Annotated in this window: 52 protein-coding genes (2 of these 52 cut by a window edge); 42 read left to right on the top strand and 10 right to left on the bottom strand. The window is 28.5% G+C overall.

Translation table 11 applies throughout. The features are described from left to right. From ACMX2D_RS05800 to ACMX2D_RS05770, 7 genes are all read left to right on the top strand, one after another. Positions 1-276, top strand: partial view of a ParB/RepB/Spo0J family partition protein gene (locus tag ACMX2D_RS05800; protein ID WP_009447593.1) — the final stretch only. 555 nt of this gene lie to the left of the window's left edge; 276 of the gene's 831 nt are visible here — the last part of the coding sequence; its start codon lies off the left edge, out of view; it ends in the stop codon at positions 274-276. Between the two features lie 4 nt (positions 277-280). Next, entirely contained in the window at positions 281-1,426 is a 1,146-nt protein-coding gene (locus ACMX2D_RS05795; protein ID WP_414973106.1) for an aminotransferase class V-fold PLP-dependent enzyme, read from the top strand. A 2-nt stretch (positions 1,427-1,428) separates the two neighbouring features. Beyond that, complete coding sequence (locus ACMX2D_RS05790; RefSeq protein ID WP_009447575.1) at positions 1,429-1,926, top strand: DUF4446 family protein; 498 nt, start codon at positions 1,429-1,431, stop codon at positions 1,924-1,926. Then, positions 1,926-2,804: a diacylglycerol/lipid kinase family protein gene (locus ACMX2D_RS05785; RefSeq protein WP_414973105.1), complete on the top strand. Its 879-nt coding sequence runs from the start codon at positions 1,926-1,928 to the stop codon at positions 2,802-2,804. The genes ACMX2D_RS05790 and ACMX2D_RS05785 overlap by 1 nt, the downstream gene beginning before the upstream one ends. A gap of 8 nt (positions 2,805-2,812) precedes the next feature. Further along, positions 2,813-3,784 (top strand): phosphate acetyltransferase, encoded by a 972-nt coding sequence (gene pta / locus ACMX2D_RS05780; RefSeq protein ID WP_414973104.1) that lies wholly within the window; start codon positions 2,813-2,815, stop codon positions 3,782-3,784. 560 nt (positions 3,785-4,344) lie between these two features. Beyond that, complete coding sequence (locus ACMX2D_RS05775; RefSeq protein WP_414973103.1) at positions 4,345-4,791, top strand: GNAT family N-acetyltransferase; 447 nt, start codon at positions 4,345-4,347, stop codon at positions 4,789-4,791. A 25-nt stretch (positions 4,792-4,816) separates the two neighbouring features. Next, entirely contained in the window at positions 4,817-6,106 is a 1,290-nt protein-coding gene (locus tag ACMX2D_RS05770) for a hypothetical protein (protein WP_414973102.1), read from the top strand. 18 nt (positions 6,107-6,124) lie between these two features. On the opposite strand, the gene ACMX2D_RS05765 is transcribed toward ACMX2D_RS05770, so the two are convergent. Then, positions 6,125-6,598, bottom strand: coding sequence for a hypothetical protein (locus tag ACMX2D_RS05765; RefSeq protein ID WP_414973101.1), 474 nt, complete (start codon positions 6,596-6,598; stop codon positions 6,125-6,127). A gap of 197 nt (positions 6,599-6,795) precedes the next feature. Here ACMX2D_RS05765 and ACMX2D_RS05760 point away from each other — a divergent pair, with 197 nt between their 5' ends. The 12 genes from ACMX2D_RS05760 (at position 6,796) to fni (ending at position 17,437) form a co-directional block, all read left to right on the top strand. Then, positions 6,796-7,296 (top strand): hypothetical protein, encoded by a 501-nt coding sequence (locus ACMX2D_RS05760; protein ID WP_414973100.1) that lies wholly within the window; start codon positions 6,796-6,798, stop codon positions 7,294-7,296. Between the two features lie 38 nt (positions 7,297-7,334). Next, entirely contained in the window at positions 7,335-8,015 is a 681-nt protein-coding gene (locus ACMX2D_RS05755; RefSeq protein ID WP_414973099.1) for a response regulator transcription factor, read from the top strand. A gap of 2 nt (positions 8,016-8,017) precedes the next feature. Then, entirely contained in the window at positions 8,018-8,920 is a 903-nt protein-coding gene (locus ACMX2D_RS05750; protein WP_414973098.1) for a sensor histidine kinase, read from the top strand. Between the two features lie 9 nt (positions 8,921-8,929). Then, positions 8,930-9,208 carry a GIY-YIG nuclease family protein gene (locus ACMX2D_RS05745; protein ID WP_281703271.1) on the top strand — a complete coding sequence of 93 codons (279 nt, stop codon included), beginning with the start codon at positions 8,930-8,932 and terminating at the stop codon, positions 9,206-9,208. 439 nt (positions 9,209-9,647) lie between these two features. Continuing rightward, positions 9,648-10,454 (top strand): Fic family protein, encoded by an 807-nt coding sequence (locus ACMX2D_RS05740; RefSeq protein WP_414973097.1) that lies wholly within the window; start codon positions 9,648-9,650, stop codon positions 10,452-10,454. A 9-nt stretch (positions 10,455-10,463) separates the two neighbouring features. Then, complete coding sequence (locus ACMX2D_RS05735; protein WP_414973096.1) at positions 10,464-11,069, top strand: hypothetical protein; 606 nt, start codon at positions 10,464-10,466, stop codon at positions 11,067-11,069. Between the two features lie 9 nt (positions 11,070-11,078). After that, on the top strand, positions 11,079-11,732 hold the full coding sequence (locus ACMX2D_RS05730) for an MmcQ/YjbR family DNA-binding protein (protein ID WP_414973095.1): 654 nt from the start codon (positions 11,079-11,081) through the stop codon (positions 11,730-11,732). A gap of 148 nt (positions 11,733-11,880) precedes the next feature. After that, positions 11,881-12,645, top strand: coding sequence for an ABC transporter ATP-binding protein (locus ACMX2D_RS05725; RefSeq protein ID WP_414973094.1), 765 nt, complete (start codon positions 11,881-11,883; stop codon positions 12,643-12,645). Next, positions 12,635-14,626, top strand: coding sequence for an ABC transporter permease (locus tag ACMX2D_RS05720; protein ID WP_414973093.1), 1,992 nt, complete (start codon positions 12,635-12,637; stop codon positions 14,624-14,626). The genes ACMX2D_RS05725 and ACMX2D_RS05720 overlap by 11 nt, the downstream gene beginning before the upstream one ends. A gap of 216 nt (positions 14,627-14,842) precedes the next feature. Further along, the gene (locus ACMX2D_RS05715; protein WP_414973092.1) at positions 14,843-15,385 is read left to right on the top strand and encodes an isochorismatase family protein; all 543 of its coding nucleotides are present in this window, start codon (positions 14,843-14,845) and stop codon (positions 15,383-15,385) included. A gap of 10 nt (positions 15,386-15,395) precedes the next feature. Next, the gene (locus tag ACMX2D_RS05710) at positions 15,396-16,415 is read left to right on the top strand and encodes an LCP family protein (RefSeq protein WP_414973091.1); all 1,020 of its coding nucleotides are present in this window, start codon (positions 15,396-15,398) and stop codon (positions 16,413-16,415) included. An 11-nt stretch (positions 16,416-16,426) separates the two neighbouring features. Continuing rightward, positions 16,427-17,437: a type 2 isopentenyl-diphosphate Delta-isomerase gene (gene fni / locus ACMX2D_RS05705; RefSeq protein WP_414973090.1), complete on the top strand. Its 1,011-nt coding sequence runs from the start codon at positions 16,427-16,429 to the stop codon at positions 17,435-17,437. Positions 17,438-17,573: 136 nt separating this feature from the next. Here fni and ACMX2D_RS05700 read toward each other — a convergent pair whose 3' ends face one another. Further along, the gene (locus ACMX2D_RS05700; protein ID WP_414973089.1) at positions 17,574-18,818 is read right to left on the bottom strand and encodes an MFS transporter; all 1,245 of its coding nucleotides are present in this window, start codon (positions 18,816-18,818) and stop codon (positions 17,574-17,576) included. Between the two features lie 446 nt (positions 18,819-19,264). Between ACMX2D_RS05700 and ACMX2D_RS05695 the strand changes: the two genes are divergently transcribed. Next, entirely contained in the window at positions 19,265-19,543 is a 279-nt protein-coding gene (locus tag ACMX2D_RS05695; RefSeq protein ID WP_414973088.1) for a GIY-YIG nuclease family protein, read from the top strand. A gap of 562 nt (positions 19,544-20,105) precedes the next feature. On the opposite strand, the gene mnmE is transcribed toward ACMX2D_RS05695, so the two are convergent. The 6 genes from mnmE to rpmH all read right to left on the bottom strand — a co-directional run bounded on the left by mnmE (position 20,106) and on the right by rpmH (position 23,740). Then, positions 20,106-21,476: a tRNA uridine-5-carboxymethylaminomethyl(34) synthesis GTPase MnmE gene (gene mnmE, locus ACMX2D_RS05690; RefSeq protein ID WP_414973087.1), complete on the bottom strand. Its 1,371-nt coding sequence runs from the start codon at positions 21,474-21,476 to the stop codon at positions 20,106-20,108. A 62-nt stretch (positions 21,477-21,538) separates the two neighbouring features. Further along, the gene (gene jag / locus ACMX2D_RS05685) at positions 21,539-22,249 is read right to left on the bottom strand and encodes an RNA-binding cell elongation regulator Jag/EloR (protein WP_009447514.1); all 711 of its coding nucleotides are present in this window, start codon (positions 22,247-22,249) and stop codon (positions 21,539-21,541) included. A 14-nt stretch (positions 22,250-22,263) separates the two neighbouring features. Beyond that, the gene (locus tag ACMX2D_RS05680; RefSeq protein ID WP_414971654.1) at positions 22,264-22,965 is read right to left on the bottom strand and encodes a YidC/Oxa1 family membrane protein insertase; all 702 of its coding nucleotides are present in this window, start codon (positions 22,963-22,965) and stop codon (positions 22,264-22,266) included. 9 nt (positions 22,966-22,974) lie between these two features. Then, positions 22,975-23,187, bottom strand: coding sequence for a membrane protein insertion efficiency factor YidD (gene yidD / locus ACMX2D_RS05675; protein WP_414973086.1), 213 nt, complete (start codon positions 23,185-23,187; stop codon positions 22,975-22,977). Beyond that, complete coding sequence (rnpA, locus tag ACMX2D_RS05670; protein WP_414973085.1) at positions 23,184-23,525, bottom strand: ribonuclease P protein component; 342 nt, start codon at positions 23,523-23,525, stop codon at positions 23,184-23,186. Before rnpA ends, yidD begins: the two co-directional genes overlap by 4 nt. An 80-nt stretch (positions 23,526-23,605) precedes the next feature. Continuing rightward, the gene (gene rpmH, locus ACMX2D_RS05665) at positions 23,606-23,740 is read right to left on the bottom strand and encodes a 50S ribosomal protein L34 (RefSeq protein WP_004832453.1); all 135 of its coding nucleotides are present in this window, start codon (positions 23,738-23,740) and stop codon (positions 23,606-23,608) included. Between the two features lie 394 nt (positions 23,741-24,134). Here rpmH and ACMX2D_RS05660 point away from each other — a divergent pair, with 394 nt between their 5' ends. The 14 genes from ACMX2D_RS05660 to ACMX2D_RS05595 all read left to right on the top strand — a co-directional run bounded on the left by ACMX2D_RS05660 (position 24,135) and on the right by ACMX2D_RS05595 (position 41,403). Continuing rightward, a complete protein-coding gene (locus tag ACMX2D_RS05660) occupies positions 24,135-25,682 on the top strand; it encodes an ATP-binding cassette domain-containing protein (protein ID WP_414973084.1) in 1,548 nt (515 codons plus the stop codon). Between the two features lie 579 nt (positions 25,683-26,261). Further along, positions 26,262-27,677, top strand: a complete 1,416-nt coding sequence (gene dnaA / locus ACMX2D_RS05655) for a chromosomal replication initiator protein DnaA (RefSeq protein WP_414973083.1) — start codon at positions 26,262-26,264, stop codon at positions 27,675-27,677. 276 nt (positions 27,678-27,953) lie between these two features. Next, positions 27,954-29,060, top strand: coding sequence for a DNA polymerase III subunit beta (gene dnaN, locus ACMX2D_RS05650; RefSeq protein WP_414973082.1), 1,107 nt, complete (start codon positions 27,954-27,956; stop codon positions 29,058-29,060). Between the two features lie 9 nt (positions 29,061-29,069). Then, positions 29,070-29,294 carry an RNA-binding S4 domain-containing protein gene (locus ACMX2D_RS05645; protein WP_414973081.1) on the top strand — a complete coding sequence of 75 codons (225 nt, stop codon included), beginning with the start codon at positions 29,070-29,072 and terminating at the stop codon, positions 29,292-29,294. A 2-nt stretch (positions 29,295-29,296) separates the two neighbouring features. After that, entirely contained in the window at positions 29,297-30,397 is a 1,101-nt protein-coding gene (recF, locus tag ACMX2D_RS05640; RefSeq protein ID WP_414973080.1) for a DNA replication/repair protein RecF, read from the top strand. Further along, on the top strand, positions 30,390-32,306 hold the full coding sequence (gene gyrB / locus ACMX2D_RS05635; protein ID WP_414973079.1) for a DNA topoisomerase (ATP-hydrolyzing) subunit B: 1,917 nt from the start codon (positions 30,390-30,392) through the stop codon (positions 32,304-32,306). The genes recF and gyrB overlap by 8 nt, the downstream gene beginning before the upstream one ends. A 9-nt stretch (positions 32,307-32,315) precedes the next feature. After that, positions 32,316-34,745 carry a DNA gyrase subunit A gene (gene gyrA / locus ACMX2D_RS05630; protein ID WP_414973078.1) on the top strand — a complete coding sequence of 810 codons (2,430 nt, stop codon included), beginning with the start codon at positions 32,316-32,318 and terminating at the stop codon, positions 34,743-34,745. 9 nt (positions 34,746-34,754) lie between these two features. Then, positions 34,755-35,060: an STAS domain-containing protein gene (locus ACMX2D_RS05625; RefSeq protein WP_414973077.1), complete on the top strand. Its 306-nt coding sequence runs from the start codon at positions 34,755-34,757 to the stop codon at positions 35,058-35,060. A 2-nt stretch (positions 35,061-35,062) separates the two neighbouring features. Next, complete coding sequence (locus ACMX2D_RS05620; RefSeq protein WP_414973076.1) at positions 35,063-35,410, top strand: ATP-binding protein; 348 nt, start codon at positions 35,063-35,065, stop codon at positions 35,408-35,410. A gap of 4 nt (positions 35,411-35,414) precedes the next feature. Then, positions 35,415-36,179: a SigB/SigF/SigG family RNA polymerase sigma factor gene (locus ACMX2D_RS05615; RefSeq protein ID WP_414973075.1), complete on the top strand. Its 765-nt coding sequence runs from the start codon at positions 35,415-35,417 to the stop codon at positions 36,177-36,179. Between the two features lie 891 nt (positions 36,180-37,070). Further along, complete coding sequence (locus ACMX2D_RS05610; protein WP_414973074.1) at positions 37,071-38,003, top strand: ABC transporter ATP-binding protein; 933 nt, start codon at positions 37,071-37,073, stop codon at positions 38,001-38,003. Next, a complete protein-coding gene (locus ACMX2D_RS05605) occupies positions 38,000-38,779 on the top strand; it encodes an ABC transporter permease (RefSeq protein WP_414973073.1) in 780 nt (259 codons plus the stop codon). The genes ACMX2D_RS05610 and ACMX2D_RS05605 overlap by 4 nt, the downstream gene beginning before the upstream one ends. Position 38,780: 1 nt before the next feature. Then, on the top strand, positions 38,781-39,260 hold the full coding sequence (locus tag ACMX2D_RS05600; protein ID WP_414973072.1) for an ABC-2 family transporter protein: 480 nt from the start codon (positions 38,781-38,783) through the stop codon (positions 39,258-39,260). Positions 39,261-40,017: 757 nt separating this feature from the next. Beyond that, on the top strand, positions 40,018-41,403 hold the full coding sequence (locus ACMX2D_RS05595; RefSeq protein ID WP_414973071.1) for a DUF4026 domain-containing protein: 1,386 nt from the start codon (positions 40,018-40,020) through the stop codon (positions 41,401-41,403). Between the two features lie 640 nt (positions 41,404-42,043). Here ACMX2D_RS05595 and ACMX2D_RS05590 read toward each other — a convergent pair. After that, a complete protein-coding gene (locus ACMX2D_RS05590) occupies positions 42,044-43,006 on the bottom strand; it encodes an AraC family transcriptional regulator (RefSeq protein WP_414973070.1) in 963 nt (320 codons plus the stop codon). Positions 43,007-43,260: 254 nt separating this feature from the next. Between ACMX2D_RS05590 and ACMX2D_RS05585 the strand changes: the two genes are divergently transcribed. From ACMX2D_RS05585 to ACMX2D_RS05570, 4 genes are all read left to right on the top strand, one after another. Further along, a complete protein-coding gene (locus tag ACMX2D_RS05585; RefSeq protein ID WP_414973069.1) occupies positions 43,261-45,018 on the top strand; it encodes an ABC transporter ATP-binding protein in 1,758 nt (585 codons plus the stop codon). A 3-nt stretch (positions 45,019-45,021) separates the two neighbouring features. Further along, complete coding sequence (locus ACMX2D_RS05580) at positions 45,022-46,746, top strand: ABC transporter ATP-binding protein (protein WP_414973068.1); 1,725 nt, start codon at positions 45,022-45,024, stop codon at positions 46,744-46,746. Positions 46,747-47,224: 478 nt separating this feature from the next. After that, positions 47,225-51,925, top strand: a complete 4,701-nt coding sequence (locus tag ACMX2D_RS05575; RefSeq protein WP_414973067.1) for a S8 family serine peptidase — start codon at positions 47,225-47,227, stop codon at positions 51,923-51,925. A gap of 208 nt (positions 51,926-52,133) precedes the next feature. Then, the gene (locus ACMX2D_RS05570; protein ID WP_414971680.1) at positions 52,134-52,571 is read left to right on the top strand and encodes a GNAT family N-acetyltransferase; all 438 of its coding nucleotides are present in this window, start codon (positions 52,134-52,136) and stop codon (positions 52,569-52,571) included. An 88-nt stretch (positions 52,572-52,659) separates the two neighbouring features. On the opposite strand, the gene ACMX2D_RS05565 is transcribed toward ACMX2D_RS05570, so the two are convergent. Further along, positions 52,660-53,037: a hypothetical protein gene (locus ACMX2D_RS05565; protein WP_414971681.1), complete on the bottom strand. Its 378-nt coding sequence runs from the start codon at positions 53,035-53,037 to the stop codon at positions 52,660-52,662. A gap of 610 nt (positions 53,038-53,647) precedes the next feature. On the opposite strand from ACMX2D_RS05565, the gene ACMX2D_RS05560 reads away from it, so the two are divergent. The 4 genes from ACMX2D_RS05560 to ACMX2D_RS05545 all read left to right on the top strand — a co-directional run. Then, the gene (locus ACMX2D_RS05560) at positions 53,648-54,784 is read left to right on the top strand and encodes a cysteine desulfurase family protein (protein ID WP_414973066.1); all 1,137 of its coding nucleotides are present in this window, start codon (positions 53,648-53,650) and stop codon (positions 54,782-54,784) included. Further along, positions 54,784-55,956, top strand: a complete 1,173-nt coding sequence (gene thiI, locus ACMX2D_RS05555; protein WP_414973065.1) for a tRNA uracil 4-sulfurtransferase ThiI — start codon at positions 54,784-54,786, stop codon at positions 55,954-55,956. The genes ACMX2D_RS05560 and thiI overlap by 1 nt, the downstream gene beginning before the upstream one ends. A gap of 105 nt (positions 55,957-56,061) precedes the next feature. Next, positions 56,062-56,859: a DUF6612 family protein gene (locus tag ACMX2D_RS05550; RefSeq protein WP_414973064.1), complete on the top strand. Its 798-nt coding sequence runs from the start codon at positions 56,062-56,064 to the stop codon at positions 56,857-56,859. A gap of 117 nt (positions 56,860-56,976) precedes the next feature. Next, positions 56,977-57,671 carry the 5' portion of a DUF6612 family protein gene (locus tag ACMX2D_RS05545; RefSeq protein ID WP_414973063.1) on the top strand. The gene runs 148 nt beyond the window's last position, so only the first 695 of its 843 coding nucleotides appear in the window; its start codon is at positions 56,977-56,979; its stop codon lies off the right edge, out of view.

Below are 57,671 nucleotides of genomic sequence, written 5' to 3'. Positions count from 1 at the left end.
TCTTTAGAGACTGAAGAAGAGAGAAAAAAATATCTTGAAAAATTATTAGTTAAGGAAGTAAATATCAGAGATGTCGAAAAAAAGGCTAAACAGAACAAAAATAAGACTGAAGATATTTTTATAAAGGATATTTGTGAAAGATTAACTGAAGTTTTAGATGCAAAGGTTAAGATTCACGAAAAGAAAAAAGGCGGACAAATAGAGATAAGCTATCTCAACGAGGCGGATTTACAAAGAATAATTGATTCTTTGATGAATATTTATAATTTGGAGTGATAGTATGATTTATGTGGATAATGGAGCAACAACTTTTCCAAAGCCTAAAATTGTAACCGATAAAATTATGGAATGTTCTTTAGGTTATGCAGGGAATCCCGGACGTAGCGGTCATAAACTCGCTATGAAGATGGATTTGGAAATTTACGAAACTAGAGAGAAAATTTGTAACTTAATAAATGGAACAGATCCTCTTAATGTAATTTTTACTTTTAATGCTACAGACAGTTTAAATTTAGCTATAAAAGGAGTTTTGAAGGAAGGGGATCATGTTATTACTACATCGATGGAGCATAATTCCGTTTTAAGACCTCTTAATCAGTTAAAAAAAGATGGAATAATTGATTTAAGTATTGTCTATGCGGATAAAAAAGGCTATATAGATCCTCAAAAAATATTCGAATCAGTGGCTCCTAATACGAAGATGATTGTAACTACTCATATGTCCAATGTTTTTGGAACTATTATAGATATAAAGAGTATCGGAGAATTCTGTAAGGAGAATAATATACTATATCTTGTGGATGCCGCTCAATCAATAGGAGTTTTGGATATTGACGTTCAAGATATGAATATTGATTTACTTGCTTTTCCGGGTCATAAAGCTCTTTTTGGACCAATGGGAACCGGTGCTCTATATATAAAGGAAGGAATTACTGTTAAGCCTTTAAAACAAGGTGGAACGGGAAGCTATTCTTATAGTATAGATCAACCTGATTTATATCCTGACAGTTTAGAGAGCGGAACTCCCAATGGAGTTGGAATTATAGCTCTAGGTAAGGGAATAGATTTTATCAACGAAGTAGGTATTGAAAATATTAGAAATCATGAAATAACTTTAAAAAATCATTTCATAGATTTATTAAAGGATAATGAAGAAATTATTTTATACGGAACTTTAGATGATAGACAGGGGGCTGTTGTGAGCTTAAATATAAAAGATATGGATAGTTCTGAAGTTTCCTATATCTTAAGTGATGAATTCGACATTTATACAAGACCCGGCTTCCATTGTGCACCACTTGCTCATAAGAGTTTAGGAACTGATGAACTTGGTGCAATTAGATTCAGTTTTGGGTATTATAATACCGTTGAAGAGGTTGAGGAATGTGCAAATGCCTTAATTAGTATAATAGAAAGGAATAAATAATAGTGAATACAGTATTAGAATTTTTAAATGCATATTCAGGAATATTTTTAATATTAGTGCTATTTGTCTTAATTTTTATCCTATATCAATTTAACCAAGTTAATAAAAAGCTAAGTCTTCAAAAGAAAAAGTATGATATGCTTTTAAGGGGCAGAGGAGACTTGAATATGGGAGAACTTATTCATGCTCACTCAAATGATATTTTTGAAATGGATAAAAAAGTAAATGAACTTGAAACACAAATTAGAACAGCAAAAAGTCAATTTGCTTTTACAATACAAAAAATTGGTTTTGTAAAATATGATGCTTTTCATGATTTGAAAAATAAATTATCTTATACAATAGCACTATTGGACGGATTTAATAATGGATTACTATTAACTACTATTTATGGTAGAGAAAGCTGTATAACTTATGCAAAAGAAGTAAAATCCGGAACAGTAAACCAAGAATTATCAAATGAAGAAATAGAAGCACTAAGGATGGCATTAGCAAAATAATGAGAAAATTAATGTTTGTTTTAAATCCTCATGCCTCAGGTTTCAAAAAATTTGACTTTAAAGAAGGTATTGAAGAATATCTTAGGAGAAAGAACTTAAATTTTGAATATGAAATCAAGTGCTCCACACAAGAGGGTGAATCAATTATAATAGCAGAAGATGCTGTTAAAAATGGTTTTAATGAATTAATTGCAGTAGGTGGAGACGGAACTATAAATGAAGTAGGAGATATTGCTGTTAAAAATAATATAAAGCTGGGTGTAATTCCTGCAGGTACAGGAAATGACTATATGAATAGTCTACAAGAATCCTGCAATTTTATAATCTGTATGGAAAGAATTATAAAGGGAAATACAATACTTGTCGATTATGGCTCATTTTTAGATAAATCATTTTTCAATATTGCATCTGTAGGTTTTGACGCAGAAGTTAATAAATATGCTTTAAAAGTAAAAAAATTTATTAAAAATGGACTAGCTTATAAAATAGCAATAGCTTTAGCTCTATTTCATCACAAGAGAAAAAGATACAAGATGATAATTGACGATGTTGAATATGAAGATGATTATTTTTTAATAGCTGTGGGCATTGGAAGTAAATATGGTGGAAAAATAAATATATTACCATATGCAGATATGAAAGACGGACTTCTTGACATTTGTGCTATTAGATATAAATCAAAATTTGATATTATTAAAAAAATAAAAACACTTGTAAATGCAACTCATGTCAATGAGGATATAACTTCTTGCTTCAAAGCAAAGAAAATCAAAATTATTTCAAAGAATATTGAAATTAATTTTGATGGAGAATATATGTCCGGAGTTGATGAAGTTGAATTTATAGTAAATGATAAAAAAGTGAAATTAATAATGTAGGGGGTATTATGAATATTTTTGAAGAATTAACAGGAAAAATTAAGGGAACAAATAAGAGAATTGTATTTCCTGAAGGAGAAGATAAGAGAGTTTTAGGTGCTTGTGTGAGATTAAAAAAAGACGGTTTAGTAACTCCAATAGTTTTAGGAAATGTTGAAGAAATCAAAAAAACTGCAAAGGAATTAAATGTTTGTATTGATGATATTGAAATAATTGATCCTTTAAAAGCGGAAGATTTTGATGAATTAGTTGAAAAATTTGTTGAACGTAGAAAAGGCAAAAACACAAAAGAAGAAGCTGAAGTGCTTTTAAAAGATGTAAATTACTATGGAACTATGATGGTACAAGTGGGAAAAGCTGACGGAATGGTTAGTGGTGCTGTTCACTCAACAGGAGATACCGTAAGACCTGCACTTCAAATCGTAAAGACTAAACCAAATGTTTCAAGAACAAGTGGAGCAATGGTTATGCTTGGAAAAAATGGAGAAAGATATGTATTTGCTGACATTGCTATCAATATTACTTTAGAAGCAAAAGAATTAGCTGAAATCGCTGTTGAAACTGCCAAAACTGCTAAAATTTTCGGAATAGATCCGAAAGTTGCAATGCTTAGTTTCTCTACAAAGGGTTCTGCAAAACACGAGCTTTCACAAAAAATTGCTGATGCTACACAAATGGCTAAAGAATTGGCACCTGATTTATCATTAGACGGAGAACTACAATTCGATGCTGCAATAGTTCCATCAGTTGGGGAACAAAAAGCAAAGGGCTCAAAAGTTGCAGGACACGCAAATGTATTTATCTTCCCTGACTTACAATCAGGAAATATCGGATACAAAATTGCACAAAGACTTGGAGGTTTTGAAGCAATAGGACCTATCCTACAAGGACTTAACAAACCTATATCAGACCTTTCAAGAGGTTGTAACGAAGAAGATGTATATAAATTAGCAGTAATTACCGCTGCACAAAGTCTATAATAAATTTTTGAAAAACAAAACCGACAGGGTTTTGTTTTTTTGTGGGGGAATTAGTATTGAAGATTTAATTATTTAATGTATCTACGATACATTCACTTATGCTTATATACAAGCATAAGTGTGAGATTTCCAGAGCAATTGTATCTAACGATACAATTACTCTGTCAGACCTACTTTTGTTTACAAGTAAACAAAGTTAGGGCTAGATTCACTGCACTCCGCTCTGCTACGTTTCGGTCGAAATGACGTATAAAGATAAATCTTCGATTAATAGCCAGACGTTAAAAGTAAATAAGCTTCAAAAAATATTTAAAAATTTCATAGAAAAAAATATTTCACGTCATAATATTTTATGAGAAACACTCCCAACACGTCATCTCGACCGAAATGTGTGAAACGAATGGAGCAGAGAGATCTCATACTTTTGCTTTAGCAAAAGTAAATGTATCGCAGATATATCAAAATCAAATTCCAATCAACATAAAGTAAATACTTATATTAACAAGTAGAGTTTTTCTTAAAAATTTGGTAAAATGTAATAAAACAATTTGGAGGTGCTTATGGAATTTTTAGATACTTCTTTTTTACAAAATGATGAAATAAAATTAGTTTTAGATAAATTTTATTCCGGAAATTTAGCAATTAATTGGGTTCCTGCCTATAGTTTTTATATATGCGACTTAAAAGGACAAAAATTAGGAAAATGTGATTTGAGAATTGGATATAGTAAAGGACTTTTCTATGGTGGTAATATTGGTTATACAATTGACGAAAAATACAGAGGTAATCACTATTCAGCAAAAGCCTGTAAACTCCTTTTTGAACTGGCAAAAAAGCATGATATGGAATATTTGTATATAACAGCTAATCCCGATAATCACGCTTCAAATAAGATATGTGAATACCTAAATGGAGAGTTTTTAGGCATCTTTGAATTGCCCAAAGATAATGATATGAGAATAAATGACAACGAAACTCATAAATGCATCTATAAATTTGTGTTGTAAGAAATAATACTAAATGGAGGAAACTATGCCTGTATGCTATTTTAATCAAGATTATGAAAATAAATATAGATGTGAATATTCAATTACTTATGAAGATATTACTGTTGAAGTTGAATATGATATACACGATGAAATTCCATATATAGATGGAGTTAAATATTTTACTACTAGTACAAAATATGATAATCGAGATATTCTAATTATAGATTATGACAACAAAAAAAATTATCTTCTAAAAAATGCATTTTATTCAGGAGGTACTACAATATTAGGTAACCCTGATAAAAATTCAACAACAATATTTCAATCAAATGTATATTTTAGTCACATCGATTATAATAAACTTACAGAATTAAAAATCAAGCCAAAAATTTCAAAAATTAAAATATATAGTAAAATAATAAATTATCTTATAGACTATCCAAATTTACAAATGATTGATACTGATGAACTTTATTCTATTAGCTTATCAAAAAACAAAAAAGAAATACTAAAATCTATTAATAAAAAAAATATAAAAAATTTAATATTAGGTGATTCTTGGAAAACCACTTTCAATAGAAAAGACCATAATATTTCAATAAACTTCGATGGATATCTCGAAATTCAATTTTCTAAAAGAGTTGATTATGATAAAATATCAAGCTATATTAATGAGTTAATAACATTTATGCAAATTTATATCCCAAACAAATTCTTAATAGATAAATTGGATGTAGAAATTGATAAAACATATTTTAAATTTTCTACCTACTCAAATCAGGTAATTTATAAAGAAAGAAACATCAATCCATCTATTTCTACTCCATTAATAGAATTTTTAGAAATTTGTTATAAAAATATACCATATAGAGATAGTGGATCTAAATTCAGAAATATTCCTTATATAGTAAATAGTACTACAAAAAGTCTCGAAGATAATTTTTTAATGTTCTATAAATTTATAGAATGTTATTATAAAAAAGGTAGCAATTCAATTATAAAAGGTCTAACAGACCACTATTCTTCAATAGAAACTTTAATAAAAGATGAATTTTTAGAACAAGAAACTTTAGAAGATTTTTTAGACAAATCAAAATTAAATGAGTTTTTAGAACAAACAGCATTAGAAATAGTTAAATTAAGAAATCATTATGTTCACTCTGGCTATTATATAAGAAATAATTGTCTAAAAATCAAAAAAGGAAAAACAATATCAAATATCAATATTCAATGGATATTTTTAAGAACCAGACTTCTTTATCTAGTTGCAATAGATATTATTTTTAAAGAGATGTTAGGCTTTGATAAATACAATTATAAAAAACTTTTTTAAAAATATTAATAAAAAATTTTACTTTATTTCATAATCAATATGACGTTTTTTTAATTCTTTTAAAAAATAGTCATATTTTTTTTGCTCTTTATCTGTTGAAATATGCCCAATTCCAAAAGTATATCTGAAAAATCTACCTTCTACTTTAATAGAAACCTTATAAACACGATTGCTTCTATATTTAGATGTATATTTAATCGTAACAGTTTCTATTTTATCTGTATCAATTGGAAATAAATGATTTAAAGTATATAATTTATCACCATTAAAATAACAAATAATTTCGTTGTGAAATTTTAATTTAAAAAGAATTCTAGTAAGAATAATATATGCTAAAATGAAATAACCTAAAATTGATAAAGAAAAAAATATATATGTACCAATGTATAAATCATTATAAGATAAGACAGTATAGGCTATATAAAAGCCTGAGCACAAAAACAATATAAAAATTATTCCTATCATTAAATATATTCCAAATTTATTTTTCATTTTTTACTCCTATTTCCAATTTAATTTTATTATAATAATTCTACCATATTTGCTTTTAGATGACTACATTTTACTTTAACTAAAATAATAATTATGCTATACTTATTTAAAAGAATTATTTTAGAATCAATTTATCTAGTTAATAATAAAAAGATAAACTATCTTTTAATTTTTTAAATTTTCAAGTGGAGAGTTTTATGGAATTTTTAAATGATTTACAAAATTTTTATTCAAATATAGAAAAAATTGCAGAAGTATTAGCTTCATCAATAAAAAATCAAAATTTACCTATAGACTCTGGTTGGTATAATGACCATTATCATATAGAAAATGGAAATTGGATTAGGGAAGCTTATCCGATAAAAGTCCTAACTTTGAATGGATTATGTGATATTGAAATTGGATTTTTTAATATAGCCATAACTTCAAAATTAAAAAAGGAACAAGCTTTGTCATATAATTTTAGTAGTCTTGAAGCTCTTGATTTAAAATATGATGTCTATGGTGTAGAAAATTTTTTATTGGATTTTAAAAATGAATTTTTTGATGAAAAGGAAACAATAAAAAACAAAATTAAAAACTCTTCAGAGGAAGATATTGCTTTTTCATTTTATTTTGAATCGAATTCTTCAAAAAGCAATATTCAAAAAATAGTTAATACAATTAACCTTTTAAGAGCTAATAAATTTTTCTATTAATATTAATAGTTTAAAAAATACTCAAAGGAGTGATATTTTTGAAAATTTTAATTGTCGAAGATGATGAAAATATATTTGAAATGTTGAAAAAGGAACTTTTGCTTTGGAATTATGAAGTAAAGGGGATTTCAAATTTCAATCAAATTGTCGAAGAATTTATCGAATATCAACCACATTTAGTTTTAATGGACATTATGTTGCCATATAATAATGGTTATTTTTGGTGTGAGGAAATCCGTAAACATTCAAATGTTCCAATTATTTTCATTTCTTCAAAAAGTGAAAATATCGATATTGTAATGGGTATTCAATTCGGAGCGGACGACTATATAACTAAGCCGATAGATTTGAATGTAACTTTGGCAAAAATAAAAGCAATCTTGAGGAGAAGCTATGATTTTACAAAGGACTTCGAATTTTTAAGTTTTGCAAATGTATTTTTATATATGGATAAGAATAAAGTAAAATATAATGATAACGAAATTTCCCTTACAAATACGGAAACAATGATTTTGGAAACTCTTTTTAAAGCCAAAGGAGGAGTTGCTTCAAGGGAGTCAATTATGGAAAAATGTTGGCATGGAGATGATTATATTGACGATAACACTTTGGCGGTCAATATAACAAGACTTAGAAAAAAATTTGCAGATATTAATTTAAATGATTTTATCCAAACTAAAAAGGGAAGCGGATATTATCTAAATTCTAAAATGGAGTAGAAATGGATAAATTTAAAAATTATATTTCAAAAATTTTACCTGTAACGGTAGCAACATTTTTTATATTATCAGTATTCTGGGTTGTTTTTTTCCTTATGAATTTAGGCTTTGAAAACTATGTTTTAGCCTTTGAAATAGTTATTTTTTTCTTCATAGTATATCTTATTTTTATGGCATTTTTAAATAAAAAAGAGAAAAAACTAAAAAATCAGATACAAGAACTTGAAGAAGCTAATTTGAATTTAAGAAATGACTTTTTGGCAAAGGAAAAAGAATTACAAGAGTATTTTTTAATTTGGATTCATCAGATTAAAACTCCTATAACTGCAGGAAAATTAATCTGCGACAGTGATATTGAAAATGAAAATGTAAAAAATATAAAAAAAGAGTTGATTTATATTGAAGATTATACAAATATGGCTCTAAGCTATCTTAAAATGTCAAAGCACAATACGGATATGGACATTTCTCTTGTGAATTTAGATGATATTATTAGGCCTTTAATCAAAAAATACGCAATTCTATTTATTTCAAACAATATAAAACTTGAATACAAAAAACTGAATGTAAAAGTAATTACAGACAGCAAATGGTGTATGGTAGTAATTGAACAGTTATTATCAAATGCAATAAAATATACAAAGAACGGGATTGTTTCAATATCTTTTAACGAAAAAGAAAACTCTCTCGAAATAAAAGACAATGGAATTGGAATTAAGGATTCGGATCTTCCGAAAATTTTTGACAAGGGATATTCAGGCTTTAATGGAAGACAAAACCAGAAATCAACGGGAATAGGTCTATTTTTAGTTAAACAAATTTTAGATAAACTCGGACAAAAAGTTAAATTGGAGTCAAAATTAGGCGAAGGAACAAGTGTAAAAGTCTATTTTAATATAGATTAGGAGAAAATTATGTTTTATGTATATATAATTTCTAATAATTTTAGAAATGTTTTGTATATTGGTGTTACAAGAAATCTTGAAAGAAGATTATATGAACATAAAAACAAATTAATTGATGGCTTTTCTAAAAAATATAATTTGAATGTATTACTTTTTTATGAAACTACAGAATATGCTTTAGATGCAATCGCTCGAGAAAAACAGTTGAAGAAGTGGAATAGAGATAAAAAATTTGCCTTAATTAAATCTATAAATCCTGAATTAAGAGATTTATCAGACGATTGGTGATTGTTTTGGTATTTCTTTCAGAAATACTATTGCTTGTAAACAAGCAATAGTTGAGATCTTTCGACTACGCTCAAGATGACGTGTCGGGAGCTCTACTTTTCAAAGGGCTATGACGTGAATTGTTTTGTTTTCTATGCAATTTTAAAAAATTTTTGAAGTTTATTTACCATTTACGTTAAGCTATCAAACGAAGATATTTCCCTTATACGTCATCTCGACCGAAACGGAACATAGTGAAGTGAAGTGAATCTAGCCCTAACTTTTGTTGTTTATTCATAAACAACAAAAAGTAGGTCTGACGGGGTAATTGTATCTTTGATACAATGACTCTGGAGATCTCATACTTATGCTTGTATACAAGCATAAGTGAATGTATCGTAGATACATTCGATATAAACATCTTATTGTTTTTAATTTATTTACTAATTAGGAGAAAATTATGGAAAAAGATATTTTTGAAGAATATATTAAACATACAGAACCTGAAAAGAAAGAAAAAGCATATGCTTGGAGTATCGGTATCGGACTTCAAGATGTTGACGGAATTAAGCCTTCAAAATATTTAATTGAAACTGCGAAGCAAAATATTGAGGGAGAAATATCATTAGATCAAGCTGAAAAAATGATTACTGCTTATTATGAAGAAAAACCTAGCAGAGATGAAGAGAGAAATAAGGAAGCTGACGAAGTAGCTTTACGAATTACAAGAATTATTACAGAACCTGCTTTTTCTTTTACACCAAATGAATATTTATCCATTCACTACAGACTATTTAAAGGGATTTACTCTCATGCAGGACAAATAAGAAAATATAATATCACGAAAAAAGAATGGATTTTAAATGAAAAAAGTGTAACTTATGGAAGTTTTAGCGAACTTTTTAAAACTCTGGAATATGATTTATCTCAAGAAAAAAGTTTTAATTACAAAAATTTGAATATGGATGAGATAATAAAACATTTAGCTATTTTCGTGTCAAGATTATGGCAAATTCATCCTTTTGCAGAGGGAAATACAAGAACAACTGCTGTTTTCTTTATAAAATATCTTAAAACTCTTGGCTTTGAAGTTGGAAATGAATTATTTTCAGAAAACTCTTGGTATTTTAGAAATGCATTGGTCAGAGCAAATTACAATGATTTAAAAAATGGAGTTTTTGAGACTACAGAATTTTTAGAAAAATTTTTAAGAAATTTATTACTTGGCGAAAAAAATATATTAAAAAATAGAGATTTGCATATATAGGAAAAACAAATGGAAATAAAAAGAGTTACAGAATACAATAATCCTTTATTTTCAGAGATTGCTTTAAAACAAAGAGGAGCATTTTTAATTGACGAAGAACCTTATGAAATTGAAATAATTTCTAGTGACAGTGCCTTAGTTAGAGGAAAAAATAGAGAAAATTTTAAAAAACTTATTGAGTATTTTAGATATTATTCTCCACATATATTAAATTTTTTTGATGAGAATGATAAAAAAATTATTTCTTTTGAAAAGAAGCCGGTTTTAACTTTAGAAGTTGATAAAATTCAACCTTCTCAATTTTACATTGATGAAGATAAATTAAATGCCCTTAAAAGTTTTATTAAAAATTCGAAGGATATTGTAATTCAAGTTGTAAAATCCGATGAGGAATATATCTGTGTTGATGGTCATACGAGGCTATTTATTGCTTTTTTAAAGAATTTTAAAACTGTTCATGCCATAGAAACTGAGTTTGACGATGATACCAACTACTTTGTTTCTCAAGCAAAGAAAAGAAATATCTTTACAATAAAAGACTTAAAACTTGTATCTCATAGTGATTATAAAAAATTGTGGTTAAACTTTTGTGATAGCTATTTTAATATATATTAGGAGAATTTTATGTTTTATAATGAAATATTTGACAAAAATATTTTTAATTCTAAACTTGCAATTGCATATGGTTTTTCAAAGGTTGGAGATTATTATATTTTACAATCAGATATTGATATGGAAAACTTTAATGTGATTGTTAAAATAGACAAGGTCTCTTTTGAGGTAAATGTTATTGAATTACCTTTTAATGAAGAATATATTTTATTTAACGTTCTTGACAGCAAGGGTAAATTTGTTTCAAAAATTAGAACAAAAGTTAATGAACTTATTGAGGATATTGTAAAAAATTGTTTTACTTCTTTAGATTACAGAAAATTATTACTAGACTATGTAAGAGAAAAATACGGGACAATTCCAGAAGAACCTTGGGAAGATAATAATCATGCGACGATAAAGACTTCAAATAGTAAAAAATGGTATGGAATTTTTATGTACCTTCCTTATAAGACTTTGGGACTTGATAAAAGTGAAAAGATTGATGTTTTGAATATAAAACTTAATCCTGAACTTATAGAAAGTCTAATTGATAAAAAGCATTTTTTCCCTGCATACCATATGAATAAAAAATACTGGATTACAATATTATTGGATTCAGATATGAATATGGATTTGGTCAAGAGCTTAATTGACGAGAGTTTTAAATTAGTTGAAAAAGTATAAGACTAATGGGAATTTAACCCCTAACATTTCAATAACCTTACAACTTTGTAAGGTTATTTTTGTTTTTGTAATATTAGATAAATGTTAGGCATAAAAATTTTTGCTAAAATATTATTGTAAACGAAAATAGTATTTTATGGAGGTAATTATGAATATATTAGATGTTAGAAATTTAAAAAAGATTTACGGAGGAATGGGACGTGTAAAAACTGAGGCTCTTAAGGATGTAAATTTTTCTGTTGAAAAAGGAGAATTTATTGCCGTTATGGGAGAGTCAGGAAGTGGAAAAACAACTCTTTTAAATATAATAGCAACATTGGATAGGGCAACTGAAGGATCAGTTTTTATTGGAGGAAAGAATGTAAATTCTTTAAGCAATTCAGAAGTTGCAAGTTTTAGACGTGAAAAGTTGGGCTTTGTTTTCCAAGATTTTAATTTATTGGACTCTTTTTCAAATAGAGATAATATTTATCTTCCACTTGTTTTATCAGATGTTAAACCGGCAGTGATAAATGAAAAAGTAGGAGAGATTGCTCCAATTTTGAAGATAAGTGATATTTTGGATAAATATCCTTACCAAGTTTCAGGCGGACAAAAACAAAGAGTTGCAATAGCAAGAGCAATAATCACAAAACCAGATTTGCTTCTTGCAGACGAACCAACAGGGGCTTTGGACTCAAAGTCTGCAGATATAGTTATGAAAACTTTCTGCGATATAAATAACAGTGGACAAACCGTTTTAATGGTTACTCATTCTGTAAAATGCGCTGCTTTTGCAAAAAGAGTAATTTTCATAAAAGATGGTAGAGTTTATCACGAAATCTATAAAGGAAGTGACGACAACTTAACTTTTGCTGAAAAAATAAATCAAGCTCAAATCATGTTAAACGGGGTGAATAACTATGAAAAGTAAAATGGCTTCAAAATTTGCTTTTAGAAATATGAAGGCGAATGCTTTGCTTTTAACTCCATTTTTAATAGCAAGTAGTATTATGGGAACTCTATTTTTTGTAATGGCTTCCCTTGGACAAAATCATTATATCGAAAAAAATCATGAATATGTAGCAATCCTTATAAAATTTGGAATTTTTATAGTTGGAATTTTCACATTTATATTTATCCTATATGCTAACAGCTTTTTAGCTAAGAGGAGAAATAAGGAATTTGCCCTATATGGTATTTTAGGTTTAGAGAAAAAACATATTGCTAAAATTATTTCAATAGAATATATACTAAACTTTTTTACAGTTAGTTTCTTTTCTATAACAGGTGGATTTGTTCTTGGAAAATTAGCATTTATTCTGCTTAATAAAATAACTAAAAATATGACTGCAAAAATAATGGACTATAATTTTTCAATTTCTTCTGCAATATTGACTTTAATATTCTTAGCTATAATATTTATATTAATATATTTAACAATGATATTTAGAATTGGAAAATCAACTCCTATAGAACTCCTTTCAAAACAAAAAAAGGCGGAGGGAGAACCGAAAAGTAAGTTTATCCTTGGAACTTTAGGCTTTATAATTCTATGTGCTGGATATTATCTCTCAGTTACTTCAAAAGGGAATCTCAGTAGCTTTTTTGCGTTTTTTCCTGCTGTTATTGCTGTAATAATCGGTACTTATCTGGTATTCATCGCTTTTAGTATTTTAGTTTTAAAATTATTAAAAAGAAATAGAAATTTATATTACAAAGCAAAAAATTTCCTTTCAATATCAGGAATGTTATACAGAATGAAATCAAATGCCGTCTCACTTGCAAGTATTACACTTCTTTCAACTTCAATTATAGTTACTTTAGCTACAACATTGACAATAAATTCAAGTATAAAAAACCTTACAGATTCTATCCATCCTAATGATTTTTATTTATCATCCTCAGTAACAGGAAATAATAAAGATATATTAGAAAATGGAGAAGAAAGGAAAAAAGAAATCTTAAATATTTTAAACAGAGTATTAAAAGAAGATGAAAAAATTAAAAATCTAACAGTTAAAAAGACTACAATGAATCCTGTAATAAATGAAAATGGAAAGATTACTCCTTTGGGTAAAAGACAAGAATTATCAGCATTTTTAATCGTTGAAACATTGGAAGATTTTAATAAAAATAACAATACTAATTATACTCTTAATGACGATGAGGTGGTATATTCCTCTAACTCTAAAAAGCTTAATAATTATGACAGTATGGATTTTGCCGGAAAGAATTATAAATTAGTAAAAGTAAAAAACTTATTTCCTATGAGCATATCTGCTGAAGGGATGATAATTATTGTAAAAGATAATGAAACTTTTATCAAAATGTTAGAAGAATATACTTTTAATTATAATGAAAAACAATTAAAATATAACCTAGATTTTAATTTTGATTTAGAGTCTGCTGACAAGGAAGCTTTTTATACGAGATTACACATAGATTATGATATATTTGTTCAACAAAAAGATATATTTAGTCATTCTTTGTCTTCAAAAACTGAAGTTGATGCTTTTGCTTATGAAGTAAATGGCGGGCTATTATTTTTCGGAATGATAGTTGCATTAATATTCATAACAGGAACAGTTTTAATCACATATTATAAACAAATTTCCGAGGGCTTTGAAGATAAACAAAATTATCAGATAATGAAAAATGTAGGGCTTCCGGACTCAATCATCAAAAAAAGTTTAAGAGTACAAATACTGTGGATTTTCTTCCTACCACTTGTTGTAGCAACAATTCACTCATTATTCGCCTTTCCAATCCTACACAATATACTTAAAGGACTTGGATTCCAAAGTATAAGAATTTTTACAATGAGTTTTGCCACAATTGTACTTAGCTTTTCAGTAATATATTTTATAATCTACTCAATAACTTCAAGAGTTTATTATAAAATTATAAGATAAAAAATATAATATGTCTCATAAATTAATATTTTTCAGTTTTTTAGTTGAAAAAAAAACATATATAATGTATAATAAATGCAGTTTTATTACTTATAATAAAACTGCATTTGTTGTATAACAATAAAGTTTTTAATCAATCAACTGATGTAAAACATCATTTATTGTGTCGTGGAAAATAATTTAATTTTTTAGTTAAGTTTAAATTTGGAGATTTTTATGAAAATTGAAAATACAATTTTACTGGTATTGGATATTCAAGAGAAACTGATGCCGGTTATACAAAATAATGAAAGTATTATAAAATACACGAATATTTTGATTAATGCCTGTAATGAACTTAATATTCCGATAATTTATACTGAGCAATATCCAAAAGGACTTGGCGAAACAATTTCGGAAATTAAGGAGTCTTTAAATAAAGCAGATGCAAAGTATTTTTCAAAAAACAGTTTTTCAGCTTATCCTATAATTAAAGATGAAGTTTTAAAACTGAAAGATGAAGGAAAAACATCAATAATTATTACAGGTGTGGAAACACATATTTGTGTTTATCAGACAATAAAAGATTTGAAAAATGATTTTGAAATTCTGGTTCCTTTTGAAACGGTCGGTTCAAGAAATCAGGAAAATTATAAAAACGGTTTAGATTTAATTAGAAACATGGAAGCAAGTATTACTAATGTTGAAACTATTTTATTCGATTTGATTAAGACATCAGAACATCCTAGTTTCAAAGTTATTAGTAAATTAATAAAGTAAGGAGTTTTATATGAAAAAGAAATTTATTATAACTTTTATTATATCTTTATGTCTATTTGGTGGAATTTTTTGGGTAGCAAATAGAGTTTTAGATATTATGGAAGTTACTTCAAAAGTAGAATTTGTAGGTAGTGATTTAGGTGAAGGAAATAATATTGAACAAGTTGTAGAAAATGAACTTTTATTTTTAGTTTTAGGTTTGGATAGCGATGACTTCAGCGGAGCTACAACTGAACAAAATAGAACAGACACTATGATTTTATGTAAAGTTAATTTTGAAACCGGAAAAATTGATATACTATCAATTCCTCGTGATTCAAGAGTTATGGTTAGAGGAAAATTAGATAAAATAAATCATGCTCACCACTTTGGCGGTCTTAAACTGGCTATGAAAACTACAAGAGATTTCTTAAATTTGGATATAGATTATTATGTAAGAGTAAATTTCTTCTCTGTCAAGGATATAGTAGATGCTCTTGGTGGTGTTGAAGTCGATGTACCTGTTCAAGTTGACGTTGCTGAAGATAATGTTCATTTGGAACCGGGTAAACAAATTTTAAATGGAAAGCAAGCACTGCAATTTGCAAGATTTAGAGCAGGATATGCTGAAGGTGATGTTGGTCGTGTTAAAGCTCAACAACTACTTATAAAAGCATTGGTTACTGAGTTGACTAAGGCTAAAAATATCGCAAAAATTCCACAAATTTTAGAAGTTGTAAAAAAGACTGTAAATACTAATATTCCTTTCTCTACAATTGCAAAATTAGCTTTAAAAACAAATAACTTAAGTGTAGATAAGATGAATACTCAAATAGTTCCGGGAGAATCTGCATATATAAATAATATAAGTTATTTCGTTCCAAATCGTTCAAAATTGAATGCTCTTGTTAAAGAGATGTTTGGAGATTATTTATTAAAACAAAATGGAAGCACTCAAGTAGATACAGACAAGAATAACAAGAATAATTCAAATACTAATAAAAATAATAACAAAAATAACAATACTAATAACAAAAATAACAACAGATAATTTAGGTGAATATGGAAAACGAGAGAAAAAAAGAACATTTAGAAAACTTTTTAAAGAGCAATTTCAAATCCAGTACTCTATTTGAAGATGTATATGTTGAACATTTTGCATTAACTGATTTGAATTTTGATGAAATTGATACTTCCGTAAACTTTTTAGGAAAAAAAATGTCCTTTCCACTTCTCATAAATGCAATGACTGGTGGGGCGGAAACTTCTTACGATGTAAATGAAGATTTAGCAAGACTTTGTAAAAATTTTAATATAGCATTTGAAAGTGGAAGTCAAAAAGTTGCCTTACAAGATGAAGAACTTGTAGAAACTTTTACGGTTGTAAAAGATATTTTAGATGAAAAAAATATAATCATTTCAAATCTTTCTGCATTATCAAGCCTTGAAGATGTTAAAAAAGCTGTTGAAATGTTAAATTCCGATGCAATTTCTCTCCATCTAAATCCCGCTCAAGAGATTGTTCAGTTTGAAGGAGATAGAAATTTCAAAGGAATTTTAGAAAATATTGAAAATATCGTTAAAAACTCGAGTGTTCCCGTTATTATAAAAGAAACAGGTTGCGGTATTTCTAAAAAAACTTGTGAAAAACTTCTGAATGTAGGTGTAAAATACATTGACATCAGCGGTTTTGGCGGAACAAATTTCATTGAAATCGAAAATTTAAGAAGAACGGATTTAGATTTTACAAATATATACGGTTGGGGAATTCCAACTGCAAAATGTATAATAGATTGTAGAAGCATTTCAAAAGACTTTACTCTAATCGGCTCCGGTGGAATAAAAACAGGAGAAGATATTGCAAAGGCGATAATACTTGGTAGCGATATGACTGCAATTGCAGGTGAAGTTTTAAGATATTTAATTCACGGCGGATATAAATTTGCTGAAGATTATTTAAAATCTCTAATCTATCAAACAAAGATGATTATGTTGCTTCTTGGAGTAAAAAATATTGAAGAGCTTAAACAAGTTGAATACAAAATATTTGGAAAATTAAAAGATATATCATAAGAACCCCGTCCTTCCACGATGCTTCGCATCGGGTGGGTACCCGGGAACCTTATTGCTTTGCAATAAAATAAAGTTAAAAAATGAGAGTTAGTAAAACTCTCATTTTTTTATACTCAATTTAAAAGGGGGAGACCTTTTAAAGCTTACTTGTCTTTAAATCTATTTTTAATATATATGGTAAAAATGTAAATACCATTAAAACTAACCCTGAAAAGATAAATATATATGAACTTTTAAATTTATCAAATAAGATAGAATAGAACAATATTCCAAGTGGCACTAGAAGTTGACAACCCGTTTCTATAATACTGAAAATTCTTCCCTGATATTCAACAGGAATGGCCTTTGTAAACCAAACAAATAACGGTGTATTTACAAAATTTCCAACAAAATTAACTCCAAATGCAAATATCATAAATATTATAAAATATGAAATATTGCTGTGTTTAAATAATAAAGCACTTCCCAAAAACAATAAAACTACTGCGGTTCCTCCAATCCACTTAAAAGAAAATTCCAAAGGAGCTTCAATATCCTTCATCATTGACAATATTATTGAAGAAACTATTATAGCTACAGGAAAAGCGGAATTTATAATACCGTAGAGATAATCTGAAATCTTAATCTCATTAATCAAAACATAGGGAAGTCCAACTGAAACTGATGCGAAAAGAAAATTTATGAACATTGCAAAGGAAATAATAAAAACTAAAACCTTTTTGTCTTTCATATATTTGATTCCTTCAACGAATAGTCTTAAAACTTTCTTTTCTTCATTATTTTCTATTCCTTCAGTCTTAATAAGATTAAAATTAATAAAAAGTACAATTAAAATAGTTATAAACTCAATAACAGCTTCCAAAAGTACAAAATGAATTAATTCTAATTTTGAAAGTAGAAAGACTGCTAAAATTGGAGAAATTATATAAACTCCTGAAGATGCAATCTGTTGAAAGGATTTTACCTTTTGAATATACTCTTCACATACAACCTTTTTTACAGAAGATGCAAAAGCATTATTTAAAAATTGATCTGCAACCTTTAAACAAATTAATAACATATATGTATTAATTAAATTTGTTTCAGCATTAGAATTTAAACTTAAAGCATATAAAATCAAACTTACAATACTGAAAACTTGAGCAATTACTATTATTTTTTTCTTACTGTATTTATCGACAACTCCTCCAACAAAAGGAACTAAAACAAGAGCAACTAAAGGTCCTATAATTTGAGAAATGCCGAAGTTTAAAGCAGATTCCGTCTTTTTTAAAATCAAAAGTCCAATTATAAAAGACAAAATAGAGCTACCGAAATTTCCCGTTATAGTTGTCATTATTAATTTTATCATCTGTTTTTTTGATTCTTTCAATAAATCCATAACTTTTACCTCTTAATACTTTATTTTGATTATATTATATATCATATAATATAATATTGTCAATAGTTTTTTGGAAATTTTTTTGATATATTATTTTATTTTTTATATTTTATATGTAAAGACAATTTGAAGTTATTAACTTTTAACGTCTGGCTACTAAACGAAGTTGTTTCACTTATACGTCATCTCGACTGTAACGAAGCGAAGCTGAGTGTAGTGAATCTAGCCCTAACTTTGCTTGTTTACAAGCAATAGTAGGTCTGACGCAAAGATTGTTCAAATCTTTGATTTGAATACAATCGACTGTGGAGATCTCATACTTTTGCTTTAGCAAAAGTAAATGTATCGTAGATACATCAAGTATTGTATAGAAATCTTATTTTTGATAGAATAATTTATATAAATCTTTGTATATGTTTTAATAGTTTACTCGTAAGGAGGATTATATGTTTTATGTATATATAATTTCTAATAATTTCAGAAATGTCCTATATATTGGTGTTACAAGAAATATTGAAAGAAGATTATATGAACATAAGAATAAATTATTAAAAGGTTTTTCTAAAAAATATAACTTAAATGTATTACTATTTTATGAAACAACAGAATATGCTTTAGATGCAATTGCTAGAGAAAAGCAATTAAAGAAGTGGAATAGAGAGAAAAAATTTAATTTGATTAAATCTGTAAATCCTGAATTAAGAGATTTATCAGAAGAATGGTGATTTTTTATACGAGTCCTTTACAGGACTTACAATTATTTGTTTACAAATAATTGTAATGAGATCTTCAGAGCAATTGTATCTAACGATACAATGACCCCGTCAGACCTACTTTTGTTTACAAGTAAACAAAGTTAGGGCTAGATTGACTATGCTCGAGATGACGTGTTAGGAGCATTTCTCTTCAAAGTGCTATGACGTGAATTATTACTATAAAATTAAATTATATATCATATTAAAGAATATAAAAAATTTTTTTTAATATTTTATAAGAAAATTAAAGATTATTTACTTTTAACGTTAAGCTATCAAACGAAGATATTTCCTTTATACGTCATCTTGAGCGAAACGTAGTATAGCGAAGTGTAGTCAATCTAGCCCTAACTTTACTTGTTTACAAGTAATAGTAGGTCTGACGCAAAGATTGTTCAAATCTTTGATTTGAGTACAATCGACTGCGAAGATCTCACACTTATGCTTGTGTTCAAGCATAAGTGAATGTATCGAAGATACATAAATTACAGTAAACTAATTCATTCCACAAAAAAGACGGTTCACACCGTCTTTATTTTCCTATACAGAAATTTGAAAAAATATTGTCCAAAATGTTTTCGGAAATATTTTCTCCGATTATTTCTCCAAGCACTTCATAGGCTCTTCTTAAATCCACTTCACAACAGTCAATAGGCACCATATTTTTTAAATCTCCATAGAAAGATTTTAAATATTCCAAAGAGCTCTTTAGACTATTTTCATGTCTTACATTTGTAATTAGAGCCTTGTCCTTAATCTCTATTTTTCCGTCGAAGAACATATCTATAATTGCCTGTTCAAGTTTTGAAATACCTTCATTTTTCAGAGCAGAAATTTCAATTAATTCAAAATTTATCTTTTCTTTTAATTTTTCTTCATTCAGTTTTTTATCCAAATCTACCTTATTTAAAATTCCGATAGATTTAGTTGTATTAGCAAGATTTATTATCTTTTCGTCTTCTTCGTCAAGCTCTCTTGAAATATCGAATAGTACCAAGTTTAAGTCGGAAGTTTCACTTGCTTCGATAGATTTTTGAACTCCGATTTTTTCAACGACATCAGCAGTTTCTCTAATTCCTGCAGTATCATTTATATTTAATTTGATTCCTGAAAGCTCGATGTCTTCTTTAATCAAATCCCTCGTAGTTCCAGCAATATCAGTTACAATCGCTCTTTCTTGTCTTAAAATTCTATTTAGTAGGGAAGACTTACCAACATTAGGCTTTCCGATGATTGAAACATTTATTCCGTCTTTTAAAATTTTTCCTTTATTAGACTCTCCAAGTAATTCTTCCATATCAGCCATTAATTTTTCAGTTTTTAAAATTACATTATCAAAAGGCAATTCTTCCTGCATATCTTCTGTAAAATTGATAGAATATTCGACAAAACTTAAAATATCCAAAAGTTGTTCTCTAAACTCTTTAATCTTTTTACTCAAATGTCCTTCAAGTTGATTAATAGCACTCTTATGAGAAAATTCCGTTTTCGCCTTTATTAAGTCAATAACTCCTTCGGCTTGGGATAAATCAAGACGGCCATTTAAAAAAGCTCTCTTCGTAAATTCTCCCTTTTCTGCAAGATCCGCTCCATTTTCAAGACATAAATTTAAAACCCTTTTAAGACAAACAATGCCCCCGTGAGTAAAGATTTCGACAACATGTTCTCTCGTATATGTATGAGGTGCAAACATAAAACATACCATAACTTCGTCAATGAGTTCATCTTTATCGTAAATATGGCCATATTTCATCATTCTATTGGATTTTTCATCTATTTCTTTTTTATCATAAGGCTTAAAAAATTTTTTTACAATATCTATCGACTTTTCACCACTAAGTCTTACAATTCCTATCCCTGATTCTCCAGTAGCAGTAGCAATAGCAACAATAGTATTTTCCATATTTTCTCCTTGTTGTTCCACAATAAAGCAAAAGAACGCCTAAACGTTCTTTTAATTACATATTAAAATTTAGGTTTGATAACAACCTTTCTATGTGGCTCTTCACCTTCACTCACTGTAAATACACCCTTCATATTATGCAAAGTTGAATGAACTATTCTTCTTTCATAAGCATTCATAGGTCTAAGTCTCATAACTTTTTTGTATCTAACAGATTTTTTAGCAAAAGTCATCGCCATTTCTCTTATTGATTCTTCTTTTCTCTTCTTATATCCATTTATATCCAAGAAAACTCTCTTTTCTAAAGAAGTATTTCTTCTTGCAAAAATGCTTAAAATATATTGAATACTTTCTAAAGTTTCTCCTGATTTTCCAATCAAAGCCTTAAAATCATCAGATTCATTGATATATATATTAAGAGCTTCTTCATCTTCATCAGAAGTTACTTCACATTCAACACCCATTTTTGAAATTAATTCCTTTAAAAATTCTTCAATCTTTTCTACATCTTCACTTTTAGCAGGAATTTCTTTTATACAACAAGTTTCTTCAATAACTTCTTCAACAACTTCTTCTATAAAACCATTAAAATCTTCTTCTTTTTCTTCTTTTAAAGAAACTTCAACCAAAGCATCTCTTGCTCCAAAGCCCAAGAAACCGCTCTTAGGTTTTTCTATTACTTTAACATCAACATCTGCAATATCAGCTGATAATTCTTCCAATGCAAGTTTAACAGCTTCATCAACAGTCTTTGCTGATTTTACAACACTCATTCTTTTGCTCCTTTCTACTCCTTACTCATTTTTCTATTTTCGTAAGCAGTTAAAGCCAATCTCAATAAAATTTCTACTATATTTGTCATAGCCCAATAAAGTGCAAGACCTGCAGAGAAACTCTTTGCAGAAATAAATATTACTAAAGGAAATATATATTTCATAGTTTCCATAGATTTTGCAGCAGGATTATCTTTTTGATCCCTATTACTCAAATCAAAATAAATATATTGAGTAATTGCATTTATCAAAGGAAGTCCATATATAAGTGGATCCGGAACTGATAAATCCTTAATCCAAAGGAAGTTTTTCATAACATTAGCATTTGCATCTCCAAAAATATATAATAATGGCTCTCTCATTACCGCAAACATCGCTATAACTAAAATAAAGTTAAAAATCATTGGTAAACAACCACCAAGTTGTTTAATTCCATGTTCTTTATTAAACTCCATAAGTTTAAGATTCATTGCTTGAGGATCATGCTTATATTTTTCTCTTATCTTTTGTTGCTCTTTAGCAAACTTCGCTTGAATCTTTTGATTTTTTATACTACTTAAAAATATTGGGAAAAGTACAACTTTAAAAATTATTGAAATTATAATAATACTAATCGCTAAATATGAAATACTTGAAGGTTCATTAGGTAAAATTGAAGCAACCCCTTCATAAATAAATTTCAATACAGATCCCATTAAATTTCTTAAAAATGCCATTTATTCCTCCTACTTTAGTGGATCATATCCACCTTTTCCAAAAGGATTACATCTTAAAATTCTCCAAATAACTAAATAACTTGCCTTAAAAAAATTGTATTTCTGATATGCCAAAATAGCATATTCAGAACAGGTCGGAGTAAATTTACATTTTCCATGTCCCCAAAGGTAGGAAATATATTTTCTATAAAATTTAATCAACAAAATCATCAATTTTCTCAATTTAAAACCTTCTTTAAAGCAAAATTTATAAGTCCTAATAAAGACCTCTCAAGTTCAATGTAATCAATTTCTAAAGTGTTTTTTTTCGGTAAAATTACCATTTCATAACCTAATCCTAAATCACAAACATTAAGTCTTATTATCTCTTTTATTCTTCTCTTAATCAAATTACGTTTATTCGCCTTTCCAAACTTTTTAGTAATAGAAACTCCGAACTTAACTTTTTTTCTATTTGTCGGTCGGATGAAAATGGTAAAATCTTTATTCCAAAAATTTTTTCCACGTCTATAAACAGTTTGAAACTCTCTATTTTTTCTTAATCTAATTTCCTTATTCATATATCATCTTTCTATTTATCATACTTTATACACAAAAAAATAAAAAGCTGAATTTTAGAAAAGGCCACACTAATGTTGGCCTATGCTGATAAAACTTTTCTATTTTTAAGTCTTCTTCTCTTTAATACAGCTCTACCTGCTTTTGTACTCATTCTCTTTCTAAAACCGTGAATTTTACTTCTTTTTCTTCTATTTGGTTGATAAGTTCTTTTCATAATATAGATGACACCTCCTTATTATAATCACCTTTAGGTTATTTAATAAAACACTACCATAGATTATAAGCTATTTTAAGTATAATTGTCAAGTAAAAATATAAAAAAATTACAAATTTTTATACAGATTCAGAGCAAAATTTTTAATTCAGAAAACAAGTATTTACATTCAACAAAAAAGATGATATCATTAATTTAAAGCAATATTGGAAATTATTTAAAATAAAAGATTATATTTACAAAGTTTTTGGAGGATAAAAAATGAAAAATAATTATACATTTAGAAAATTAATAAGAATACTCTTTTTACTTTTTATATTTTTGACTGTATTTTATAGTTTACATATAATGCAATAATATTCAAATAATTTTTATAAATAGGGAGGATTTTGTTTTGAGTTATTTATGTTTTTTAGTAATAATGATAATTTTGTCATTAGTTTCAGTTGTATTTAGCCTGATTGCACCGATTATGGTTCAAATTTGGAGTAAAAGTGTAGAGGGAATTACTATTTATAGAATTTTACTTTTATCTATAATTATGGCTGTTTTTATGCTAATAAATATTTTATTCATTGTAATAAAAGAACATTATTCAAGAAAGTTAAATAGAGAGAATTTTTTCGACTATTTAAAAAATATTCTAACTTTAAAATATGATTACATAATTTCCGAAGGAATAATGAAAATTTTGGATAAGACAATAATGAGTGTTAACAATATTTATCTGTTTATCACAGGGGATAATATCAAATTAATAACAAATTCACTCGTTATGGTAGTTGTTTCTGTTTGGATTTTATATATTAATAAATACATATTTCTCGCTTGTTTGGTAGTCATTCCTATAAATATTTTAGGCTTTGCCAAGATAAACAAAGTACTATTGGGAAAATCTAGAAATATGGAATTACAGGTTACTACAGGCTGGCAAAAAGTTTTATCCGTCATATCAAATACTGAATATATAAAACAAAAATCCAATCCTGATATTATTAAAAATTATTTAAGTGATACAGTAGATACTATTTACAATTCAATGTCTGATGTAAATATGTATGCGGTAAGTTCTTCTACCTTAATTTCAAGTATTAATTCAATTTTTCAAACTGTTATATTAACTTATGGGGTTTATAATTTTGCATTTGTTGGACATGATTATTTTTCATTGATGATACTTATGATTTTAATTCCAACATTTTTTAATACATTAAGTTCTCTTGTAGGCTCAAAATTAAATAAAAGGAATTTCACAATAGCTAAAGAATTTAAGGAAAATTTAGAAAAGATGAGTGAAGTTTATAGTGGAAATAATCTTGAAGAGATAAAAAATATTTCCTTTAATATTTCAGAATTAAAACTTCCTACACATAGTATTGATGTTAATATTGTCGGAGAATTTTCAAAAGGAGATATAATTAGAATAAAGGGAGACTCCGGTAGAGGAAAGAGTACATTCTTAAAATCAATTATTGGCTTTAGAGAAAATAACGGAATTTTTATAAGTGGAAAAGAAATAAACTCATACAATTTATTAGCTTTAAGAAACAGAATTGAATATATGGGGCAGGATGCCTATGTTTTTCAAGGCTCATTAGAGGACAATTTATTTTTCGGTATAGAAAATTATAAAGATAAAATTGACAGCTTAAAACAAGATCCGCTTTTAAAAACTATCTTCTCATCTAAAGATTTGGACTCTGATATTTTTAACTTGGGAGCAGATTTATCAGGTGGAGAAAAACAAAAAATTGCTTTGGCAAGAGCAATTAATTCCGATGTTGATATACTTCTATTGGATGAAATCACTTCAAGCATTGATAAAGAAAGTTCTATTGAAATTTATAACAGAATAAAAGAAATATCAAAAGATAAAATTATTTTTATAATTTCTCACGATGATATTGTCGATAATATTTGTAATAAAGAAATTATAATCTAATTTATAAAAACCCCACCCTTCCTCGATGCTTCCTATCGGGTGGGTGCCCGGGAACCTTGTTGCTTTGCAATTAAAAATTAAATCCATTTGCATTTTGCAAGTGGATTTTTTTATGGAAAAAAATTTTTTTAATGCAATTTTTTATTTTAGTCTTGTTTAATAATTAAAATATTTCCAATTTACGTATTAAATGTAATAAATTTGAGTTTTTTTTGGATTTTTGGTATAATTTAACTGTGAAAGAATGTTTAAAATCTTTTTAAATATTAAAAAATTATTAAAAATTTTCAAGAAAATTATCTACAAATTATTTTTTACAAAAATGTAATATGTGGATAAGTAGAATAAAAATGTGGATAAATTGTTTATTATCTTTTGATAATTTTTTTAAATTTTTCAAAAATTTGTAAAAATACAATTTATTTTATAAATAGGATAACTTTTTTAAAAATGTGGATAACTTTTTAAATTGTTTAAATATTTTTTAGAAAATAATATATAAATGTTTAAATTTCAATATTTCTAAAATTTTATTCACTGTGGATAAATATGTTGATAACTTTGTATGGGGAGTAGTTTATGTTTGAGAATGAAATAATGGTTGACAGTTTATGGCTTGAAGTTTGTCATGAGTTGAAAGCAAAACTTGGGGAGAGCCGTTTCGCAACATGGATTGAAGTTTTAAAGCCGATTTGTTATGAGGATCATAAGTTAATGGTTCTTTGCCAGTCAAATTATATTAAAACTTTTATAAATGGACATTTTAAAGATTATATTGAAGAAGCTATAAATAATCAGCTTTTTCCTCTAATTCAGGAGAAAACGGAGCTTTTACCGGTTGTCGCTACTGATGAGATTTATTTGGAAGCGATTAAAAATTCAGGAGGTCAAACTTCTTTCTTTTCAAAATCCGGTGAAAAGGCTACAAAAAAAGGAAAATTAAAGAAAATTTCATCTTCAAGTAATTCTTTGGATTTTACAGAAAGATTTACTTTTGATAATTTTATAAAGGGTAAGAATAATGAATTTGCTATGGCTGCTGCCGAAGCTGTTGCCAAAAACCCTGCAGGTACTTACAATCCTCTTTTCATTTATGGAAATTCAGGACTTGGAAAGACTCATCTTATGAAGGCTATCGGCTATGAAATTCATAAGAATTTTGATTGTAAGGTATTGTATTTGAGTAGTGAGAAATTTACTATTGATTTGATTGATTCAATTAGGGATAAAAATCAAAATTCAGAATCCGAATTTAGAAAAAAATATAGAAATGTGGATGTTCTGCTTATAGACGATATTCAATTTATTGCAGGAAAGACTGCAACTCAAGAGGAATTTTTCCATACTTTTAATGAATTATACAGCAGAAATAAGCAAATTATCATTTCATCAGACAGACCACCGAAAGAGATTAAAAATCTTGAGGACAGACTTAAAAGCAGATTTAATATGGGTTTGACTGTTGATATTCAACCACCTGATTTTGAAACGAGAATGGCTATTTTACAAGATAAGGTAAAGTTTGAGCCGATAACTCTTTCAAATGAAGTTTTGGAATTTATTGCAATGAATATAAAGACAAATATTAGGGAGCTCGAAGGAGCTTTAATTAATGTTTTGGCTCATTATAAATTGAAACAGGATGCTCCGATGACAGTTGATTATGTAAAGGGAATTTTAGCTCAAAAACTTAATGAACTGAATAGAAGAGAGTTGGATATAGATTTGATAAAGGAAACTGTAAGTAAGTATTTTAAAATAGAGGTTTCCGATTTAAGCTCAAAGAATAGAGCCAATTCAATTGCTTATCCTAGACAGGTTGCAATGTATCTTTGCAGAAATATGTTAGACTGTGCTTTGGGAAATATAGGTTCCGCTTTTGAAAAGGATCATACTACCATAATGCACGGAGTTAAAAAGATTGACGAAAAGATAAGGACAACTGAATCCGTAAAGCAGGATATAGAAAACATAAAAAAAATGTTGGAAGATTAGTATTACAAAAATGTAATATTATTTTTAAAGAAATTTTTAGTTATTCAACTTATACTGTTTATAAGCCTGTTGATAAGTTGTTGATAACTTTTTAGAATTTTTTTATTGTTAATATGTTTATAAGTCTATGATTATTTTGTGATTTATACAGTAGTTATACAGTTGAGTAAATGTTGAAGTTTGAACATTAAAAAGGGTTATTTGAGATATCCACAGCCCCTACTACTATTACTACTAAATTATATATTTTTTATATGTGAAAAAAAGGAGAAAATAATGGAAATAAAGATAATGCAAAATGAACTTTTGAGTTTGATAAATATATCTTTAAGAGCGATAAGTTTAAAAAATAATACTTCAATATTAGAAGGAATTTTATTTATCGCAAAGGATAATAGATTAACTTTGAAGTCAACCGATTTGGAACTTGCAATTGAAACTTCAACTGAATGTAAGGTTGAAAAAGATGGAGAAGTTTTACTTAATGCTTCAATGATTTCCAATATAGTAAGAAAATTACCTAATGATGAAGTTTTTATAAAAGTCGATAGAGAAAAAGTCTTTATTCAAAGTGAAAATGCAAAATTCAATATTATTGCAATGGATATTTATTCATATCCTGAATTTCCAACTTTTGAAAATAAAGTCGATTTTTATGTTCAAGAAAATTTGCTTAAAGTTGCGACTAAACAAACTATTTTTGCAACTGCAATAGATGATTATAGAATAGTTTTAAATGGTGTTGACGTTGAAATTGAAGATAAAAATGTAGATTTTGTCGCACTTGACGGCCATAGAATTGCAAAGAGAAGTTTTAAGATAGAAGAAGATATTGAGAAGAAAGTTATAATTCCACCAAGAGCTTTAAATGAAATTTCAAAAATCGTTCCTGAAGGCTCTGTTGTTGGAGTTTCACTGGTAAGAGGAAGTGCAATTTTTACTTTTGAAAATACTATCTTTTCAACTAGAGTAATTGATGGAGAGTATTTGAATTACAAGGCTCTATTTTCTTATGAACATAAGACAAAGATTGTAGTTTCAAGACGTGATTTGATAAATGCGATTGAAAGAGCGAATATTATCTATAAGGCGGAAAAAGGTGATTTAGTTACTTTTACAATAGATGATAACAGTATTTTAGTTGAGGGCTCATCTGAAATTGGAGATTTAAAAGATATTATCGACATCAAAAAAGATGGCGATAATCTTAAAATTGCCTTTAATTCAAAATATGTTTTAGAGGGATTAAAGACAATAGAACAGGATTTTGTTGAAATTACATTTAACGGTAGAGCAGGTGCTTGTATTATAAGACCGGAAGATGAAAATATAGATTATACTTATTTAGTTTTACCTGTTTTATTGCAAGATTCTCAATACTAGGAGTTAAAAATGGAAGAAATTATTATTGATACTGAATTTATAAAATTGGATTCATTGTTGAAATATGCATCAGTTGTTCAAACGGGAGCTGAAGCCAAATTATTTATCTCTGAAGGTTTAGTTTTAGTTGACGGAGAAGTTGAAATAAGACGCGGAAGAAAGATTTATGATGGAATGACTGTTAAATTATTAGCTGACAATGAAGAAGTAAGTTTAATTATTAAAAAGAGGTAGAGTTGATAGTTAAAAAAATACATTTGACCAACTTTAGAAATTTAAAAGATATTTCTTTTAAGTTTAAAGAGAATATAAATGTTTTTGTCGGGAAAAACGGAATCGGAAAGACTAATGTTTTGGAGGCAATTTACATTTCTCTTGTTGCGTCAAGTTTTAGACAGACAAAACAGGAAGATTTTATAAGTTTTGGAGAGAGTTTTACAAAGGTTGATACTTTTGTAAAGGAAAGAGGATTTGAAAATAAAATTTCCTTTTTATATACCGAAGATAAGAAAAAAGTTTTTAAAATTGATGATATAAAAATTAAAAGCGTAAATGAGCTTTACGACTTTTCAAATGTTATCGGATTTTTTCCTGATGAGCTTAAAATCATCACGGAAAGTCCGAATTTTAGAAGAAATTTTTTTGACAGCTTTATTATGAAGATGACTAAAGGTTATAAGCAAAAACTGAATCTTTATAGAAATGTCATTTTTAGAAGAAATTTACTTTTAAAGGGAATTAATTTATCCAGCTTTTATAAGCAGGAGATGAATGCATTGACAAAAAAACTTGCTCTTTTGTGTTATGAAATAAGTATGGAGAGAAAAAAGCTGATTGATTTGATAAATATGGAAGTAAATTCAATTCATCAAAAATTGTCAGGAGAAACTCTTTACATAGAGTATGAGTCAATTATATCGGATCATAATAAATCTGAAAATGAATGTTTAAAGGAAATTTTGGAAAATTTTTCAAAGTCCTATAAATTGGATTGTGAAAATAAGACTACGAATTTCGGTATTCATAAGGAAAATTATAAATTTATTTTAAACGGAAATGACGCGAAGAGCTTTTCTTCACAGGGTCAAAAGAGAAATATTATAATTACGATTAAGATGTGTCAAAAAAATATTTTTGAAGAATTTAAGGGAGTAAAACCGATTATTCTGCTTGATGATCTTTTTAGTGAATTGGACGAAGACAGAAGATATGAAATTTTGGAATATTTAACCGATAATCAAGTCTTTATAACGACTACAGATAAATCTTTTGTAAATAATTTTAAGAATATAAATGTAATAGAAATGGAAAAAGCGAGAAAGGGAAAAAATGAGTAAAGAAAAAATTAGAAATTACGGGGCGAAAGACATTAAGGTTTTAACAGGTCTTGAACCGGTTAGACTTAGACCTGGTATGTACATAGGTTCGACAGGAGTAAAGGGACTTCATCATTTAGTTTATGAAGTTGTTGACAATAGTATAGATGAAGCTTTGGCGGGAGTTTGTGATACAATTTCCGTTACAATTTGTAAAGATAATTCTGTAAGAGTTGAGGACAATGGTAGCGGTATTCCGGTTGAAGTGCATCCACAAACAGGAAAATCAACTCTTGAAACAGTTTTAACTATTCTACATGCAGGTGGAAAATTTAATAACAATGCATATCAAGTTTCAGGGGGACTTCATGGAGTTGGGGTTTCTGTTGTAAATGCTCTTTCAGAGTGGCTTGTTGCAAATGTAAAAAGAGATGGAAAACTTTATGAACAAAAGTTCTCAAGAGGTAATGCGACTTCTAAACTTGAAGTTGTTGGCACTTCAAAAGAAACCGGAACAATAATAACTTTTAAACCTGATCCTGAAATTTTTGATACAACTATTTTTGAAAAAGAAATTTTAAGAAATAGATTTAGAGAAATGGCATTTTTAAATAAGGGTGTTAAAATTGTTTTTACAGATGAAAGAGAAGATTATACTGAAACTTTCCACTATGAAGGTGGGATAAAATCTTTTGTTGAGTATATGAATAGAAATAAAAATAATCTTCATAATGAAGTAATCTATTTTCAAGGACAAAGAGGAGATTCACAAGTTGAAATTTCTATGCAATATACTGACGGATACTCTGAAAATGTCTTAACTTTTGCAAATAATATTCATACTCCTGAAGGGGGAAGCCATTTAGTAGGATTTAAGACTGCTCTTACTCGTACTTTAAATGACTATGGAAGAAAATATAATTTAATTAAGGATAAGGAAGCAAATCTTCAAGGAGATGATACAAGAGAGGGACTTACAGGAATTGTTTCTATAAAACTTCCAAATCCTCAATTTGAAGGACAAACTAAGGCTAAACTTGGAAATAGTGAAAGCCGTGGTATAGTTGAAACTTTCCTATATGATAATTTGATGACTTTCTTGGAAGAAAATCCAAAAGTTGGTAAAATTGTTATAGAAAAGGCACAAAGTAGTGCTAGAGCGAGAGAAGCTGCAAGAAAAGCAAGAGATTTAACTCGTAAAAAATCCATTCTGGATAATACTACTTTACCTGGAAAATTATCCGACTGTCAAGAAAGTGATATAGCAGTAAATGAAATATATCTTGTCGAAGGGGACTCTGCGGGTGGTTCTGCAAAACAAGGTAGAGATAGTAAATTCCAAGCAGTTTTACCACTTAAAGGTAAGATTATGAATGTTGAAAAGGCAAGAATTGATAAGATTTTAGGTTATGAAGAAATTAAATCAATGATTACCGCTTTCGGAACGGGAATTGGAAAAGATTTTAAATTGGACAATTTAAGATATGGAAAAATAGTTATAATGACTGATGCCGACGTTGACGGTGCACATATTAGAACTTTAATTTTAACATTTTTCTATCGTTATATGAGAGAATTAATTGAACAAGGTCATGTATATATTGCACAACCGCCACTTTACGGAATTATTAAAGGTGTTAAGGTTGTAAAATATTGTTGGACTGATGAAGAATTACAAACAAGTTTAGATGAGCTTGGTCGTGATTCACATAGAATTCAAAGATATAAAGGTCTTGGGGAAATGAATCCTGCACAACTTTGGGAAACAACAATGAATCCTGAAAACAGACTTTTCCTACAAGTGAATATTGATGATGAAGAACTTGTGTCAATAGATGAAACTTTCTCAACTCTTATGGGAGATAAGGTTGAACCGAGACGTGAATTTATAGAACAAAATGCGAAATATGTTGAAAATATTGACGCATAGGAGGAATAGATGGCTGATATAGAAAATAAAATAAATGTTGTCGATGTAGATATCGAAAAGGAAATGAAAAAGTCATACCTTGAATATGCCATGAGTGTTATTGTTGCAAGAGCTTTGCCTGATGTTAGAGACGGTTTAAAGCCTGTTCATAGAAGAATTATTTATGCAATGCAAGGTCTTGGACTTTTACCGGACAAGCCTTATAAAAAATCTTCAAGACTTGTCGGGGAAGTAATGGGTAAGTATCACCCTCATGGTGACTCTGCAATTTATGATGCAACAGTTAGACTTGCACAAGATTTCAACTTGCGTTATCCTCTTGTTGACGGTCAAGGAAACTTCGGTACTATTGACGGAGACGGTGCTGCCGCTCCTCGTTATACAGAAGTTAGAATGCAAAAACTTGCTCTTGAAATGTTAAGAGATATAAATAAAGATACTGTTGACTTCGCACCAAACTATGACGAAAATGAAAAAGAACCGGTTGTACTTCCAAGTAAATTTCCAAATCTTTTGGTAAATGGTGCTGCTGGTATTGCAGTTGGTATGGCTACAAATATGCCACCACATAATTTAAATGAAGTAATTGATGCAACTTGCGAATATATCGACAATTTCGATATTTCAGTTGATGAACTTATGAAATTCGTAAAAGGTCCTGATTTTCCAACAGGTGCAAATATTATGGGACTTGAAGGAATAAAACAGGCTTATCATACAGGACGTGGAAAAATTACTGTAAGGGCAGTTGTAAATATTGAAGAACATAATAATAAAAATAGAATTATAGTTACAGAAATTCCATATCAAGTTAATAAAACTAATTTGATTATGAAGATTGTTGAGCTTATCAAAGATAAGAGAATTGAAGGAATTTCAGACTTAAGAGATGAAAGTAATATGAAAGGGATTAGAATTGTAATCGAATTAAAGAGAGATGCTAATCCGAATATTATTTTAAATAATCTTTATAAACATACACAAATGCAAACTACTTTCGGTGTAATAAATCTTGCACTTGTAAATGGTGAGCCAAAAGTTTTAAACTTAAAAGAATTAATCGGACATTATGTTGAACATCAAAGAGAAGTAATTACAAGACGTTGTAGATTTGAACTTAAAAAAGCTGAAGACAGAGCACATATTGTCGAAGGACTTTTAAAAGCGATAGATCATATCGACGAAATAATCAAGATAATCAGAGCTTCTTACTCAGACGCACAAGAAAAACTTATGGAACGTTTCGGCTTTACTAAAATTCAAGCTGAAAGCATCCTTGAAATGCGTCTAAGAAGACTTCAAGGTCTTGAAAGAGAAAAATTACAAGATGAATACAATTCTTTGATTAAAGAAATAGCAAGACTTAAAGAAATCTTAGGAAATGAAAGATTAATCTTAAATATAATAAAAGAAGAATTAATAGAAATAAAAGACAAATTTGGAGATAAGAGAAGAACAGAAATAAAACCTAATTTTGATGAAATTGAAATTGAAGAGTTAATCAAAGAAGAAGATGTTGTAATAACTCTTACAAAACAAGGTTATATCAAGAGAATTCCTTCTGATACTTACAAAGTACAAAACAGAGGAGGAAAAGGTGTTGTCGCTCTAACTACAAAAGAGGACGACTATGTTGACAGTCTTTTTGTAACTTCAACTCATAGCTTGATTTTATTCTTTACTAATAAGGGAAGAGTTTATAAACTAAAGGCTTATGAAATTCCGGAAGGAAAGAGACAAGCCAAAGGACAAAATATTATAAATCTTTTGGAATTGATGCACGGAGAAAAGGTAAATGCAGTAATTCCGGTAAAAGATGCTGAAGCTGATGAATACTTAATTATGGCTACAAAGAAAGGTACAATTAAGAGAACATCTGTTGAACTTTTTAAAGCTATTAGAAAAGTTGGAATGAAGGCTATTAATTTAGTTGAGGATGACGAACTAATCCAAGTTAGAATTGCAACTGTTGAAGACTCAGCTATTCTAGTTACAAAAAAAGGTCTAGCAATTAAGTTTGCACTTTCTGACCTTAGAGAAATTGGAAGAACAGGTCAAGGTGTAAGAGGAATTAAACTTGATAAAGACGATGAAGTGGTTTCAATGAATCTTGACTCTGAAGGAAAACACCTACTTGTATTCTCTGAATATGGCTATGGAAAAAGAACTTTAGCTTCAAACTACAAAGTGCAAAACAGAGGTGGAAAAGGTGTTAAAACTTATAAAGTAACTGAAAAAACAGGTTTTGTAGTTTCATCTAAAATGGTAAATCCAAGTGATGAAGTAATTGTACTTTCACAAAGTGGAGGAATTATTAGACTTCTTGTTAAAGACATACCAGTAAAAGGTAGAGATACACAAGGTGTTATAATCAAAGATGTAAACAAAGATGATGATAAAATCGTTGCAGTTGCAAAATATGTAAATGATGTTGAATAAGGAGATGCTATGGAATTAAAAGTTGATTTAAGACAAGAGGGGGATAAACTTTTTGTCGATTTACAAGGTGATTTGGATATAAATTCAAATAAAGAATTTAAAGAAAAAGTTAATTCCGTTCAAGGAATAAAAAATATAACAGTAAATTGTGAAAATCTTTCATATATTGATTCAACAGGACTCGGTGCTTTTATAAGTATCTATAAAAATATAAAAGAAAAGGGAGAAAAACTTGTTATTACTGGCTTAAAACCACATATCAAGAAAATTTTTCTCATAACCGATTTGGATAAAGTTTTTGAAATAGAGGGGTAATTATGGATAAAATATTTGTAAAATTTCCTTCAGAAAAAAAATATATTTCAACTTTAAGACTTTCAATCTCTTCCATAGCAAATACAATCTCTATGGATATTGAAAATATCGAAGATTTAAAGGTTTCAATTTCTGAAGTTTTGAATTTATTTGTGGATGAAAGTGAATTTTTTGAAATCAGTATGGATGTTTTTGAAGATAAAATTGAAATTGAAGTCATCCCTGATATTTCTCTTTTGGGAATTCAAGAAAAAGAAGAAAATAGATTTGCTTTATTAATTTTGGAAAATTTAGTCGATAAAATAGAATTTAAGGAAAAAAGTGTACTTTTAATTAAAAACAAAGGATAAAAAAATGAAAAAGGCATATAGCAAACCGGACTCAGAACAGATAAAGGCTCTGTTTAGAGAATATTTTGAAAAACCCACACCGGAACTTCGCGATAAATTAATTGAAAAAAATCTATATATGGCTGAAATTTTAGCTAAAAAATATGTAAATCGTGGAATTGATTATGATGATTTATTCCAAGTTGCAAGTCTGGGCTTAATCTATGCCATAGATAGATATGATATCTCAAAAGGCTTTGAATTTTCAAGTTTCGCTATGCCAACTATAGTTGGAGAAATAAAAAGATATTTCAGAGATAAAGGTTGGGTAATTCGAGTTCCAAGAAGAATACAGGAGAACTCTAAAAAAGTTAATAATGCAAAATATCATTTAACACAAGAGCTTGGAAGAACTCCAACAATTAAAGATATTGCCGACTATGTAGAACTTTCAGAAGAAGAAGTGTTGGAAATTATGGAAGCTAGTAAAGTTTATACACCTCAATCCTTAGATCAAAGTTTTGAAAATTCCGATAGTGAAGACAAAGACACAAACTTAATTGATATTGTTGGAGAAGATGATAAAGAATTTGACTTTATCGACAATCAAGATTTTATTAAAAAGACTTTAGACAAATTAACCGAAGTTGAAAAACAAATAATACTTGGAAGATATTTTGAACAAAAAACACAAGTTGCCCTTGCAAAAGAGCTAAACATTTCACAGATGACAGTAAGTCGTCTCGAAAAAAAAGCCCTTGCAAAATTTAGAGAAGAATTGAATATGTAAATTTAGGAGAAAAATCAACGGACATCCGTTGATTTTTTGTTTAGGAAAGATTGTTGGTTTAAAATAAAAAATTCACGTCATAATACTATGTGAATAAAGGCTCCTCAACACGTCATCTTGAGCGGAACGTAGCATAGCGAAGTGCAGTCGAAAGATCTCAACTATTGCTTGTTCACAAGCAATAGTATTTCTGAAAGAAATCCTAATAAATTATTTTATGTATCTACGATACATTCACTTATTCTTGTAAACAAGAATAAGTATGAGATCTCTCCATTACACTCACCTTCGCTTCGTTACAGTCGAGATGACGTATAAGGAAAGTACCTTCGTTTAATAGCTAGACGTTAAAAGTAGATAATCACCAAATATTATTTTAAAAAATTAATTTAAAAATTGCATAAAAAATAAAATAATTCACGTCACTATATAATGCATAGAAATTCCCCTAACACGTCATTTCGACTGTAGCGTTAGCGAAATGGAGAAATCTCAACTATTGCTTGTTTACAAGCAATAGTATTTCTGATAGAAATATGATTTGAATCATTGATTCTATTAAAAAAATATAATGATAAATCTATTTTTTATTAAATATAAAATTATAGCTTAGAAATTAACATATTTTAAGGGATAATGAGTTATTTATATTGGTTTTTTTGATTTAATATTATTTTAAGAATTTGTTATTGTCAAGAAAATAATTATTTTCTTAGAATTTATTATGATTAGTCTATTGTTAGTGTTCTAATTATTTTTCTTTTTAACAAAGGATAATAGTATAATTACTTGAAATTAGATTATTAGTGTGTTATTATCAAATTCAATAGTAAGTTATCTTATTTTTTAAAAATTAATGAGTACTTTAAAAATATTTTGGTGGGGAATGTTATGATAGAAGTAAAAGATTTAACGAAGGATTATCACATCAGAAAAGGATTGTTTAAACCTTTTAATATTGTGAATGCAGTAAAAGGAGTTTCCTTTTCTATTAATCAGGGAGAAAAAATAGGACTTATTGGGTTAAATGGTGCAGGAAAGAGTACATTAATGAAAATGATGTCCGGAGTATTAAAGCCTACAAGTGGAAGAATAAGCGTTAATGGGTTTGTACCATATAAAAGAGAGAATAGTTTTTTGAAAAGTATAGGAGTTGTTATGGGGCAAAAATCAATTTTGCTTTATGATATACCTGTTAAAGATTCTTTAAAATATTATAAGGAAGTCTATGGAATTGATGATAAAACTTTTAAAGAAAGACTTAGTTATTATGATGAAATTTTAAATTTAAAGGAATTATACGATACTCCTGTTCGTAAATTGTCATTTGGACAAAGAATGAGATGTGAACTTTGTGCATCACTATTACATAATCCCAAAGTTATATTTTTGGATGAACCTACAATAGGTCTTGATATAGTTGTTAAGAATGAAATACTTTCATTTTTAGATTATCTAAATAAAAACTCAAATACTACAATTTGTTTAACAACACATAATATTGATGAAATAGAAAAATTATGCAGTAGGCTAATAATTGTGGATAATGGTCAAATAGTATTTGATGGAGATAAAAGATTATTTAATAATGTTAAATCTGATAAAATTATTAAATTTAAAAATGAGAATAATATTTCAATAGATTATTTGGAAAGTATTTCAAAAAAAGTGATTGATGGAGATGAGATTGAGCTTGTTGTTCTTGCAGATAGAGTAAATGAAATTGTATCATTTTTGGTTAAAAACTCAGTTTCAGATATAAATATTTCTGATGAGTCTTTAGAAGATTTGTTGATTAAATTTTACGGGGAGAATAAAAGATGAGAAAATTAATTTTAATTTCACTTAAAAACTCTCTAAAATTAGTTACTATATATCCAATTCATACCGTTATGACTTTTATATATGCATTACTTAGTATTGTTCTAAATTTACTTTTTTGGTTGGTTTTAACTAGCAACTTTGGAGAAATAGGACTTTATGGAATAAAAGAAATTATGGTTTTAAATATGTTTGCTTTGCTTGCAGATTCGCTGGGTGGATTTTTCTTTGGATATAGAGATTTACCATATTGTATAAATGATGGAAGCTATGATAAATATCTTATTCTTCCAAGGAGAGATATTTTCTTGTTTTTAATTGAAAATATACCGATAGTATATATGATACAACAATTTTTAATGTTTATTATTGGTTTTTTTGTTATAATTTTTGCTTATGAAATAAGTTTTAGTATATTTAATTTTTTAATGGCCATTATTTTTTTAGCTATTGGAGTTTTGATACTTAATTTATTTTATGGAAGTCTTACAATGTTATCTTTCTTAATTGATAGATTTGAGGGATTTCGTGAGTTGATTTTCAGTTTAAATATTACAAAAAATTATCCTTTGACAATTTTTCCAAAATTCATTCAAATAATTTTAACTTATGTTATACCGATGTCGTTGATTTCTTATTATCCTACTATGTGTTTCTTTGGAAGGATAAATAATTTTAAATTTTTGGTTTTAGAACTTGTTATTTTAATAGTTTTCGCTTTTTTGTACGAATTTATACATAAGAAAGCTATATTAAAATATACATCAAATGGAGGCTAAAATGAAAAAATATTTGGTTTTGATAAGTTTAGAATTAAAGAAGATGAAAGAATATTTTCTAAATGTAATTATGATGATTTCAACGCTTCCTGTTCAAATAATGATTTATATTTTTATGATTTATTGGCTAAATGAATATCAAAAATTGGGAGAATTTAAGTTTTCGTTTTTTATAATGTATTACATTTCAATTTTGATTTTAAAATCAATTATGATGCCTGCCGGAACAGTATGTTATTATGTGTATGAAGATATAAGAAGTGGTGATTTGGATAGATACTTATTACTTCCCATTTCATATATTAAGAAAAAATATTTTGAGAATTTTGCAAATTTTATTATTTCATTTCCACTTGGATTTTTAATAATAATGATAGCAAATTTATTCTTGCAAACAAGAATAAGTATGAGATCTCTCCATTGCACTCAGCTTCGCTTCGTTACAGTCGAGATGACGTATAAGGGAAGAACTTCTGTTTGATAGCTAGACGTTAAAAGTAAATAAACTTTCGAAAAATAATAAGTAATTTTATAACGTAAAATATTTCACGTCATATAAGTTAGAAAAGGAAAGCCCCCAACACGTCATTTCGACCGAAACGAAACGAAGCGTAGCAAAGTAGAGTGGAGCGGAGAAATCTCATAAAGCCCTGTGATTCTTAAAACAACTTTTATAGTCTATTTTGCTTGGATAAAAATTAGGGAAATTCAATATTATTATGTATCTACGATACATTTACTTATTCTTGTAAACAAGAATAAGTATGAGATCTCTCCACTTCATTCGTTTCACTCATTTTGGTCGAGATGACGTATAAGGGAAGTATCTTCGTTTAATAGCTAGACGTTAAAAGTAAATAAACATCAAATTATCTTTATAAATGTAGTAGAAAAAATATAATAAAAAATCATATAATTTTATTTAAAAAGATAGGCTATAAAATAAAATAGTTCACGTCATAGTATTTTGCATAGAAATTCCCCCAACACGTCATCTCGACCGGAGTTGAGCAAAGCGAAACGAAGTGGAGAGATCTCATATATTTACTTGTAAACAAAAGTAGGTCTGACGGGGTAATTGTATCGTTAGATACAATTACTCTGGAAATCTCATAAAGCCCTATAATTATGAATATAGTCTAGTTTAATTATAATAATTTTAGTGTAAAAAACATTGAATCTACTCAATTATTATGCTATACTGACATTGATTGTATTAATATAAAAGGAGAAAAATAATGAGTTTTTTTAAAAAAGTTGTTAACGGATTGTTTAATGGGTCAAATGAAAAGAAAGAAGAGTATTCTAATGATGAGTATTCTCCTGCTTTGATTAAAGAAGCACATCTTACTTATTGGGAAGAATTTTCATATATGTTGGCTTTAGCACCTAAAAATTACACAATTACTGAAGATACTTTTGCTAATATTAAAGCTATAGATGGTGTTGAAATTAAAGAAAAAATTATGCCAAGTGAAGATTTACCAGGAAAACTTGTTATATTATATGATGGAGTAGAATATGAAGTAGGATTTTATGTTGGAGATTTTTATACAGAAGAGATGTATCAATGGCAATTACAATATTTTACAGAAGAGGAAAAAGAACAAATTTTAAAAGTAAAGAATGCCTTAAATGTTTATATGAAGTTTGAAGGCAATCCTAAAAAATGTTATCATTTACAGCTAAAACTTGTCTATGCTATGATTCCTGAAATGGTGGCTCTTTGTGATGAAAGTGCTGAGAGATTATTAAATAAAAAATGGGTTGAGTTAGCAGTAAAATCAAATGTTCTTCCTTCTCCTACAAGTTTATATACTGTTCAAGCAGTTTATGATGAAAATGAAGTGTGGTTACATACACATGGATTGTGTAGATGTAATTTACATGAAATTGAGATTTTGGGTTCAAATAAGGATGACTCCAGAACACATTATGATTTAATTTCAAGTTATGCATGTAGATTGTTAGATGAAAACAATCCTGTTGAAGAGGATGATGGAAATGAAATTGGTGAAGAAACTATAAATATGGGAGTTTTTTATGATGACGAACCAATTGTTGCTACATCAAAAAAATGGATAAATGCCTTGAAATATTATCCTAAGGATATTCTTGGAGGTATTGAAGATAGAGAAGACTCTCATAACTCCAAAACAAATATACTTTTCCTTTATGGAAGCGAAGAAGAGTTTAATAAAAATTATTTAAGAAAGCCTTCAGAGTTCACAAAAAAACTGGAGAATAATCCTCTGTATTATATAAGTACTGAAGAAACTGCTAGAATGAGTTCTTTGGCGAGAGAAAGATTTTCTTATGTTGAAAGAATGCTTAAGGAAAAACAAGAAGGGAAAGATGATATTGCTATTATAATAAAGCTAGGTCTTGAAACAATAGACGAAGATGGTAATTTGGATAAGAAAAATCGTGAGCATATTTGGTTTGAAGCTCTTTCTATGGAAGAAGATGGTTTTAAGGCAAGATTGACTCAAGAGCCTTATAATATTCCTAATTTACACGAAGGCGATGAGGGGATATATTCTATAGATTATGTGAGTGATTGGATGATTCATACTGAAAATGGTGTAATAAGTCCAGAGACTGTATATTTATTGGATTTATAAGGAGAATAATATTTAAAATAGTGAAAAAATCAACGAAAATCCGTTGATTTTTTTGTGGATAAATACGTAATTTAAATTATGTATCTACGATACATTTACTTTTGCTAAAGCAAAAGTATGAGATTTCTCCATTTCGCTACCGCTACAGTCGAAATGACGTATAAGAGAGCTATCCTTGTTTTGTAGCTTAACGTGAATGGTAAATAAACTTCAATATTTGTTTATTAATTTTTATAAAACAAAATAATTCACGTCATAGTACTTTGCATAGAAATTCCCCCAACACGTCATTTCGCTCGAAATGTAGCATAGCGGAATGTAGTGGAGAAATCTCATAAAGCCCTATAATTCTTAAAACAACTTTTATAGTCTATTTTGCTTTGATAAAAAATAGGGAAATTCAGTATTATGATGTATCTTCAATACATTTACTTTTGCTAAAGCAAAAGTATGAGATTTTCGCAGTCGATTGTGCTTAAATTAAAGATTTGAACAATCTTTTCGTCAGACCTACTTTTGCTTGTAAACAAACAAAGTGAGTTTGACGGGGTATTCGTATCATTTGATATAATTATTGCAAAGCAATAAGGTTCCCAAGTATCCACCCAATGAAATTATAATTTTTTTGGTACATACATAATCAAAGGGAAGTTTTTTTAGAATTATATTTTTTTATATCCTTTGGATACATTCCTTTATATTTTTTGAAACAAGTACTGAATTTACTATGAGAAGAATACCCCACTGCTTCAGCAATATCCTGAATTTTAAGGGAGGAGTTTAATAGAAGAACTTCTGCCATGTTCATTCGGCGTCTTTGAGTGTATTCGGTAATTGTACATTGATATTTTTGTTTAAATAATTTTTTAAGTTTTGTACCGCTCATAGTGGATATTTTTTCTAAAGTTTTTTGTGAAATTGAGGTTGCATAATGATCATCTATATAATTAGCAACAATTTCCAAAGCTTCATCATCGGCGATAGATATTGGATTGTTGTACTTATTTAGAAATGCATCTATTGTTATACTAAGCCATTCTTTTGCCTTTGATTCAAAAAAAATTTCAGCAGCAGGAGATACCATCTTACAATTTAGTATATCTTTTGCAATTCTTTCCAAAGGTTTGTTTATAATTGTGTTAGTGTTGAAAAATAAATTTTCATAGTTACAAACTTTATTTTTGTATGAGGATAGACACTCTTCTATCATAGATTGGTTGAAATTTATACCTATTCCTAGATAGGGAGAGTTTTTATGTAGTATAAATCTATAGTTTTTAGAATTTTTTGTATTTATAACATAGAGTGAGTTTGAAGAAAGATTTTGATAAGGATTAAAACTTTCTCCATTTGCTGTAACTAAATAAGATGAGTAAAGGGAATAGAAATTATCCAAACCGGCAAAACTTGTGTGGATAATTTCTTTTTTTATGAAAACATCGTGAATATCAATTGTAAAATTTTTACCTTCATAAAACCAATATATGCCTTCTGCATCTTCTGTATTGAAACAAAATGTATGCCCTACAGAGGAGTATTTTGTATTATCAGTACATTCATTTGTAGAAAAAAAGTTTTTAACAAAGTTGTAAAAATCGCTCATATATACCTCCATTGTATATTTTTATCCCTAATAGACATTGCTCCAAATAGACATAGTTAGCTATGTCTAATTGATTGAATTTCTCATTTATTATATAATTTATTATATAATAGGTAAATTATATAATAAATAGAAGATAAAAACAAGATAAGAGTTATATGCTGTTAAAAATTTTAAAACACCAATTTTTATATTCAGTCTAAACAGGATATTTATAAAGCTTGTTTAATTTAAAGAAAAGGAGGAGTTATTCATTGAAGAATAAGAAAAAATCAATACTAAAAAGGCTAATGCCTTATGCCGGTAAGAAAAGTATTTTGCTTTATGTCGCTATGATTATGTCTGCTATTTCAGGTATTATGGTTTTGATGCCTATGGTTTTTATTCATAGGATTGTAAATAGTTTAATTTTAAATGAAATGGTAGATTTTGTCTATGTGAGGGAAAATTCGATTTATGCAGCCACATTTGCAGGGGTAGGCTTATTTATATACCTTATAGGTCTTGTTTTATCCCATATTTTTGCATTTGAGGTAGAAGATAATATTATTAAGAGTTCGGTAAAAAAACTAATGAATAAACCACTTGGATATTTTGATGATAAAGAAAGTGGGAGAATAAGAAATGTAATTGTATCCGGTGCTTCTGAAACACATTCTTTTTTAGCACATCAACTTCCTGATATGGCGATGACAGTTATATCGCCGATAGTTCTGCTTGTATTTTTCTTTATGTTTGATTGGAAATTGGGGATTGCAAGTATGGTGCCAATGATTATTGGAATGATATTAATGTCATCAATGATGACCTCTGAAACGAAGAAAATGAAAGATGAGTACTATGCAGAGCTTTCCAATTTATCTTCTCAGACTGTGGAATATGTCAGGGGAATTCCTGTGGTAAAAACATTCGCACAAAGTGTTGAAAGTTTTGATAAGTTATATTCATTAATTATCAAAATAAAAGATCTTGTGCTTAATCTTACTATGAGTTACACGAATAAAATGTCATGGTTTGAGACTATTTCTACATCGACAGCATTTTTCTTAGTGCCTGTAGCTTTATTATTAATAAAATTTAATGGAAATTTAGCTAATGTAGTTGCAGATTCTGTTATTTACTTTCTGATAGGACCGACATTTGCCATTTTTATTATGAGAACGGCGACAATTACACAATTTAGTTATTTTGCGGAGCTTGCTCTGGATAAAATTGAAAATATACTTGAATATGATAATTTTATTTATGGAGATAAAACAAGCTCTGATGCGGGAATTGAGTTTAAAAATGTAAGTTTTTCTTATGGTGAAGAAAATGTCTTGGATAATATTTCTTTTAAAGTAAAAAGAGGAGAACAAGTTGCTTTAGTTGGAATGTCGGGCAGTGGTAAAACAACTATAGCAAGGCTTGCTACCAGATTTTATGATATTAAATCAGGTGAAATTTTAATTGGCGGGATTAATATAAAAGATTTTGAAAAAGAAGCTTTGATGAAAAAAATAGCCTTTGTTTTTCAAAATTCCAAACTGTTTAAGATGAGTTTAAGGGATAATCTTCTAATTGCAAAACCCGACGCAACAGATGAAGAAATAGATAATGCTTTGATTAATTCAGGCTGTAAAGAGATAATTAAAGGTTTGAAAAATGGACTTGATACTGTTTACGGAACGAGGGGCACATATTTTTCAGGTGGTGAAGCTCAAAGACTTTCTATAGCAAGAGCTTTTCTCAAAGATGCGGATATTATTATTTTAGATGAAGCTACAGCTTTTGCAGATCCTGAAAATGAACATCTAATTCAGGAGTCTTTTAAAAAATTATCAAAAAACAAGACAATGCTAATGATTGCCCACAGATTATCTACTGTGGTAGATGTGGACAAGATACTTGTTATAGAAAAAGGTAGAATTGTAGAAGAAGGTAAGCACTCAGATTTGATAAATATGAATGGGCATTATAAAAAGCTTTGGGATGAATATCAAAAATCTGTAAATTGGAAGATAGGAGGTTAAGATATGGTTTCTTATTTTATGAAACGATATGCTATGTCTGAAAAAGGAGCGATTAATTTAAAAAAAGCAATCATCTCACATACCTTTGTTAATTTAACAAAATTATTTGCACCAATGATTGCCTTTATGTTTTTGTTTCAGTATATAGGCGTTTTGAAGGGTATTGAAAGTTATAATTTTAATCTATTTCATTATCTTATATTAATTATAGTAATGATGATATTAATGTTTTTAGTTGCAAGGTGGGATTATGTAAGACTCTATACCAATGTGTATAATGAGAGTGCAAATTCAAGGATTGATTTAGCAGAAAGATTAAAAAAACTGCCTCTTTCTTATTTTGGAAAAAGAGATTTGGCAGATCTTGCAGAAACAATGATGAATGATATGAACTTATATGAAACTATATTTTCACATGCCGTTCCTCATATATATTCAACTGCTATTTCTACAGGCATTATTGCTTTAATGCTTATTATCTATAATCCAAAATTAGCTTTTGCAGCATTGTGGGTGATTCCAATTTCACTTCTAATAATATTTTTATCAAGGAAAAGTCAGAAAAAAGTAGTGCAAAACTGGATAGATGATAATCGCAAGGTTTTTGATGATTTGCAGGAAAAGATTGAGCAGATAGAGCAAATAAAATCTTATAATTTAGAAGAACAAATGCTAAAAGATTTTTTTAAAAAATTAAATATGTCTACAAAACAAAAAACTAAGGGTGAAATTGTTGCAGGAACACTTACAGGAATAGCGACTGCAATATTAAAACTTGGTATTATAAGTGTTGCTGTTGTTGGTGTAAATATGCTTATTGCAGGGGAGATAAATATATTGGTTTATATTGTATTTTTAATGATGACAACAAGTATTTATCTACCAATAGAGGGAATAATTACTTTTATGTCCATGATAGTTATGCTTGATGCTGTGGTTGGAAGAATAAAGGAAATAAAAACTATGCCTATTCAAGAGGGCAAAAAGCAAATGGAAATTACAAATTATGATATTGAATTTAAAGATGTTCATTTTGGATATGATAATTATTCTGTAATAAATGGTATTAGTTTTATCGCAAAGCAAGGTGAAATTACAGCCTTAATCGGTTCAAGTGGAAGTGGAAAAACAACAGTTGCAAAGCTTACTGCAAGATTTTGGGATGTAGATAGAGGAAAAATTTTGATAGGTGGAAAGGATATAAGTGAGGTTGATCCGGAAACTTTACTTAAAAATTTTTCCATAGTATTTCAAGATGTTATCCTCTTTAATACAAGTATAAAAGATAATATTAAAATCGGGAAAAAAGATGCTACAGATGAGGAAATAACAAGGGCGGCTAAAATAGCAAGATGTGATGATTTTATAAATAAAATGCCGGAAGGAATAGATACTATAATAGGAGAAAATGGACAAAGACTCTCCGGTGGAGAAAGACAAAGAATATCAATAGCAAGGGCTATTTTGAAAGATGCACCGATTATACTGCTTGATGAAGCTACAGCATCTCTCGATGTCGAAAATGAAAGTCTTATTCAGGAAGCTCTTTCTGAACTTATAAAAGAAAAAACAGTTATAGTAATTGCTCATAGACTTAGAACAATAAGAAATGCAGATAAAATTGTTTTGTTAAATGCCGGTAAAATAGAAGCGGTAGGTACAGATAGCGAACTTTGTAAAAGCTCGGAATTTTATAAGGCAATGCTTGAAAAAGCAAATATTCAGTAAAAACTTATAGTAGGACATTATGGAAATGGAAAAATTAAAAATCAAGAATTTTTAAATTCAATAGCTGATTATATTGTATATTTGTAGATATTAATAAGAACCCCACCCTTCCACGATGCTTCGCATCGGGTGGGTACCCGGGAACCTTGTTGCTTCGCAATAAAAACCCCACCCTTCCACGATGCTTCACATCGGGCGGGTACCCGGGAACCTTGTTGTTTCACAATAAGGCTAATATTTTATTTTAGAAATTAGGTTCAGTAACTAAGAATGGGGAGTAAATTTTTAAAAATGCTCCCTAATTTTTTATTACTTTTTTTTAAATATTTTTAGTTTATATAAAAATCCATTAAATTTCAATGTTTTTTTGAAAATATTACTTTAAACAGTATGTACAAAAGTATATAAATATGTTATACTGTTAAAGTAATATTCTTTATATTATATTTATTTATTATATTTTTAAGGAGGTTTTTCGATGAAGAAAAGGTTTTTAACCCTACTATTAACGTTTTCATTATTATTAAGTAGCACGAGTGCTGTTTTTGCTAATGAAAAAGTTAATAAATTTCCAAAAATTACAAAAACTACAGATAAGTTTAAAGAAAATGAAAATGAAGAAAAAACTTATATTGTAGTTTTAAAAGAAGATTCCGAAGCAGATTTTGCCAGTTTAAAAACTGCAGAAGGAAAAAAAGCTAGGGAAGCTAAAAGTAAAGCTTTAATCAATGCTTTTAAAGCTGAACTTGATAAGGCTGATATAAGTTATGAAACATATTATGAATATGACTTATTATTTGCCGGAATTGCTTTAAAAACTAAGGTTAAAAATATCAAAAAAATTTCAAAAATGGCTTCTGTTGAGTCAGTTGAAGTTTCAAATGAATTTTTAAAACCTACAGTTAAAAAATCTGAAAAAGAATTTAATTCCAAGAGAAAGAAAAGAAGTTTAGATTCAAACAATCTAATGAAGGTTACAGACGAACTTAGAAAGAAATACAATGGACAAGGTAGAGTTGTTTCTGTATTAGATACAGGTGTTGATGTAAAGCACGACATCTTAAGGGTTTCTGATGTAACAAAAGGAAAATATCCAAGTAAGGCTTCTATGGATGAAAAGATGAAGGAAGCCGGAATTAGTTATGGTAGTTGGAGAACTGACAAAGTTGTTTATGCTCATAACTATAGTACAAATGGAGAAAATGTAAAAGAAGAAATGAGAGAAGAATCTCACGGAATGCACGTTTCCGGTATTTCAGTAGGTAATCCGGAAAAAGAATCTGAATTTACTCAAGAAGACGGAACAACTAAAAAAGAAAAAATAATAGGAACTGCTCCAGAAGCACAACTTATTTTTATGGGAGTTTTCCAAGGACAATCAACTTATACTCATATTTATGCAAAAGCTCTTGAAGACTCTGTAAAACTTGGAGCAGACAGTATAAACTTGAGTTTAGGTGCTCCTAACGGTTCTGTTGCATCTGTTGGAAAAGCTATGGATAAAGCTATAGCTTATGCAAGAAAGATGGGTGTTATCGTAGCTATCGCTGCCGGTAATGACGGACATTTCGGTGCATTTAGTGCTAATCCTCCTGCAACAAATCCTGACTATGGTACAGTTGGACAACCTGGGGTTGCAAAAGATGCTTTAACTGTTGCTGCTATGTATACTGATGTTGAAAGAGTTAGAACAATCAGCATCGAAGGAGTTCAAGGAGTATTAAAATCAGGAGATTATTTCCCTGGTTATGATGATAACGGAGATCCTGTTCCTGAAAAGAACTTTATACCTGACGGTCAAGATTTTGCAAAATACAATGTAGTTGAAGCAGGTCTTGGAAATGAAGATTCCGACTATGACGGCAAGGATGTTAAAGATAAAGTTGTTTTAGTAAAAAGAGGTGGAGCTACTTTTGCAGATAAGATTAAATTAGCCGGAGAAAAAGGAGCAAAAGGGGTTATAATCTACAACCATGAAGATGGTGGAGATGACCTTATAAGTATGGCATTTGGAGATCAAATAACAGACGTAAAGATTCCATCTGTATTTATAGGAAATTCTGCAGGTAAGAAAATTATTGAAAATATTAATAAAGAAGTTAAATTTACAAGACAATTAAGTGCAATCCCTTATGCTGACGGTGGACAATTAACAGATTTCTCATCTTACGGTTGGGCATCTGACGGATCTTTTAAACCGGATATAACAGCTCCGGGTGGACTTATTTATTCTTCAATAAATAATAATAAATATGCAACTATGAGTGGTACTTCAATGGCAACTCCTCATATTGCAGGTGCTGTAGCTCTTGTAAGAGAAAGTTTAAATAAAAGACATCCTGAAATTAAGGGAGATAAAGAATATGACATTATTAAAGCTCTAATGATGAGTACAGCAGATCCTGTTAAGGAAAAAGGAACTGAAAATTATGTTTCTCCTAGAAAACAAGGTGCGGGTGCTGTAAATGTTGAAAAAGCTACATCCAGCGAACTTTATGTAGTTGATAGCAACAATAATCCAAAAGTTAGATTAAATGATGTTGATAGCAAATTCGATATTAATTTAAAAGTTGTTAATATTGGAAATAAGCCAAGAACTTTAAAATACAAGACTGTTTTAGGTACTGATGCAGTTGCTGACGGAAAATTTACTTTAAAGACAAATACTTTAGAGACAATTCAAGGAAAAGAAATCACTGTTCCTGCTAATGGTTCAGTAGATGTTAAAATAACAGTTGATGCAAGTAAACATAATAAAAAATTAAGTGAAAAAATGCCTAATGGTTACTTCTTAGAAGGTTTTGTATTCTTTGAAGATGCAAAAGATAATACAAAAGAAGTTAGTATAGCATTTAGTGGATTTAAAGGAAAATGGGCTAATGTACCTCTTTGGGAAAAACCTGTTTATGAATTTGATTTAAGCAAAACACTTCCTATGTATATGCTACAAGGAAATACTTACACAGGAGATGTTACATCTCTTGTAACAGTTGAAAATAATCCTTATGCAAGAGGAAAACAATGGAAAGGAGATAAGGGAGAACAATATAATTTTGTTGGAAGTAAAGGTGAAATTCCTCTAGGTTTCAATGCAGGAAATGTTTCATTCTCAAAGGATAATTTAGCAATTTCTCCAAATGGAGATAATAACAAAGACTTTGTTGCATTCAAAGGTGTATTCTATAGAAATACACAATATATTAAAGCTAAAGTTTATGATGAAAATGGAAATCTTGTTTATGAAAATGGTTCAGGTTATGCTTATAAAAACAGCAATAACTACAGTGATGGTACTGAAAGATCCAATATTATAGATCAAACTTTCTGGAATGGAGTAAAGAATGATGGTACTGCTCTTCCAGAAGGAAAATACAAATATGTAATAACAGCAAACTCTGAAGTTCCGGGCGCTGCTGTTGAAAACGAACAAAAATTGGAATTCGACGTAAAAATCGACGTTACTGCTCCTGTAATTGCTAAACCAAAGGTTGAAGGAAAAATTTACAAACCTGAAATTACAGATAATTTAAGTGGTGTTGAAGAAACATTCTTAAAATATATTGATTCAAATGGAGATACTAAATGGATACTTCCAAAAGATGACGGTACTTTTGAAATTCCTGATGGAGTAGAACATAAGAATATTTCTATTCATACTTTTGACCATGCAGGAAATATTTCTTCACTTAATTTAGATGGATCAACTTATGTTGAACAAGAACAAAAACCACAAGATTTAGGAGCTAACATAAGACCTATATTCAAAGTAACAAACTATAAAGACTTTGAAGGAAAACATATTGAAGGTTCTGAAAACTTAAATATGTTCCCAATTGAAATCAATTGGAAACAAGATGTTTGGGTTAATGATGGAACAAACTGGAATCCAATGAGAAATTATAACTATTCTAACGGATTAGTAAATGTTGCTCCGGGAGCATATACATTCTACATTGCTCAAATTCCTGATATATATGAACCTTTGACTCCACAAATGAACAGCATAACTGCTGAAAAAGATAAAACTAAAGATCTTGTTTTGGAAACAAAACAAAAAGAAGAAAAAATTCCGGCAGGACATGGAGAAGTTAATATCAGATTACAAATAGAAGACTATGCTGAGGATTATATGGGTCCTGGTGCAACTTATGTAATCAAAGATAAAGATGGAAATGTAATTAATATAGATAAATTCAAAACTTATACTAAAGTTTATGAATCTCCAATAAAGGATGATGACGGAAAACTTACAGGAGTTAATTTCCATAGAGCTAAAATGACTGTTTTACCTGTTGGAGAGTATACTGCTGAAATTACTACAAGTGATGATTCTTTAACATTTGAAACAAAAACAATTAAATTTACAGTTGAAGAAAACAAACCGAAGAAAGTAATCTTTAAGACAAAAGAAACTATAAAAGATGTTGTAAATGTTTCTTTTGAAGGTTTGGATGAGCTTCCTGAAGGAATAAAAGTAACTCTTGAAAATGTTGATTCAAAGGAAAAAACTGAATTAACACAAAGTAAATTTAATAAAAAAGTATTCCACGGAGATATTCCAAATGGTAAATATAAAGTTACTATAGAAGTTCCTGAAGGATATAAAGTAGATAGAGAAACTTTTGAAATTACAGTTGCAAATGACAAAGTTAAAGAAGTTGTAAATATCAAAAAATTAGTAACATTAACTGATAAAGATAATAAAGTTACAGTTTCAGGTTACGGTTTACAAGAAGATTGGACTCTAAAAGCTGAAGTTAAAGATAAAAATTCAGTTGAAAAGTTAAAAGATTCTGACTCTGATATATATGACATTTACTTTGTTGATAAAGACGGTAATAAGGTTGATGTTCCTGAAGGCGAATACAATGTTTCAATAGTAAAAGCTACAGGAAAGACAGCAAAGGCGGTTCACTATGTAAATAACGAAGGAAATCTTGAAAATATTGAATTTACTCAAGATGATACTAAAGTAATGTTTAAGACAACACACTTCTCAGTTTATGCAGTTGAATATGCTAAAAATGAAGAACAGGGACAACCAGGACAACAACCTCCTAAGAAGAGAAAAGGACTTGTAAAGACAAATCTTGATTCAAATGTTTTAGGACTTGTTGCAATAGCAGTTGCTTCTTTAGGAATGGCAGTAGTTGTTGGTAAAAAGAGAAAAAATAAATAAGAAAAGATAATTTAAAAAGTGGTTACGATGTAGCCACTTTTTTTATGTAATGAGTTTTTTAGAATTTTATGATTTATTAAAGCAGGTAAATAATAGCTTTTATTGAGAAGACGGTTTTATTTTATACTTAAAATTTTATTGAAAAACTTAAAAAGAAATGTTATAATTATAAAAAACGATATAGAATATCAATAAAAAGAGGTAGCATATGGAAATAAAAAAAGTTCTAAAAGAAGATTTAGAGAAACTTATTCCGAGTTTTAAAAAAGCATTTAATGAGAGTGAGTGGAATCAAAGATGGACAGATGAAAGTGTTAGAATTTCTTTAACCAATATTTTTGATTTTCCACATTTTTATGGGCTTATTGCCATAAAAGAAGGTGTTCCGGTTGGAGCCATATTAGGACATGTACAAACTTTTAATGATGGGAAAACATATTATATTGATGAACTGTTCGTTGATCCGATTTTTCAAAAACAGGGAATAGCAAAAGCGTTATATGGTGATGCTATAAGAGAATTGAAAAAATTGGGAGTTTCCGGAGCATTTTTTACAACTTTAATAAATTCTTCGGCATATGATTTTTATAAATCTCAAGGAGCTATTCATTTGGAGGATAGCGCTGTATTTTATCATCCTTTTTAATAAATAGTATTTAAGCGATTACAAAAAGTAGTCGCTTTTTATATAGTCTTTTATAAAAAAGTGACCTTTCGGGCACTTATTAAATTATTTACTTCCGATTATTATCCCAATTTTTTCTTGAAAAATAAGGAAAGATTAAACCTATCAGTATAAAAATTACTCCTAATAGAGAAAATCCATTTGTATTTTTGATATATACAACGAAAAATATAATCCCTAAAATCAAGAGCTTTCCGGATATAATATAATTTTCATAGTATTTTTCAAAATATTTATTTCTAAATATTTTAAATTTTCCTATTTTGGTAAAAAATACTAAGTAGGAACTTATACAAATACAAGTTACAGCTATAATAGTAATATAAAATTTATTCACATTTAGTAAATTTAAAAATCCAATTATAAAACCGGAAAACAATACAACTAAAAATGATTTGTATAAATCTCCTGTACTCATTCTTTTCATTTTTTATTCCTCTAATTTTCAATTAATAAATTTATTCGTTTTTATTTTCCTTTAAGTATTTATCTAAGGTTTTTGTGAGTTTAAATAAAAATAATTCACGTTATAGCAGTTTGTAAAGAGATATATCCTAACACGTCATCTCGACCGTAGTGTAACGGAGTGGAGAGATCTCACACTATTATTTGTTTACAAATAATAGTAAGTCCTGTAAAGGACTTAGAAATAAAACAATTAGATAAAATTTGTAAATCACCTAAAGACTAATTTAGTACGAAATTTGCATATTAAATGTATCTACGATACATTTACTTTTGATTGTAAACAATCAAAAGTATGAGATTTCTCCACTTCACTTCACTACGTTCCGTTTCGGTCGAAATGACGCATAAAGGAATAATCTTTGTTCTACAGCTAGACGTTAAAAGTAAATAATCATCAAACTATTATCCTATATTTATATCATAACACAAATCTCTCAAAAAGCAATAGTTTAATTTATTAAATTCAAACAGTTTTTCTTCAATATTGTAATTTTATAAATATTTTGTTGCTTATTTCTTGAATTTATATTAAAATATTGATAGTGAAATGAGTTTTTTAAGGAGTTTTTATGATTTATTTAGATAATGCCGCGACTACGAAAGTTCGCGATGAAGTTATAGATATTATGGTAAAATATTTAAAAGAAAATTACGGAAATCCGTCATCTCTTTATGATTTCGGATATTCCGTTTCAAAAGATATAAATTCTTGTAGAGAGGTTATCGCAAAACATATAAATTGCAAAGCTGAAGAGGTGTTTTTTAATTCCTGCGCAACAGAGGGTAATAATACTGCAATTTTTGGGTCTATTTCAAGTGCAAAGGGAAAAAATATTGTTTCAACGGAGATAGAACACTCTTCCGTTTTTAATGTCTATAAATTTTTAAAAGAGAAAAAAGAGATTAGATTTTTAAAATTGGATGAATTAGGCTATATCGACATTGAGAGTGTAAAAAATCTCGTAGATGAAAATACTGAAATAGTTTCAATAGCCTATGTTCATAATGAGCTTGGCATTATTCAAGATGTTGAAAGCATTGGAAAAGCTATTAAGGAAAAGAATAAGAAATGTATTTTTCATGTTGACTCTGCACAGGCTTTCGGAAAAGTAAATATTGATGTAAAAAAATCAAAGATTGATATTTTAACTTTGAGTGGACATAAAATTCACGCTCAAAAGGGAATTGGTGCAATATATGTAAATAAAAATATAAATTTAAGACCTTTTGTTTTGGGTGGAGGTCAGGAAAAAGACTTTAGATCAGGAACGGAAAATGTGGCGGGAATAATGGGTTTAAAAGTCGCTACTGAATTTATGTATGAAAATCTTGAGAATAGAAAAAAACATTTGGAAAATTTAAGAGATATTCTGATTTCAGGTATTTCAAAAATTGAAAATCACAAATTTTTAACTACTAAAGACGGAGTTCCAAATATTGTAACAGTCGCTTTTGAAAATATCAGAAGTGAGGTGCTTTTACATTTCTTGGAGAGTGAAAAGATTTATATTTCAACCGGTTCAGCTTGTAGTAAGGGTAAAAAGAGCAGAACTTTTGACGGGATAGGTCTTGACAACAAATATAATGACGGAGTTGTAAGGATTTCTCTTTCCGAGTTTAATACAGAAGAAGAAATTAAAATTTTTATTGAAAATTTAGAAAAGTATGTAAATGAAATTAGAATGATTATGAAAAGAGGAAGATAATGGATTATTTAATCAGTGTTAGCTTTGGAGAGTTGACTTTAAAAGGAGATAATAGAAAAGATTTTGAAAATAGAATAATAAGAAAGATAAAAAAGGCGATAGCAGATTTTGAAGTTGAAGAATTTTACAAGGAGCAGGGAAAAGTCTATATAAAGGCAGATAGAGAGCTTTTTGACGAAATGATTGAACAAATAAAAAAGGTTTTTGGAATTTTTTATATCTGTGAAGTTTTAAGAACTGAAAAAAAGCTTGAAAATATAAGAGAGGCGACAAGAGTTTTAGTGAGTGATTTAGGAATAAATGAAGAAAAGACTTTTAAAGTTTTTGTAAATAGAGTTGATAAGAAATTTACTCCAAAATCTCCTGAACTTTCAAGAGAGCTTGGAGGAGTTGTACTTAGAAATTTTGGAAATCTTTTAAAGGTTGATGTTCATAATCCACAAATGCCAATTTTCGTAGATGTTAAAGAATATGTTTATGTCTATGTAAAGAGATATAAGGGCTTTGGTGGGCTTCCAATAGGCTCAAGTGGAAGAGGACTTTTGCTTCTTTCAGGTGGAATCGACAGCCCCGTTGCTGGTTTTGTTATGGGTAAAAGAGGTATGGAAATTGGAGCAATACATTTTCATTCCTATCCTTTTACAAGTGAAAGAGGAGAGGAAAAAGTTAAAGACCTTGCAAAAATACTTTCAAATTATGTTGGAAAATTTACAATGACAAGCATAAATCTTTTACCTATTCAAAAGGAAATTGCTAGTAAATGCCCTGAAAAAGAAATTACTATTCTAGGCAGAATTTTTATGATGAAAATTGCTGAAAAACTTGCTATTAAACAAAATTATCATGCATTAATTACAGGAGAAAGTCTTGGACAGGTTGCAAGTCAAACTATTCAAGGAATTACAGTTGTGGATAAATCTACTGAAATTTCAATTTTAAGACCTTTAATTGCAATGGATAAAACTGAAATCATTGACATTGCAAGAATGATTGACACTTATGAAACTAGTATCTTACCTTTTGAGGATTGTTGTACCGTGTTTTTACCAAAACATCCGGTAACAAAACCGAAGATTGAAGATATAAATAACAGTTTATCTCTTTTAGATGTGGATAGACTTATTGATGAAGCATTGGCTAATAAAAAAGTGTATGAAATAAATGAACAATAATACAAAGAGATTTTTCAGCTTTTAAAGTTTAAATTTGTTGTTACAGCTTTACTTTTTATTATAAAAGTATTAAAATATAGTTAGATATTTATTTGGAGGGTTTTTATGAAAAGAATTAAAAGATTTTTAATGGCTCTTGCTCTTTTTTCACTTTCTATTACATCAGTAGGCTGTTCATCAAATGGTGGTGGAAAACTAAGTAATGAAGAAATAGTTAAGAAAATTGATGAAGCTTCAAAATCAGTAAAGAGCTCAAAAGCAAATGTTGAAAGTAAAGTAAGTTTTAATCTTGGTGGAAAAGATTATGTTACATCTGTAACAATGGAAGCAGAGGCAATTTCAGAACCGTTGACAGTAAAAATTACCGGAAAAACAGAAACTCTTGGACAAAGTTTTGATATGAATATGTACATTACTGAAGAAAATATGTATATTCAAAATATGTTAACTAAAGAGTGGATGCATGTTAAAGATGAAAATCTTAAAAAAACATTGGAAGGACGTAAAAATTCAGCTAATTTCAATGATTCATTAGCACTTTTAAATGCAATGCAAAAAAATATAAAAGTAGAAGAAAAGGGTTCAAATTACGAAGCTACTTATTCAGGAATTGACGATTCAGCTAAAGAAGCCTTGAAGAAAATGATGGTTTCAAGTCAACCGGATGCAGCAAAAGCACTTAAGAATATGGAAATAGAAAAGCTGGATATCAAATATGTTATAGATAAAAAGACATTTTATCCAACAGAATGTGAAATTAAAACAGGAATGAAAGTTTCAGAAGCCGGTCAAACTATATCATTTGATATGGAAATGAAAATCAAGTATTCTGATATAAATCAAGTTAAGGAAATAGTAATTCCTGATGAAGTTAAAAATGCAAAAGACTATAAAGCTAATTAAAGAAATTTTAATGCAGATAAATGAAAGTTTATCTGCATTTTTTTTGAATATTTTAAGTCTTTACTTTTTTAAAAAAATATATTAATATATACTTACACATTGATTTAGGGGGTTATTATGAAAAAAATAAAAAAAATATTAATGGCTCTTGCTATTTGCTCAGTTTCTTTTATAGCAGTAGGCTGTTCATCAAAAAGTGATAATAACAATAATAACAATAATAATACAAATAATAATCAAAAAAAAGAAAATACAATATCAGCTGAAGAACTTTCAAATAAAATTTTAGAAGCTTCAAAAGCAGTAAAAAGCACAAAAGTTAAAGTTCAAAGCAAAGTAAAAAGTGATATTTTTGGAAAAGGAGCAACTTGTAATTCAGAAATTGAATCAACAATTTCATTAGAACCACTTGTAGTTAAATTAGAAGGAAAGACTACTATAGTTGGTCAACGAACTAGTGGATACAATATGTATTTTAATGAAGAAGATATGTATTTTCAATCATCATTTGATAAAAAATGGTATAAAATTAAAAATGGAAATTTCAAAAATGTTTTCGGAAAACAAAAAGATGTTGGAAATTTAGCGACTATTCCTGAATTAATTAAAGCTGTAGAAAAAAATATTTCAATAGTTGAAGAGGGTTCAAACTATGTAGTTACTTATTCCGGAAAGGGCGAAACAGCTAAACAAGTACTTGAAAAAGCATCACTTTCAATTCAACCTACTTTGGCAAAGTCATTTGAAAATATGACTCTTGAAAATTATGAAGTAAAATATATAATTGATAAAACTACATTTTATCCGGTAGA

The organism is Parvimonas oralis (assembly GCF_047608425.1).
GTDB lineage: Bacteria > Bacillota > Clostridia > Tissierellales > Peptoniphilaceae > Parvimonas.
This window is presented reverse-complemented; position numbering and strand designations above follow the sequence as displayed.

What these genes read in the sequence shown, in the direction of transcription:
- ACMX2D_RS05795 (WP_414973106.1), top strand. Translation starts at nt 281, where the DNA reads ATGATTTATGTGGATAATGGAGCAACAACTTTTCCAAAGCCTAAAATT.
- ACMX2D_RS05785 (WP_414973105.1), top strand. Translation starts at nt 1,926, where the DNA reads ATGAGAAAATTAATGTTTGTTTTAAATCCTCATGCCTCAGGTTTCAAA.
- pta (WP_414973104.1), top strand. Translation starts at nt 2,813, where the DNA reads ATGAATATTTTTGAAGAATTAACAGGAAAAATTAAGGGAACAAATAAG.
- ACMX2D_RS05775 (WP_414973103.1), top strand. Translation starts at nt 4,345, where the DNA reads ATGGAATTTTTAGATACTTCTTTTTTACAAAATGATGAAATAAAATTA.
- ACMX2D_RS05770 (WP_414973102.1), top strand. Translation starts at nt 4,817, where the DNA reads ATGCCTGTATGCTATTTTAATCAAGATTATGAAAATAAATATAGATGT.
- ACMX2D_RS05765 (WP_414973101.1), bottom strand. Translation starts at nt 6,598, where the DNA reads ATGAAAAATAAATTTGGAATATATTTAATGATAGGAATAATTTTTATA.
- ACMX2D_RS05760 (WP_414973100.1), top strand. Translation starts at nt 6,796, where the DNA reads ATGGAATTTTTAAATGATTTACAAAATTTTTATTCAAATATAGAAAAA.
- ACMX2D_RS05750 (WP_414973098.1), top strand. Translation starts at nt 8,018, where the DNA reads ATGGATAAATTTAAAAATTATATTTCAAAAATTTTACCTGTAACGGTA.
- ACMX2D_RS05745 (WP_281703271.1), top strand. Translation starts at nt 8,930, where the DNA reads ATGTTTTATGTATATATAATTTCTAATAATTTTAGAAATGTTTTGTAT.
- ACMX2D_RS05740 (WP_414973097.1), top strand. Translation starts at nt 9,648, where the DNA reads ATGGAAAAAGATATTTTTGAAGAATATATTAAACATACAGAACCTGAA.
- ACMX2D_RS05735 (WP_414973096.1), top strand. Translation starts at nt 10,464, where the DNA reads ATGGAAATAAAAAGAGTTACAGAATACAATAATCCTTTATTTTCAGAG.
- ACMX2D_RS05730 (WP_414973095.1), top strand. Translation starts at nt 11,079, where the DNA reads ATGTTTTATAATGAAATATTTGACAAAAATATTTTTAATTCTAAACTT.
- ACMX2D_RS05725 (WP_414973094.1), top strand. Translation starts at nt 11,881, where the DNA reads ATGAATATATTAGATGTTAGAAATTTAAAAAAGATTTACGGAGGAATG.
- ACMX2D_RS05720 (WP_414973093.1), top strand. Translation starts at nt 12,635, where the DNA reads ATGAAAAGTAAAATGGCTTCAAAATTTGCTTTTAGAAATATGAAGGCG.
- ACMX2D_RS05715 (WP_414973092.1), top strand. Translation starts at nt 14,843, where the DNA reads ATGAAAATTGAAAATACAATTTTACTGGTATTGGATATTCAAGAGAAA.
- ACMX2D_RS05710 (WP_414973091.1), top strand. Translation starts at nt 15,396, where the DNA reads ATGAAAAAGAAATTTATTATAACTTTTATTATATCTTTATGTCTATTT.
- fni (WP_414973090.1), top strand. Translation starts at nt 16,427, where the DNA reads ATGGAAAACGAGAGAAAAAAAGAACATTTAGAAAACTTTTTAAAGAGC.
- ACMX2D_RS05700 (WP_414973089.1), bottom strand. Translation starts at nt 18,818, where the DNA reads ATGGATTTATTGAAAGAATCAAAAAAACAGATGATAAAATTAATAATG.
- ACMX2D_RS05695 (WP_414973088.1), top strand. Translation starts at nt 19,265, where the DNA reads ATGTTTTATGTATATATAATTTCTAATAATTTCAGAAATGTCCTATAT.
- mnmE (WP_414973087.1), bottom strand. Translation starts at nt 21,476, where the DNA reads ATGGAAAATACTATTGTTGCTATTGCTACTGCTACTGGAGAATCAGGG.
- jag (WP_009447514.1), bottom strand. Translation starts at nt 22,249, where the DNA reads ATGAGTGTTGTAAAATCAGCAAAGACTGTTGATGAAGCTGTTAAACTT.
- ACMX2D_RS05680 (WP_414971654.1), bottom strand. Translation starts at nt 22,965, where the DNA reads ATGGCATTTTTAAGAAATTTAATGGGATCTGTATTGAAATTTATTTAT.
- rnpA (WP_414973085.1), bottom strand. Translation starts at nt 23,525, where the DNA reads ATGAATAAGGAAATTAGATTAAGAAAAAATAGAGAGTTTCAAACTGTT.
- rpmH (WP_004832453.1), bottom strand. Translation starts at nt 23,740, where the DNA reads ATGAAAAGAACTTATCAACCAAATAGAAGAAAAAGAAGTAAAATTCAC.
- dnaA (WP_414973083.1), top strand. Translation starts at nt 26,262, where the DNA reads ATGTTTGAGAATGAAATAATGGTTGACAGTTTATGGCTTGAAGTTTGT.
- dnaN (WP_414973082.1), top strand. Translation starts at nt 27,954, where the DNA reads ATGGAAATAAAGATAATGCAAAATGAACTTTTGAGTTTGATAAATATA.
- ACMX2D_RS05645 (WP_414973081.1), top strand. Translation starts at nt 29,070, where the DNA reads ATGGAAGAAATTATTATTGATACTGAATTTATAAAATTGGATTCATTG.
- gyrB (WP_414973079.1), top strand. Translation starts at nt 30,390, where the DNA reads ATGAGTAAAGAAAAAATTAGAAATTACGGGGCGAAAGACATTAAGGTT.
- gyrA (WP_414973078.1), top strand. Translation starts at nt 32,316, where the DNA reads ATGGCTGATATAGAAAATAAAATAAATGTTGTCGATGTAGATATCGAA.
- ACMX2D_RS05625 (WP_414973077.1), top strand. Translation starts at nt 34,755, where the DNA reads ATGGAATTAAAAGTTGATTTAAGACAAGAGGGGGATAAACTTTTTGTC.
- ACMX2D_RS05620 (WP_414973076.1), top strand. Translation starts at nt 35,063, where the DNA reads ATGGATAAAATATTTGTAAAATTTCCTTCAGAAAAAAAATATATTTCA.
- ACMX2D_RS05615 (WP_414973075.1), top strand. Translation starts at nt 35,415, where the DNA reads ATGAAAAAGGCATATAGCAAACCGGACTCAGAACAGATAAAGGCTCTG.
- ACMX2D_RS05610 (WP_414973074.1), top strand. Translation starts at nt 37,071, where the DNA reads ATGATAGAAGTAAAAGATTTAACGAAGGATTATCACATCAGAAAAGGA.
- ACMX2D_RS05605 (WP_414973073.1), top strand. Translation starts at nt 38,000, where the DNA reads ATGAGAAAATTAATTTTAATTTCACTTAAAAACTCTCTAAAATTAGTT.
- ACMX2D_RS05600 (WP_414973072.1), top strand. Translation starts at nt 38,781, where the DNA reads ATGAAAAAATATTTGGTTTTGATAAGTTTAGAATTAAAGAAGATGAAA.
- ACMX2D_RS05595 (WP_414973071.1), top strand. Translation starts at nt 40,018, where the DNA reads ATGAGTTTTTTTAAAAAAGTTGTTAACGGATTGTTTAATGGGTCAAAT.
- ACMX2D_RS05590 (WP_414973070.1), bottom strand. Translation starts at nt 43,006, where the DNA reads ATGAGCGATTTTTACAACTTTGTTAAAAACTTTTTTTCTACAAATGAA.
- ACMX2D_RS05580 (WP_414973068.1), top strand. Translation starts at nt 45,022, where the DNA reads ATGGTTTCTTATTTTATGAAACGATATGCTATGTCTGAAAAAGGAGCG.
- ACMX2D_RS05575 (WP_414973067.1), top strand. Translation starts at nt 47,225, where the DNA reads ATGAAGAAAAGGTTTTTAACCCTACTATTAACGTTTTCATTATTATTA.
- ACMX2D_RS05570 (WP_414971680.1), top strand. Translation starts at nt 52,134, where the DNA reads ATGGAAATAAAAAAAGTTCTAAAAGAAGATTTAGAGAAACTTATTCCG.
- ACMX2D_RS05565 (WP_414971681.1), bottom strand. Translation starts at nt 53,037, where the DNA reads ATGAAAAGAATGAGTACAGGAGATTTATACAAATCATTTTTAGTTGTA.
- ACMX2D_RS05560 (WP_414973066.1), top strand. Translation starts at nt 53,648, where the DNA reads ATGATTTATTTAGATAATGCCGCGACTACGAAAGTTCGCGATGAAGTT.
- thiI (WP_414973065.1), top strand. Translation starts at nt 54,784, where the DNA reads ATGGATTATTTAATCAGTGTTAGCTTTGGAGAGTTGACTTTAAAAGGA.
- ACMX2D_RS05550 (WP_414973064.1), top strand. Translation starts at nt 56,062, where the DNA reads ATGAAAAGAATTAAAAGATTTTTAATGGCTCTTGCTCTTTTTTCACTT.